Annotated in this window: 49 protein-coding genes and 1 pseudogene (1 of these 50 only partly in view); 32 read left to right on the forward strand and 18 right to left on the reverse strand. The window is 63.7% G+C overall.

Translation table 11 applies throughout. The annotated features are described in order from the left end of the window. Window positions 1-159: 159 nt before the first annotated feature. Window positions 160-1,215 (forward strand): hypothetical protein, encoded by a 1,056-nt coding sequence (locus EI73_RS15150; protein WP_156103630.1) that lies wholly within the window; start codon window positions 160-162, stop codon window positions 1,213-1,215. Between the two features lie 8 nt (window positions 1,216-1,223). On the opposite strand, the gene EI73_RS16100 is transcribed toward EI73_RS15150, so the two are convergent. Together EI73_RS16100 and EI73_RS16105 are read right to left on the reverse strand one after the other, a co-directional pair. Beyond that, window positions 1,224-2,083 (reverse strand): IS5 family transposase gene (locus EI73_RS16100; protein WP_156103631.1). Its coding sequence is split into 2 segments (ribosomal slippage): window positions 1,224-1,726 and window positions 1,726-2,083, totalling 861 coding nucleotides; the frame shifts between segments, so codons are not numbered across the junction. 400 nt (window positions 2,084-2,483) lie between these two features. Further along, a protein-coding gene (locus EI73_RS16105; protein ID WP_156103433.1) for an IS3 family transposase occupies window positions 2,484-3,598 on the reverse strand; the annotation gives its coding sequence in 2 pieces (ribosomal slippage) (window positions 2,484-3,349 and window positions 3,349-3,598; 1,116 coding nt in all). Window positions 3,599-3,620: 22 nt separating this feature from the next. On the opposite strand from EI73_RS16105, the gene EI73_RS15170 reads away from it, so the two are divergent. From EI73_RS15170 to EI73_RS15180, 4 genes are all read left to right on the forward strand, one after another. Then, window positions 3,621-3,965: a bacterial transcriptional activator domain-containing protein gene (locus EI73_RS15170; protein ID WP_081909124.1), complete on the forward strand. Its 345-nt coding sequence runs from the start codon at window positions 3,621-3,623 to the stop codon at window positions 3,963-3,965. 133 nt (window positions 3,966-4,098) lie between these two features. Then, entirely contained in the window at window positions 4,099-4,257 is a 159-nt protein-coding gene (locus EI73_RS16450; protein ID WP_156103632.1) for a hypothetical protein, read from the forward strand. Window positions 4,258-4,305: 48 nt separating this feature from the next. Beyond that, complete coding sequence (locus EI73_RS15750) at window positions 4,306-5,271, forward strand: MvdC/MvdD family ATP grasp protein (protein ID WP_051935682.1); 966 nt, start codon at window positions 4,306-4,308, stop codon at window positions 5,269-5,271. Continuing rightward, on the forward strand, window positions 5,268-6,503 hold the full coding sequence (locus EI73_RS15180; protein ID WP_034388973.1) for an MFS transporter: 1,236 nt from the start codon (window positions 5,268-5,270) through the stop codon (window positions 6,501-6,503). Before EI73_RS15750 ends, EI73_RS15180 begins: the two co-directional genes overlap by 4 nt. Before the next feature lie 204 nt (window positions 6,504-6,707). Here EI73_RS15180 and EI73_RS15185 read toward each other — a convergent pair whose 3' ends face one another. Beyond that, window positions 6,708-7,799, reverse strand: coding sequence for a transposase (locus EI73_RS15185; RefSeq protein WP_034388975.1), 1,092 nt, complete (start codon window positions 7,797-7,799; stop codon window positions 6,708-6,710). Between the two features lie 60 nt (window positions 7,800-7,859). After that, window positions 7,860-8,261, reverse strand: a pseudogene (locus EI73_RS16110) (IS982 family transposase); the annotation flags it as partial. On the opposite strand from EI73_RS16110, the gene EI73_RS16790 reads away from it, so the two are divergent. Beyond that, window positions 8,142-8,453: a hypothetical protein gene (locus EI73_RS16790; protein ID WP_231557378.1), complete on the forward strand. Its 312-nt coding sequence runs from the start codon at window positions 8,142-8,144 to the stop codon at window positions 8,451-8,453. The pseudogene EI73_RS16110 and the gene EI73_RS16790 overlap by 120 nt on opposite strands. 136 nt (window positions 8,454-8,589) lie before the next feature. Here EI73_RS16790 and EI73_RS16115 read toward each other — a convergent pair. Beyond that, a protein-coding gene (locus tag EI73_RS16115; RefSeq protein ID WP_156103633.1) for an IS1 family transposase occupies window positions 8,590-9,290 on the reverse strand; the annotation gives its coding sequence in 2 pieces (ribosomal slippage) (window positions 8,590-9,053 and window positions 9,053-9,290; 702 coding nt in all). 915 nt (window positions 9,291-10,205) lie between these two features. On the opposite strand from EI73_RS16115, the gene EI73_RS16795 reads away from it, so the two are divergent. Then, window positions 10,206-11,309, forward strand: a complete 1,104-nt coding sequence (locus EI73_RS16795; RefSeq protein WP_231557384.1) for a BTAD domain-containing putative transcriptional regulator — start codon at window positions 10,206-10,208, stop codon at window positions 11,307-11,309. Window positions 11,310-11,799: 490 nt separating this feature from the next. On the opposite strand, the gene EI73_RS15200 is transcribed toward EI73_RS16795, so the two are convergent. Beyond that, window positions 11,800-12,249: a response regulator gene (locus EI73_RS15200; protein ID WP_034388979.1), complete on the reverse strand. Its 450-nt coding sequence runs from the start codon at window positions 12,247-12,249 to the stop codon at window positions 11,800-11,802. Then, window positions 12,246-13,802 (reverse strand): CHASE3 domain-containing protein, encoded by a 1,557-nt coding sequence (locus EI73_RS15205; RefSeq protein WP_034388981.1) that lies wholly within the window; start codon window positions 13,800-13,802, stop codon window positions 12,246-12,248. Before EI73_RS15205 ends, EI73_RS15200 begins: the two co-directional genes overlap by 4 nt. Before the next feature lie 323 nt (window positions 13,803-14,125). Between EI73_RS15205 and EI73_RS15210 the strand changes: the two genes are divergently transcribed. The 5 genes from EI73_RS15210 to EI73_RS16465 all read left to right on the forward strand — a co-directional run bounded on the left by EI73_RS15210 (window position 14,126) and on the right by EI73_RS16465 (window position 18,991). Continuing rightward, window positions 14,126-15,307 carry a glycosyltransferase family 1 protein gene (locus EI73_RS15210; RefSeq protein ID WP_051935683.1) on the forward strand — a complete coding sequence of 394 codons (1,182 nt, stop codon included), beginning with the start codon at window positions 14,126-14,128 and terminating at the stop codon, window positions 15,305-15,307. Further along, the gene (gene glf / locus EI73_RS15215) at window positions 15,300-16,439 is read left to right on the forward strand and encodes a UDP-galactopyranose mutase (protein ID WP_034388983.1); all 1,140 of its coding nucleotides are present in this window, start codon (window positions 15,300-15,302) and stop codon (window positions 16,437-16,439) included. Before EI73_RS15210 ends, glf begins: the two co-directional genes overlap by 8 nt. 140 nt (window positions 16,440-16,579) lie before the next feature. Further along, a complete protein-coding gene (locus tag EI73_RS16455; protein ID WP_156103635.1) occupies window positions 16,580-17,875 on the forward strand; it encodes a hypothetical protein in 1,296 nt (431 codons plus the stop codon). Window positions 17,876-17,942: 67 nt separating this feature from the next. Then, a complete protein-coding gene (locus tag EI73_RS16460; RefSeq protein ID WP_156103636.1) occupies window positions 17,943-18,347 on the forward strand; it encodes a hypothetical protein in 405 nt (134 codons plus the stop codon). Beyond that, complete coding sequence (locus EI73_RS16465; RefSeq protein ID WP_156103637.1) at window positions 18,326-18,991, forward strand: transposase; 666 nt, start codon at window positions 18,326-18,328, stop codon at window positions 18,989-18,991. The genes EI73_RS16460 and EI73_RS16465 overlap by 22 nt, the downstream gene beginning before the upstream one ends. Window positions 18,992-19,046: 55 nt before the next feature. Here EI73_RS16465 and EI73_RS15235 read toward each other — a convergent pair whose 3' ends face one another. The 4 genes from EI73_RS15235 to EI73_RS15765 form a co-directional block, all read right to left on the reverse strand. Next, entirely contained in the window at window positions 19,047-19,943 is an 897-nt protein-coding gene (locus EI73_RS15235; RefSeq protein ID WP_081909126.1) for a carbohydrate ABC transporter permease, read from the reverse strand. A 1-nt stretch (window position 19,944) separates the two neighbouring features. Further along, window positions 19,945-20,880, reverse strand: coding sequence for a carbohydrate ABC transporter permease (locus EI73_RS15240; RefSeq protein ID WP_231557379.1), 936 nt, complete (start codon window positions 20,878-20,880; stop codon window positions 19,945-19,947). A gap of 101 nt (window positions 20,881-20,981) precedes the next feature. After that, complete coding sequence (locus EI73_RS15245; protein WP_051935685.1) at window positions 20,982-22,214, reverse strand: ABC transporter substrate-binding protein; 1,233 nt, start codon at window positions 22,212-22,214, stop codon at window positions 20,982-20,984. A 194-nt stretch (window positions 22,215-22,408) separates the two neighbouring features. Then, window positions 22,409-23,077, reverse strand: coding sequence for a hypothetical protein (locus EI73_RS15765; RefSeq protein WP_051935686.1), 669 nt, complete (start codon window positions 23,075-23,077; stop codon window positions 22,409-22,411). A 276-nt stretch (window positions 23,078-23,353) separates the two neighbouring features. Between EI73_RS15765 and EI73_RS15255 the strand changes: the two genes are divergently transcribed. The 5 genes from EI73_RS15255 to EI73_RS15275 all read left to right on the forward strand — a co-directional run bounded on the left by EI73_RS15255 (window position 23,354) and on the right by EI73_RS15275 (window position 30,143). Further along, entirely contained in the window at window positions 23,354-24,481 is a 1,128-nt protein-coding gene (locus EI73_RS15255; protein WP_034388990.1) for an N-acetylglucosamine-6-phosphate deacetylase, read from the forward strand. 103 nt (window positions 24,482-24,584) lie between these two features. Further along, complete coding sequence (locus EI73_RS15260) at window positions 24,585-25,625, forward strand: branched-chain amino acid ABC transporter permease (RefSeq protein ID WP_034388992.1); 1,041 nt, start codon at window positions 24,585-24,587, stop codon at window positions 25,623-25,625. Continuing rightward, window positions 25,622-27,412 carry an ATP-binding cassette domain-containing protein gene (locus EI73_RS15265; RefSeq protein ID WP_034388994.1) on the forward strand — a complete coding sequence of 597 codons (1,791 nt, stop codon included), beginning with the start codon at window positions 25,622-25,624 and terminating at the stop codon, window positions 27,410-27,412. Before EI73_RS15260 ends, EI73_RS15265 begins: the two co-directional genes overlap by 4 nt. Next, entirely contained in the window at window positions 27,409-28,170 is a 762-nt protein-coding gene (locus EI73_RS15270) for an ABC transporter ATP-binding protein (RefSeq protein ID WP_051935687.1), read from the forward strand. Before EI73_RS15265 ends, EI73_RS15270 begins: the two co-directional genes overlap by 4 nt. A gap of 128 nt (window positions 28,171-28,298) precedes the next feature. After that, the gene (locus EI73_RS15275) at window positions 28,299-30,143 is read left to right on the forward strand and encodes a glycoside hydrolase family 13 protein (protein WP_034389223.1); all 1,845 of its coding nucleotides are present in this window, start codon (window positions 28,299-28,301) and stop codon (window positions 30,141-30,143) included. Here the strand turns inward: EI73_RS15275 and EI73_RS15280 are convergent. From EI73_RS15280 to xylF, 4 genes are all read right to left on the reverse strand, one after another. Then, a complete protein-coding gene (locus tag EI73_RS15280) occupies window positions 30,124-31,215 on the reverse strand; it encodes an aldose epimerase family protein (RefSeq protein ID WP_034388996.1) in 1,092 nt (363 codons plus the stop codon). The two genes, EI73_RS15275 and EI73_RS15280, sit on opposite strands and share 20 nt — an antisense overlap. A 97-nt stretch (window positions 31,216-31,312) precedes the next feature. Beyond that, entirely contained in the window at window positions 31,313-32,083 is a 771-nt protein-coding gene (locus EI73_RS15285) for an ATP-binding cassette domain-containing protein (protein ID WP_034388997.1), read from the reverse strand. Then, a complete protein-coding gene (locus tag EI73_RS15290; RefSeq protein ID WP_034388999.1) occupies window positions 32,080-33,303 on the reverse strand; it encodes a sugar ABC transporter permease in 1,224 nt (407 codons plus the stop codon). The genes EI73_RS15285 and EI73_RS15290 overlap by 4 nt, the downstream gene beginning before the upstream one ends. Window positions 33,304-33,489: 186 nt before the next feature. Beyond that, on the reverse strand, window positions 33,490-34,536 hold the full coding sequence (xylF, locus tag EI73_RS15295) for a D-xylose ABC transporter substrate-binding protein (RefSeq protein WP_034389001.1): 1,047 nt from the start codon (window positions 34,534-34,536) through the stop codon (window positions 33,490-33,492). Window positions 34,537-34,939: 403 nt separating this feature from the next. Here xylF and EI73_RS15300 point away from each other — a divergent pair, with 403 nt between their 5' ends. The 9 genes from EI73_RS15300 to EI73_RS15340 all read left to right on the forward strand — a co-directional run bounded on the left by EI73_RS15300 (window position 34,940) and on the right by EI73_RS15340 (window position 46,838). Beyond that, window positions 34,940-35,923: an aldo/keto reductase gene (locus EI73_RS15300; RefSeq protein WP_034389003.1), complete on the forward strand. Its 984-nt coding sequence runs from the start codon at window positions 34,940-34,942 to the stop codon at window positions 35,921-35,923. A gap of 98 nt (window positions 35,924-36,021) precedes the next feature. Further along, window positions 36,022-37,041 (forward strand): LacI family DNA-binding transcriptional regulator, encoded by a 1,020-nt coding sequence (locus tag EI73_RS15305; RefSeq protein ID WP_051935688.1) that lies wholly within the window; start codon window positions 36,022-36,024, stop codon window positions 37,039-37,041. Between the two features lie 122 nt (window positions 37,042-37,163). Beyond that, window positions 37,164-38,429 carry an extracellular solute-binding protein gene (locus EI73_RS15310; protein ID WP_034389007.1) on the forward strand — a complete coding sequence of 422 codons (1,266 nt, stop codon included), beginning with the start codon at window positions 37,164-37,166 and terminating at the stop codon, window positions 38,427-38,429. 83 nt (window positions 38,430-38,512) lie between these two features. Beyond that, window positions 38,513-39,442: a carbohydrate ABC transporter permease gene (locus EI73_RS15315; protein ID WP_081909127.1), complete on the forward strand. Its 930-nt coding sequence runs from the start codon at window positions 38,513-38,515 to the stop codon at window positions 39,440-39,442. Between the two features lies 1 nt (window position 39,443). Further along, window positions 39,444-40,280 (forward strand): carbohydrate ABC transporter permease, encoded by an 837-nt coding sequence (locus EI73_RS15320; protein ID WP_034389009.1) that lies wholly within the window; start codon window positions 39,444-39,446, stop codon window positions 40,278-40,280. Window positions 40,281-40,295: 15 nt separating this feature from the next. Beyond that, window positions 40,296-41,765, forward strand: a complete 1,470-nt coding sequence (locus EI73_RS15325) for a glycoside hydrolase family 5 protein (protein ID WP_034389011.1) — start codon at window positions 40,296-40,298, stop codon at window positions 41,763-41,765. Window positions 41,766-41,853: 88 nt separating this feature from the next. Continuing rightward, a complete protein-coding gene (xylA, locus tag EI73_RS15330; RefSeq protein ID WP_034389013.1) occupies window positions 41,854-43,065 on the forward strand; it encodes a xylose isomerase in 1,212 nt (403 codons plus the stop codon). Continuing rightward, window positions 43,062-44,582 (forward strand): xylulokinase, encoded by a 1,521-nt coding sequence (gene xylB, locus EI73_RS15335; protein WP_051935689.1) that lies wholly within the window; start codon window positions 43,062-43,064, stop codon window positions 44,580-44,582. Before xylA ends, xylB begins: the two co-directional genes overlap by 4 nt. A gap of 141 nt (window positions 44,583-44,723) precedes the next feature. After that, window positions 44,724-46,838 carry a glycoside hydrolase family 52 protein gene (locus tag EI73_RS15340; RefSeq protein ID WP_051935690.1) on the forward strand — a complete coding sequence of 705 codons (2,115 nt, stop codon included), beginning with the start codon at window positions 44,724-44,726 and terminating at the stop codon, window positions 46,836-46,838. 209 nt (window positions 46,839-47,047) lie between these two features. Here EI73_RS15340 and EI73_RS15345 read toward each other — a convergent pair whose 3' ends face one another. Then, a complete protein-coding gene (locus EI73_RS15345) occupies window positions 47,048-48,922 on the reverse strand; it encodes a glycosyltransferase family A protein (protein WP_034389015.1) in 1,875 nt (624 codons plus the stop codon). A 399-nt stretch (window positions 48,923-49,321) separates the two neighbouring features. On the opposite strand from EI73_RS15345, the gene EI73_RS15350 reads away from it, so the two are divergent. Further along, entirely contained in the window at window positions 49,322-49,747 is a 426-nt protein-coding gene (locus EI73_RS15350) for an HU family DNA-binding protein (protein WP_034389236.1), read from the forward strand. Window positions 49,748-49,828: 81 nt separating this feature from the next. Here EI73_RS15350 and EI73_RS15355 read toward each other — a convergent pair whose 3' ends face one another. Both EI73_RS15355 and EI73_RS15360 read right to left on the reverse strand, forming a co-directional pair. Continuing rightward, entirely contained in the window at window positions 49,829-51,310 is a 1,482-nt protein-coding gene (locus EI73_RS15355; RefSeq protein ID WP_034389017.1) for a lipopolysaccharide biosynthesis protein, read from the reverse strand. Further along, window positions 51,307-52,572 (reverse strand): glycosyltransferase, encoded by a 1,266-nt coding sequence (locus EI73_RS15360; protein WP_034389019.1) that lies wholly within the window; start codon window positions 52,570-52,572, stop codon window positions 51,307-51,309. The genes EI73_RS15355 and EI73_RS15360 overlap by 4 nt, the downstream gene beginning before the upstream one ends. A 299-nt stretch (window positions 52,573-52,871) precedes the next feature. On the opposite strand from EI73_RS15360, the gene EI73_RS15365 reads away from it, so the two are divergent. From EI73_RS15365 to EI73_RS15385, 5 genes are all read left to right on the forward strand, one after another. After that, entirely contained in the window at window positions 52,872-53,555 is a 684-nt protein-coding gene (locus EI73_RS15365; RefSeq protein WP_034389021.1) for an NAD-dependent epimerase/dehydratase family protein, read from the forward strand. A gap of 207 nt (window positions 53,556-53,762) precedes the next feature. Then, window positions 53,763-55,163 (forward strand): UDP-glucose/GDP-mannose dehydrogenase family protein, encoded by a 1,401-nt coding sequence (locus tag EI73_RS15370; protein ID WP_051935691.1) that lies wholly within the window; start codon window positions 53,763-53,765, stop codon window positions 55,161-55,163. Then, window positions 55,160-56,134: a UDP-glucuronic acid decarboxylase family protein gene (locus EI73_RS15375; protein WP_034389023.1), complete on the forward strand. Its 975-nt coding sequence runs from the start codon at window positions 55,160-55,162 to the stop codon at window positions 56,132-56,134. The genes EI73_RS15370 and EI73_RS15375 overlap by 4 nt, the downstream gene beginning before the upstream one ends. Before the next feature lie 35 nt (window positions 56,135-56,169). Then, window positions 56,170-57,417 carry a glycosyltransferase family 4 protein gene (locus tag EI73_RS15770; protein WP_051935692.1) on the forward strand — a complete coding sequence of 416 codons (1,248 nt, stop codon included), beginning with the start codon at window positions 56,170-56,172 and terminating at the stop codon, window positions 57,415-57,417. A gap of 80 nt (window positions 57,418-57,497) precedes the next feature. Beyond that, on the forward strand, window positions 57,498-57,671 hold the 5' portion of the coding sequence (locus EI73_RS15385) for a metal-sensitive transcriptional regulator (protein ID WP_051935693.1). Its footprint extends 135 nt past the window's final position; 174 of the gene's 309 nt are visible here — the first part of the coding sequence; it begins with the start codon at window positions 57,498-57,500; its stop codon lies beyond the right edge, outside the window.

The raw sequence follows: 57,671 nt of genomic DNA on the forward strand, positions 1-57,671 counted from the left end.
GGGGAGCATGCCCGGGGCCTCGGGTGCTTCCAGACCCTAGTGGCGCCCACCCCTGAGGACCTCCGTTGGGCTGGCATCTGCCTCCTGCACCTGAACCGCCTGCCTGAAGCGGCCCTGCGGTTGCAGCAGGCCCTCAACCTTGGGGAGCAGGCGGCAGCAGTGCACCTGGCTTCCCTGCACTTCCAACAGGGTCACGCGGCGCTCGGTCTGACCCTCCTCGACCACGTGAATCCTGCGAAGCTTCCGTCGGCTGACGCGGCGCTGTGGTACCGAGAGCGGGCGCGCCTCCTGTGGGCGCAGGGGGAAACCCGGGACACCCTGCTGGCCCTCGCCATGCAGGCCTGGACTCTGGCCGCCGAGGCCCCGGTGGACGTGCAGGTGTCGGTTGCGACGCTGGTCGGCCACCTGCATGGGCACTTTGACGAGCACGTCCCGGCTGTGGCCTACCTGACCTTCGCGGCGGAACATGGGCACCAGGACCGGCAGGGGTATACCTGGGTGGCGCGCGCCGCGTCTCTGCTGGTCCTTGGACGCCTGAACAAGGCCGAACAAGCTCTAGCGCACGTGAGGGGCGTCGCCGCGGAGCGGCTCCGGGACAAGCACCACGCGCAGCTCCTCTGGGCCAGAGGAGACCTGGAAGGCGTCAAGCGAGCATGCCGCGTCCTGCTTCCGACCGTGCAGGGGCAGCCCCGGACGGAACTGCGTCTCCGCCTGACCCTGCTTAATGCCGCGATTCAGGACGGTGACGATGCCTTGGCCCGGGTGCAGATCGGCCGAGTGCGACATCTGGTGAAGTCGCCGTACGACCGGGCCCTACTCGATCACCGGGCCGGGCTCTGGGCAGCGCTCAATGGGGAGACAGCCGGTGTCGTGTGCCTCCGGGCCGCCGAGGAGACCTTTGCTTCCGGCGGTCATCTGCGGGACCTTGTTCGCGTCCGCCTTGCACTGGCGGAGGTGGACCAAGCAGCGCGGGGAAGTTACCTGGAGCGGGCTGCGGAAAGCGCCACGGCATTGCCCACGGCACCGTTCCTTGACCCGGAGTGGCGACTCCTCCCTCAGGTTCACGCCCACCTGCTGGCGCTTGACCCCGAGCACTTTGAACGGCGTGCCCTGCTTCAGCTCCGCGCACCTTCCCGGTTGTCCCTTCGTACCCTAGGTCAGGTCGCGCTGGAAGTGGACGGCGAACGGGTGGGTTTTCGACTAGGGTCTGTCTGACTGAAGTCCTAGAGCCACAGAAGGATGCAAGCAACGTGGACACCGGCTAAAAACTGGTGTCCACGCTTGTCGTACCGCGTGGCAATGGCGCGAAAATCCTTGAGTCGGTTGAAGGCACATTCCACGACGTGACGGCCTTCGTAAGCTTGTGCGTCAAATTGAGGCGGTCTTCCCCCCCGACGCCCCTTGCGAAGACGCGCTTGTTGCGCATCTTTGCGCTCTGGACACACGCATCTGATCTTCCGCTCTCGGAGTACACGTCGGTATTTCCGCGCACCGTACGCCCGGTCCATCCGTACGGTCGTGGGACGCTTTCGGGGGCGTCCCGGACCGGGACGCCCCACCCGCACGGCGTCCAGGAGAGGCGCCAGGTAGGTGGGATCGCTGGCCTGTCCCGCCGACACCAGGATGCTGAGGGGGCGTCGGTTTCCGTCGCTCAGGATGTGGATTTTGGTGGTACGTCCTCCCCGACTGATGCCGAGCCACTCGTCCTCGAGCGCCCCCTTTTTTCCAGCCTGGCGGGTTCTTTGCGTGCGCCCACCGCGCTGCGGTGGGCTTTGACGTGGGTGCTGTCCACGGCTGCACCCTCCCAATCAATTTTTCCCTCAGCATCCGCTTGCAGTTGCAGGGCGGCCAAGATCTCGGCCCAGACCCCGTTACGCGACCAGCGGGTGAAGCGGTCATGACAGGTCTGCCATGGCCCATACCGCTCAGGAATATCTCGCCAGGGTGCCCCCGTCTTCTGGCGCCAAATGATGCCGTTCAAGACGACCCGGTGGTCCTTGTACGCGTGGCCGCGTTTGGGGTGGGGTGGCAGCAGGGGGGCCAAGTTGGCCCACTGCTGCTCGGTCAAATCTGTCCGTCCCATGACCCCATTCTCCCAAATTCAGTCAGACAGACCCTAGGGCGCACCGAAGAGATCCTGGCATTCCTCCTGCGCCACGGTGAAGTCAGCCTCCAGACGCTGCAACACCGACTCTTTCCTGACGTTCCCCCACAGCGGGCGAAAAACTACTTTCACCAGGTCCGGGTGGACCTGGCCGCCCGCGTACCTGGGTTGGATATCGGCTATGACCTGAAAAAGAAAGTGTACCGGGTGCGTGCTGACGCGCCGCTGGAATGGGATGTTCACAGGCTCGAGGAGACCCTCACCCAACCAGACGGCCCCCTGCCGGAGTTGAGCAACGTAGAATTTTTGCCTACGGCGGAGAGCGAGTGTGAGGGTGCCCCATTTATCGGTCCAGGCCTTTTGCAACAACTAGCGTACCTCAGCCCGCCTTTTGCAGGCGGGCGAACTCGTTCGGTGACTGGCCGTCCAGACTGCTATGCGGTCTGACTTGGTTGTAATCCTCGCGCCAGGCGGCAATGACCAGTCGTGCCTCGGGAAGGCTTTGAAACCAGTGGAGATTCAGGCACTCATCCCGCACCCTCCCATTGAAACTCTCGATGTAAGCGTTCTCCATGGGTTTCCCCGGTGTGATGAAGACGTGGGCGATGCCCAACTCATGGGTCCACTGATCCAAGGCCTTGCTGATGAATTCGGGGCCGTTGTCCGTGGTGATGCTCGTCGGGCAACCCCTCACGGCCACCACCTCGGTCAGGCGACGCACCACATCCGCCCCGGTGATCGAGGTCCCGATGTGCATGACTAGGTTCTCGCGAGTGAAGTCGTCCACGACGTTGAAGACGCGAAAACGCTGTCCGGAGGCGAGCTGGTCGGACATGAAGTCCATGCTCCATCGCTGATTGGGTGCAGAAACCTCAGGTTTCTGCACCCGCTGCCTTCCCGTCAGCTTCTTGCGCCCCTTTTGCCGGACTGCGAGTCCCTCTGCTCGGTACAGGCGGTATACGCGCTTGTGATTGACCTGTGTCCCTTCGCGCCTGAGCAGCGTATGGAGCCGCCGGTATCCGAAGCGGGGACGTTCTTGCGCCAGGACCCGCAGACGGTCAATCAGAACTCGTTCACCCTCCTTTTTAGGGCTGTTATGCCTCTGGGTCGAACGCCAGAAGCCCAGTACCTGGCAGGCCCGGCGCTCACTGACCTGGAATTCACGGCGCAGGAACCCCACCATCTGCTTCTTGACGGGTGTTTGCGCCTGGGGCGTGGCCTCAGGCGTCACCACTTTTTTCCCACCACCTCCTTGAGCATCTGATTGTCCAGTGCCAGGTCCGCGACTAGCTTCTTCAGGCGGCGGTTTTCCTCCTCCAGCAGACGAAACCTCTTGGTTTCGTCTTTGGTCATCCCCCCGTAGCGCGCCTTCCAGCGGTACAGGGTGGTGATGGCCAAACCATGCGTCCTGGCGACCTCACTGATCGCTCCCCCAGCCTCAACCTGGCCGAGGATGTCCAGAATCTGCTGCTCGGTGTACCGTTTCCCCTTCATATGACCCCCAGATTGCCACTGGATTTGCAATCGGACTGGACCGGGAAACGGGGGGCACGTCAAGTGGGCGCGGGAGGAGCGTGAACAGTTGCGGCGATGGGTGACACAAGTCGGGTTGGAAACGATGGAACGGTGGTTCCAGGGAGGCGAGTACGAGAACTGCATTCAACTTGCTGAGCGCCTGCTCCCCCTGGACCCACTTGATGAGGCCCTGCACATCTTTCTGCTCAACGCCACTTGGCATGTGCGGGGAGAGCTTGGTGCGCGGCACCTGTACCGTCACAGCGCCGCCACCTTCATTCGCGAGGTCGGTGAAGTGCCGCCCAGCCTGTCCAACCTGGAGCGGCACTGGCGAACGCTGCATTAACGGCACTCGCGCTGTTGCCTTGGCTGGCTCACGGCTGCTTAACGCTGCTGCTTCAGCATGCCCTCAGCCCTGAACGGTTCAGGTGCCGCCGCGCACCCCGCGGTCGTCCCCAGTTGTTCCCAGGAGGGATGTTATGCCGAACGAGACGCACCAGACTCAGCCCCTGTCAATGCTGCTGTTCACCGAACTCGCCACCCAGGTGGACTTTGGCCAGTACGACGATGAGCAGGATGTCGGTGAGGTTCAGGGCACCGAGGTCCTGAGCCCAGTCAAGCACAACCAGGAGAACTGATCTCCCACAGCGGGACGGTGGACTCACCGTCCCGCTCTTCCCATCCCAATGGAAAAGATCATTCTGCTGGTCACTCACAAGCGGGCGTTTGAGGCGGACCTGATTGTCAAACTGGCCCGCGAGAAAGGCCTACCACTCGTCCGGCTGAACCAGGACGACTATCCGACCCGTATCAGCATTGACCTGCACTTCGGGGGCGAGCAGGCCGGTGCCTTCTTCCGTCTGCCTCGCCGAACGTTTCACTCTGCACAAGTTGCCGTCGCCTGGTACCAACAGGGCTACCGGCCGGTCCTGCCAGAGAGGGCGGGTCCTGGTGAACGACTGGCGCAGAGCGAGACAGATGCCTTTCTTAGAGGCCTCTGGCGGGTTTTGGACTGGCCCTGGCTCAACTCACCCGAACGCGTCCAGGGTGCGAACAAGCTGTACCAGCTTCGCTGTGCACAGCGGCAAGGTCTAGGCATTCCTGGCACACTCGTCAGCACAGCTGAGCAGGCGATCCGAGACTTCCACGCTGCAAACACTGGCCACACCATCTTCAAGACCATGGGGACACAATTCCTCGACATGCAGGACCAGACGCTCGCCGCGTACACACACCCCGTCGACGAGCGAGTGCTCACGCACCTCGGGCAGGCAAGCGCAGCGCCCACACTCTTCCAGCAGCAGGTAGTCAAGGCGTTCGAAGTCCGCAGTGTGGTCGTGGGGAACGCTATCTTCAGTGCTCGTATCGAGAGCCAGGCGGACGCGAGTACCGGCGTGGACTGGCGGAAAAATCCTGAACTGACGCAGCAGCATCTCAAGCCTTATGATCTTCCACCTGACATTGCGGTGAAGGTGCGTGCCCTGATGCGGGATCTCCGGTTGGGCTTCGGTGCGGTGGACTTCATCGTGACGCCGCAGGGCCACCACGTGTTCCTGGAGGTGAACCCCACGGGTTCCTGGAACTGGACGCAGCGCGGCACCGGCCATCCGATTGGAGACACGCTGCTGAAGGCCCTGGCGGAGTATTTGTGAGTGGAGCTGCGACCCACTCCTCGTGGTCTGCGAACCTGCACCTCTTGCGGCAGCGCGACTTCGCGATCCTGTGGGCCGCGCAGACCTTCTCGGGCTTTGGCGACAACATCTTCCGGGTGGCGCAGGTCGCGTTGCTGCTCAAACTGGGTGGGTCCGCAGCGGCCCTCAGTGCTCTCCTTTTGGTGTCCGTGGTTCCTGGCCTGCTGCTGGCCCTACTTGGGGGTGCCCTGGCGGACCGGGTTGACCGCCGCCGCCTGCTGATCGCGGCCAACATTGTCCGGGGAATCCTGATGGCTGTAGTCGCGGGCTTGGTCATGACAGGGGCCGCGCAACTCGCGCATCTCTACATCCTCGCCCTGCTGTACGGCGGCATTAGCGCCTTCACAAACCCCGCCTTCGACGCACTTCTCCCCGGCATCGTCAAACGGGAGCAACTTCAGAATGCCAATGCGATGTTCCTCCTGGGGGACAACGTTGCGGCCATTGCGGGACCCGCCCTGGGTGGCCTGCTGCTCACCGTATCCGGTGTGGCCGGTGCCGCAGTCCTGAACGCCGTTTCCTTCTTCGTGCTGGTGGTCGGGTTGCTGTACTTGCACCCAGCTCCATTGCATCGAGACGACCAGGGCCGTTCCTCCCTCTTCCGTGACATTGGAAAGGGGCTTCAGTACGCCCGCTCAAACGGCACCCTGCTGGGATTCCTCACCCTATTTGCCGCCATCAACATCAGTGGCGCGACGCTGGCGGTCAGTCTCCCGCTGTATGTTACGGAGCAGCTAGACCTGAGTCCTGGAATGTACGGCGTCTTCCTGACCACCATGAATATAGGCATCCTCCTCGGCATCACGATCATAGGTGCCGTGCGGGTGCGTCATCGTGGCCGGCTCATTACAGGAAGTATTTTCGCGATGGGTGCGTTCGGTTACCTGCTGCTCGGCGCGTCACGTGAACTGTGGATAGGTCTCCTCGCCGTGGCAATCATTGATGGGTTGAGCATGGTGCCCAACATTCTTTACCCAGCCTGGGTGCAGGCGAGCGTCCCTGATGAATACCGTGGGAGGGTGTTCGGCCTGACGGGCGTGGTCAGTTACAGCTTGGTCCCGGTTGGCTTCGTTCTCGCTGGGGCAGCGACGACCACCTTTGGCCCAGCAGGAGCCATCATGGCTGCTGGCGTCCTGCTCGTCGCTGTCGCTCTGGGGAGTCTCCTCGTTCCCGCATTGCGGCAACTGGACTGAGGAGCCGCAGAAGTACTGGCCTGCAATCTGACACTGGCACTTCCGGCAAACGTATAGCTTGGTGCTGTCCGCCCAGTCCGTGTTGCAGCACCTGAGATCGCGAGGGAAGGACCGCCAACAGTTCTTACGCCGTTTAGGGCTGGGCGAGGTTGTGGGCGAGGACGGCCAGGACGACACGGAAGCGAAGTGAGGCGAGCGTCTTCCTCAGGTCTTGCACCTGGATAGGGTGAGTGAATAACCGTGCTGGCGCAGGAATTCTTCGTCCCGCCAGACCTGTACAGCGAGTCGCTGAACGACCAGCAGTGGCAGGGCCACCCGAGCGGCCACTTCCGCCGCTTGTTCCAGCGAGAGGGTGTCGGCCCGGCAGAGCATCGACAGGGTAAAGGCGGCAAAGACCAGCAGCACCCAACGGTCCAGTCCCTGCGCGGTTCGCAACGCGAACCGACTGAGCCCGAAGCCATGCTTGGCCTCCTTGAAAAACGACTCGATGGCCCAGCGTCGTGCTCCCTCCCGGGCGACACAGTCGCCCGGGAGCAGTTGCGAGGCGACCGAGAAAAAGGTGCGTTCCCCTCGGTCCACACGGGCCAGCGTCAAGGTCTCCCAGGGCCAGTTGGCAAGATTCACCCAACTGCCGTGTTCACAGTCCTCCACTGTGACGTGACCGGGATGGTCGGTGCGTCGGGTGGAACGCACACCGACCACGAACTCGAAGCCCAGGTCCCGCACACCCTGAAGGAAGTTGGCCGACTCGAAGCCGCTGTCCGCCAGCACCCAGACATCAAAGCGGCGGCTGACTTCGGCGGGAACGGTCGCCAGCAACTCCAAGGCGAGCCGGACGGGGGAAGGGAACCCCTTCCCCCGGTACACTCGATAGCCCACGGGGAACTTCAGGTCGCCGTACACTGCATACAGCACCACCAGATGAATCCCGTAGACTTCGTTGTAGACGCGAACGAAGGGCAGCTCGCGTCCCGTTTTCGGGACGCTGGTGAGGTCCACGCACAGCCGCAAGCGTGGGTGGTGTTTGCGCCGTGCCGCGAGGAGCAGAGCCTCCCATTGGGCCTGGACGAGGGTTGCCCAGCACTCAGCCGTGTCCCACTCGTACACATTCAGGAGACGACTCAGGGCACTGGCACTGACCGTCTGGGCGCGGTGCAGGGCTGTTTTCGTCTTGAGGTCGAGGAAGAGGCCCAGCGCAGCCTCCAGGCTGCGCTGCTGATACGGACTGGTGGGGACGGACAGAAGCGCGTCTGCCAGAATGGAGGCGCGCTCCCCGCGAAACTTGAGGTCGCACACACCCTCTTTCTCGCGTCTGGGAGCGCCTTTTCGCTACCCATTCAGGTGCAAGACCTGAGTTTCACCGTCCGGCGTCACCCAAGCGTGGAGCTTGTAGCCGTACACGTCGCCCTGTGTCCCAAAGCCCCACCTGGCGCCAGGAAACGCGCAGCGTTTCCCTCGTTTGGGACGACAGACCGGAAGCGGCATTGAGTCGATGATGACTTCTGTACAGCGTCTGGCTGGGCTGGCGATAGCTTCGAGGCGGTCCAGGAGACGGAGGCCACGGGTGTATGCCTGGGTGTACGAGGGAAGACCGCTCCGGTCTTCCCTCAGCATCTGCCACCAGATGGATGGAAACGGATGCTTGAAGACGAGACGGCTGAGCAGCAAGGCCACCAGCAGCGCGTCGCTGAGCTTCTGGTGCTTGAATCGCTTCTGGTCGCTGAAATGCCGCTTGGCCCAGCGGTGAAGCTGACGGATGACGGTCCGCCGACCTCAACTGTGGTGGAGACGGTATCTACCCATACCGTCTCCATTTTTTCTCGTCTCCGCGCTGCCCGAGACCGTCTTACTCAAGCCCTAAACGGCGTTACAAATTCTCTACCTGTGGAACTCCAAACACTATTGACATATGGTGCATTTACTCCAATGCGTCCACAAATGTGCTTATAGGCTGGCGTGTGTACTTCAAAAGCGACAAATTTGAGTCGTGGACAGGATATTACGGCCTTTAAATAGTTAAATCGCTTGGCAATGGCCCTTTACAGAGGGTCATTGCCGCTAGCTTGTCGCGCTGGTAGTGGCTGCGTCAACGTGACAGGTTGTAGCGGTGGAAGGCAAGGGTCAAGCTGGCTTCGAGCATGTCGTCCGACTTTGAGAAGGACAACGACCTGCGGACCAGGCGACCCAAGCGTTGTCTGAGCGTGCAATTGAGGCGTTCGACATGGTTGGTTTCGCCCTTACGGGTCAGCCGCTTCACTCCCAGGAGCGGCTCGTCGTAGGCTCGCCAGAGGTCCGTGCAAAACGTACCCTTCAGCCGCTGTTCCGGGGACAGCGGCAAGCGGTCCCACAGCTCGAACGCCGTTTGCTCACTCCGGTCGCCCAGGACCCAGGCCAGCACCTTCCGGGTGCCGCGCTCCAGAGCGATCCACAGCCACCTGGCCTGCTTTTTCTTGCCCACGAAAGTCCATAACTCATCCAGCTCAACCACCAGTTCTTCGGGAGGGGTGAGGCAGACCGTACCGGTCTGCCTCACTTCGGAGGCCCCCTTTTGATCCACCGGATGACGGTGTTGCGGTGAACACCAAACACCCGCTGTACGCCTCTCAGGCTCAGCCGCTCCTGGACGGCATCGAGAATTTGTTTCCGGGTCGCTTCACTATGAGCGACAGGGTGGGCCTCCGGGTGGAAGCGACGACCACAGACCTTACATACGTACGTCTGGGTGCCGTTTTTGGCTTTTCCGTTTTTGACCGTTTGGATGCTTTGACAGGCTGGGCACTCGGGCACCCCACCATTACATCACGTCGTCACAGCCACTACCGTCGCGCTGTGTTCTGTGGTCTTCCTGCATTTGAGGACACAAGGTGCAGGCAGGACGGCTATGGTATCGGTATGACCACAGTGCGGGAGGCGGTGCTGGCCGGGGAGTACGGCCGGGGCCTGGAGCAGTACGACCGGCTTACCGAACTGAAAGCAGAAGACCTGCGTTGGACTGGGGTCTGTGCCGCTCAACAAGGCCAGGTCGTACAGGCCCGCCAGCAGCTTGAGCAGGCTGCACAGCGAGGCTGTCATGCCGCCCGCATCGACCTCGCCAGCCTGCACCGGGCCGCAGGTGAATTTGCCCAGGCACTGGCCTCTCTTACGGCGATTCAGGAGGCTCTGCCGCTACTGCCCTTGTTGGACCAGGCCTTGTGGTACCGCGAACGGGCCATCGTGGGCCATGAGCTGGGAGAGGGGATGTCAGAGGTGCTGGGATTCTTTGAGCAGGCCTGGGTGACCGCCAGTGATGCCCCCCTGGCCATGCAAGCCTCAGTAGCGCATGCCTATGGCATGCACCTGACCCGCTTCGGGGAGGACCACCGGGCCTCGGCTTATCTGGAGTTCGCCGCGGAACACGGGCACCCGATACGACGGGCCTATGCCATCGCCACGCTCGCATCCTGTGCGGTGTACCAGGGAGAAGGCTCTCAAGCGCGCGCCCTGCTCGATAGTGTTCGGAAGGACAGTACGGATGACCCCGTGTTGGAAGCCGTTCTGGCCTATCACGAAGGGCAGCTTTTCCGGATCGAGGGAGCATATGAGCAGGCAGTTTCTGCGTTTCAGAAAGCCGTGTCTTTGGCGCAGACCGAGATGCGCCCCAGTACCGAGCTGCACGCCCGGCTCGGGTTGCTGGCTCTGGCCACTGAGCGCGGGGACGAGGCGATGGCGCGAACCGCGCTCGTCCGGGCCAGACGGCTGGCCAGAGCGCCCCGCGACGGGGCCTTTCTAAAGTGGCGGGAGGGAAGCTGGCGAGCCTCTCAGGGGGATCGGGCAGGGTTGGGCCTCCTGGAGGAGGCCGTGAGTTTCTTCGAGGAGCGGGCACTGCGACGGGAGGCGCTCTGGTCAAGGCTCCATCTGGCCGAGGCGCGGGAGCGGTTTGGACAGGGGGAAAGCTGTGCAGCTTCGCTCAGCGAAGCTGCCGATCTGGTGGCCGCCTCCGTGACGCCGCCGACATTGGTGGCCGAACTTCGCCTGACGCCACGAGTCACCGCATGGCTGGAGAGCCTACCGTCTGGAGCCTATGAACGCCTCCACCTGCTGAAGGAAGACGTTCAAAATCTCCGCCAGGTGAACCTCAAAACCCTTGGTGGCGCGGAGGTGCTGATCGATGGGCAGAGCGTCCGTCTGCGGCTGAAGCGCGTCGTGGAAGTGCTGGCCTACCTGCTGAAGAGTGGGGGAGCTAGCCTGGCGGAGGTGCAACGCAACCTCTTCCCCGACGTGAGACCCGCGCAGGCCAAGAGCTATTTCCATCAGATCCGACTGCATATCAAGGAACGGATTCCGGGGCTGAGCGTCCCTTTTGATGAAGTGCGTGGAACCTATGCGGTACGCTCTGAGGGCGTACGTTTAACGTGGGATGTTCAGATATTGACGGCAGAATTGGCTCGACCGCAAGATTCGCTTTTAAAGATTCTGGAGCGGTACGAGCTGGACTTTTTGAAGGACGCAGACAGCGTCTGGGCGACGGAGGAGCGTGAACGGTTGCGAAGATGGGTAACACAGGTGGCGTTGGAGACGATGGATGGCTGGTACCGTACCGGCCAGTTCGAGAAGTGCGTGAGCCTGGCCGAGCGGCTGTTGCCGCTCGACCCCCTGGATGAGGCCCTGCACGAATTCCTGATCCAGGCCACCCTGGAAACACGTGGCCGCGCTGCCGCCTACCAGTCGTACTTGAACAGCGCCGAGACCTTCCGCCGTGAAGTGGATGAAGTGCCGCCGCGCTTGCAAGCGCTGGGCGAAGACATTCGGAAACGCCCGTTCAACTGACCTCCGCCCGGCAACCTCTTCTGGGTATCGGATGACTGCTCCCAGAAGGAGCGACCTGGACACGCTTTTTTCCTTAGCGTAGTACCGTTGCTCAATCTTGTCGTAGCCCCACACGGGTGGGGATGGACCGGGGACGGTTAGGGTCCCAAACACGCGGATTCAGTGTTCCCCACACGGGTGGGGATGGACCGCTCACGCTCGCCGACCAGCTCGGCGCCCACCTGTGTTCCCCACGCGGTGGGGATGAACCGGGGACGACGGTGGGCGCGGGGCGCATTCGGGTGTGTTCCCCACGCGGGTGGGGATGATCCGCAATTGCACCGGCCAACCAACCTAGAAAAATGGTGTTCCCCACACGGGTGGGGATGGACCGCGGAGAGGATCGAGGAGGCGTACCTCATGGCGGTGTTCCCCACACGGGTGGGGATGGACCTTAGGCGCCGTGCATGCCGAACTCGGTACCGAGTATTTCCCTATGGCCCTATGGTTTTCAAGGACGCTGCTTGGGCGGCAGAGCCACGATGGAGAACCAAAAGTTCTCAAAGGATTTGATGACATCTACAAATTCACTGATGGTGACGGGTTTGGGAATATAGGCATTGGCGTGCAGGTTATAGCTGCGCCAGATATCGCTCTCGGCGCGAGAAGTGGTGAGGACAATCACTGGAATGCTGCGCAGGGCCTCGTCGGCTTTGAGAACATCGAGGAGCTCTAGGCCACTCATGCGGGGCATATTGAGGTCAAGCAGGATCACGTCAGGCGTGGGCTTGTCCTGATGGCTCCCTTCTTTTCGCAAGAAGGTGAGCGCCTCGACACCGTCTTTGGCTATGTGGAGGTCATGGGGGAAGTGCGCTTCGCTAAAGGCTTCTTCCGTCAGGAGAATATCGGCGGGGTTGTCCTCGACAAGGAGGATCTGAATCGCTTGGTTGTTGGCGCTCATCTTTGGGAAGACTCCTGGGGGTCGGGAATGGTGAAGGTGAAGGTGCTGCCTTGGCCGGGGGTGCTTTGGAGGGTCATTTCGCCGCCATGACGCTGAACGGCAGTGCGGGCCACCGCGAGGCCGATGCCGCTGCCGGAATAGGTGTCCATGCCGTGCAGGCGCTGAAACACTCCGAAGATACGTTCAAAATACTGGGATTCGATGCCGATGCCGTTGTCTTGCACGTGAAAGGCCCACTCGCCCGGCCTGCGCTCTGCCCATACCCGGACGTGGGGCGGTCGGCCCTCGGCGTGAAACTTGATGGCGTTTGTCAGCAGGTTCAGGAAAACGTGGCGCAGCAGTTCAGCGCTGCCCCACAGCACGGGAAGCGAACAGACGTCCACCTTCCCCCCTGACTGCTCCAGCTTGGTCTGGAGGTCCTGTACGATCTCCCGCACCAGAGCGGCGGTGTCGACCTCCTGAAAGGTGCGGTGTGTCTGCCGAACGCGGGAATACGCGAGGAGATCCTGAATCAGATTCTTGAGGCGCTGTGTCGCACTGATGGTAAAGGCGATGTACTGGTCGGCGCGCTCGTCGAGCTGTCCCTGGTACCGCCGGGCCAGGAGTTCGGTATAGCTGCCGATCGTCCGTAGGGGCTCTTGCAGGTCGTGGCTGGCCACATAGGCAAACTGTTCGAGTTCGCGGTTGCTGCGCGCCAGATCCTCGTTGCTGGCCTTGAGCGCACGGGTGGTGTCTTCTAGGGCACGCTCACGCTGCTGCACTGCCTCTGCCATGCGGTGAAACTGGGTGCTCAGCTCATTCAGTTCGCGCAGGGGCGTGACAGCCAGGCGTGCCCCATACTCTCCGGCAGCGATACGCCGCGCACCCTCGCGGAGTTCGGAGGTGGTGCGTGTCAGGGTGCGAGCTGTGCGCAACGCGGCAAGCACCAGCAGGGTCACCGAGAGCAGCAGCCCAGACACCGTAAAGAACTGCACGGCCCGCAAGACTGCTGTGCTGCTTGTCAGGGCGGCGCGCAGGCGAGCATTTTCACGGGTCTGCATCTCGTCGAGAACACGCCGCACCTCATCCAGAATGCGTTTGCCGGTGCCGTCACTCACCAGCAGGACGGCCCCCTCCAAGGAGGAGCGGCGCGCGGCGATCTCCGGTTTGGCTGCTTGTTCCTGCCAGCGGCCAATCAGCGTACGAATACGTTCCAGGCTCTGGCGTTGCGGGTCTGTGTTGCTGAGGGTGCCAAGCTCGCGCAGGTGCCGTGCCAGGGCTTCTTCACCGCGCCGGTACGGTTCCAGGTAGGCGGCCTGCCCGGTGATGACAAAGCCTCGCTGCCCGGTCTCCAGGTCGGACACATCGCGCGCGACCGCCTGAATCAGGGTGAGGCGCATCTGCGCGGCCGAGACCAACTCCGCGCTCCGGGCGTTTTGTTGCACCCCCAGCACCACCGCGACCGCGACGCCAATAAGCAGCAGCAGCGGGAACAAAAAAGCCCGCAGGGTAAAGGCGGCAATGCTGGTGTGTGCCGGGTTGGGCGGACGGGGAAGACTCGGCCTTGCAAACATGCCCCCGCATTGTAAAGAGGGGCGGCCCTGTGGTCTGGCCGGGACAAAGGCCCCGGCTGCCCGGGACTCAGGCACCGTGGAAAGACAACTTTATGAAGTTTTCCTCTAAAAACTCTCCAGACTTGTTCAGGGAGCGGCTCCTGAGGCGAGCGCTAGACTACGCGCACTCCCGGAATGGGTACCGTGCCAGAAACGGTCTGGAAACGGCTGAGGGGCCTGAGCATTCTCCGGCGAGCACCTACAGTTCGTTCGTTCGAGTCTGACGAGGGGGTGGCCTCACCTCGCAGAGCAGCTTTTTTTGAATAGGTGGGAGGAAACCGACCTTGAAGCACGTCAACTTTGGACCGGAGGCGGCTGGTACAGACGCGCCCGCCTTGCTTGTGTTGTCCCACCTGAGATGGGACTTTGTCTTCCAGCGGCCGCAGCACCTGATGACGCGGGCAGCGCGGTCACGGCGGGTGTACTACATCGAGGAGCCGGTGTACGGGGCACCGTCTGACCAGCTGGCGGTGCGCCGTGACGCCAGTGGCGTCACGGTCATCACGCCCCAGCTTCAGCAGGGCCGCAGCGCCGACGAGGGCCGCGCGAGCACCGCGCGGCTGCTGGCCTCCTGGGTCCAGGCCGAACACCTCCACGTGTACGACCTGTGGGTGTACACCCCGATGGAGTTGCCCGTCACCGCTGGCCTCACGCCCCGCGTGACGATCTACGACTGCATGGACGAACTCGCCAACTTCAAGGGCGCTCCCCCCGAGCTGCGCGCTCGTGAAGCCGCCCTGTTTCGCCGTGCCGACGTCGTCTTTACCGGCGGCTACCGCCTGTACGAGGCCAAGCGCGACCAGCACCCCAACGTGCACTGCTTTCCCTCCAGCGTCGATACCGCCCACTTCGCCCAGGCCCGCCAGGCTCTGCCTGATCCCGCAGACCAAGAGCCGCTTCCCCGTCCCCGCCTGGGCTTTTACGGCGTGATCGACGAGCGCTTTGACATCGCGCTGCTCGGCGAGCTTGCTCGCCGCCGTCCGGCGTGGCACTTCGTGCTGCTGGGTCCGGTTGTCAAGATCGATCCCGCTTCCCTGCCGCGGGGCGAGAATCTGCACTACCTGGGCATGAAGCGGTATACCGAGCTCCCGGCCTACCTGGCCCACTGGGACGTAGCGCTGCTGCCCTTTGCGCGCAATGCGGCAACCGAATTCATCAGCCCGACCAAGACGCCCGAGTACCTGGCGGCCGGGGTGCCGGTCGTGTCGACCGGCATCCGTGACGTGGTGCGGCCCTACGGCGAACGGGACCTGGTGCGCATCGCCGACGGTGTAGATGCCTTTGAGGCCGCCTGCGCCGCGGCGCTGGATGAACGCGGCACCCCGGCCGGCGAGGCGCGCCGTCAGCGGGCGGATGCCTTCCTTGCCACCCTCTCCTGGGACCGCACCTGGGCTGAAATGAGCGCCCTGATCGAGCAGGCGGCCGAACGGAATGAGGTCGCGTTGGTGGGGGTGGCCGATGACTGAGCCGAGCAAGGATGGTTTTGACTACCTCATCGTGGGGGCAGGCTTTGCTGGGAGCGTGCTCGCCGAGCGTCTGGCGAGTGACGGTCACCGCATTCTGATCGTGGACCGGCGGCCCCACATCGGCGGCAACGCCTATGACTGCTACGATGACGCTGGCATCCTGATTCATCCTTACGGGCCGCATATCTTCCACACCAACAGCCGGGAAGTCTTCGAGTACCTCTCGCGCTTTACCCAGTGGCGGCCCTACGAGCACCGCGTGCTTGCCAGCGTAGAGGGCCAACTGCTGCCCATCCCGATCAACCTTGACACCGTGAACCGGCTGTATGGCCTGAACCTCACCTCCTTCCAGCTCGAAGACTTCTTTGCCTCGGTGGCCGAGCCGGTCGAGCAGGTCCGCACGTCGGAAGACGTGGTGGTGAGTCGGGTGGGGCGGGACCTCTACAACAAGTTCTTCCGCGGTTACACCCGCAAGCAGTGGGGCCTGGACCCCAGCGAACTTGACGCCAGCGTGACTGCGCGAGTGCCCACCCGCACCAACCGCGACGACCGCTACTTCGCCGATACCTATCAGGCCATGCCCCTGCACGGCTACACGCGGATGTTTGAGAACATGTTGTCGCATCCCAACATCAGCGTGATGCTGAATACGGACTACCGCGATATCGTCAGGTTTATTCCCTACCAGCACATGATCTATACGGGGCCGGTGGACGCCTTTTTTGACTACTGCTACGGCAAGCTGCCCTACCGCAGCCTGGAATTCGTCCACGAGACGCACGCCCGCGAGCAGTTTCAACCGGTCGGGACGGTGAATTACCCCAACGACTACGGCTATACCCGCATCAGCGAATTCAAGCACATCACCGGGCAAGAACACCGGCAGACCAGCATTGTGTACGAGTATCCGCGCGCGGAAGGCGACCCCTACTACCCGGTGCCCCGTCCCGAGAATCAGGCGTTGTACCGGAAGTACGCCGCTTTGGCCGAAGCCCGTTCGGACGTGACCTTTGTGGGCCGTCTTGCCACCTACCGCTACTACAACATGGACCAGGTGGTCGCGCAGGCTCTGGCGACGTACCGCAAGCTCAGCGGACAAAAGGCGCAACCCGAGGCAGCCAACGCGGGCTGACCCCCTGCGCCCCGCTTCCCCGGCCGGGCTGCCGGGGAATTTTTTGTGGCCCGTTCCCCTCCAGAGCCTGTGGGATTTGGTCGCATTCTCATGCGGCGAGCTGGCTTATAACAGCCCTATCCCCAACGTGGAGGTTGGCCATGAATCGTCGGGCTGAGGTCCTGGTTGTCTGCTGCCTTGCCGTTCTGGTGTCGCTCGCCACCGTGTTCGGCTCACAACTTCAGGCCTGGCTGGCCCAGCCGTCAGGGCACGTGGTGGACCGTCCAAGCGACGTGGCCCCCGCTGCTCCGGTGGCAGAGGTGGCGGGTCCGGTCGCCGAGCCGCTCCCCGAACCCGCGGTGCCCGCCGTTCCCCTGTCCCGGGCCCCTGCGACGCCCCCGGTCCTTACCGAGAAGGCGAAGCCGGCCCGTACCGCACCCGCCCCTGAACGCCAGGCCGCTCCCGTCAAGGTTTCTCCCCCCGCTCCTGCCACCGCCCGCAACACTGTGAAGCCGCTGGCCCCCACCGTGACCCGGTCGCAGCCCAAGCCCACCGCCCCGGTGAGCACCCCGCCAACCTTAAAAGCCGCCCCACAAGCCCCTGCCCCGCTGATCCGGCAGACCCGGGACGGCGAAGCCGGGCCCCTGCGACGCCCCTCCATCACCCCGGCTCAGATGATGGGGCCGGAAGCACCGCCCGCGCCTCCCCCGGTGCCGCGCCCGACGTCCTCGGGGGCCACCGCTGGAGCCTGGGCACCCAGGCGGCCCCAGCGGCCGGCGAAGAGGGAAACTGTCTCCCAAGCGCGCACCACGCCCCAGCCTGCGCAACCAGTGAGGGCGGAAGCGGCGCGAACCCCAGCGGCCCAACTCCGCTCGCCGCAGGCGACAGCCGTGCCCCAAACACTGCCGCGTCCGGCAGTCTCCAGCTCCGGCAACGCCGCGACAGCAACCATCCCCCCGGTTCCCGTGAAGCCGCCAAGCCCGGCCGCGCCCACTTCCCCAGTCGCCGGGGTGCCGCCAAGGGACACGGTGCCCGAGACGCCCAGCGTTGCGGCGACCTCCGCAACCCTGGCTTCTTCGTCCCGCGAGGAGACGGCCGCGCCCACATCGCCTGCTGCCGCGGCCCTGTCTCCGCTGGCTCGGGGACGGGAGTTGACCGCCCTGCTGTACGGGGGACAGTTGGAACAGCTCTGGACGACGTTTTTGCCTGCGGCGCGAGCCCGTTGGGGAAGCTTCTCCGCCTTTCAGGGGTACCGGGCCGCAGGCGTGGAGACGTACGGGGCAGAGACGAGCCTCCTGAACGAAGGTGTTGTCGAAGACGAGGGAGGGACCACCTACACCCGTACCGTGACCTTTGCGGGTGATCCGGGCAACGAGTGGACCCTGATGTTTGGCCTTGATGACCGGGGCAACGTCCGTGACTTCCAGATCGTCACGGCGGATCTGCGCGGCCGCTGAGCACCGCGCCCTGACCGCCTGACAGAAAGTATGAGAAAGCGTCCCCGGTGAGGGACACTTTCTGCTTGTGAGAACTGGAAGTACCGCCGGGGACGCTCCCCGACTGTATCAGGCCGTCGTGGCCCACCTCCAAACGGCGTTGTGGAATGACCTTCGCCACGCACGGACCCTGGCCTGGATGGTCATCGGGCTGGTGCTGTCCCGGTGCCCCTCCCTCCCGGCCTGGCTCCCGCACATCCATTCCAAGGCCACGCTAGCGCAGAGCACCGAGTGCCGCTGTCGTCGCTGGCTGGAGAACTCCGCGATTGACCCCACCAGCATTGATGGTCCCCTCGTGACCCGTGCCCTGCGGGACTGGGGCGAACACCCCCTGATTCTGGCGTTGGATACCAGCGTGTTGTTCGAGAAGTTCTGCCTGATCCGCGTGCGGTGCTATTCCGGGGACGAGCGGTGCCGCTCGTCTCCCGGGTGATCGAACACCCCAGTGCCCAGGTGAGCACGGCCCAGTTGCTGCCCGTTCTGGCAGAGGTCAAGGGCCTGCTCGATTTCCTCGGTCTGCGTCAGGTCCGCCTGCTGGCGGACCGGGGGTTTTGCGATACCGAATGGATGGCCTGGCTGCGGGTCTGCGGCTGGCACTACCGGATTCGCATCAAGTCCAGCCTCATCCTGGCCGGGTGTGTAGGGTGGGCGAGGTGCGGCTCTCCCCCAGAGCTGTGGCAGGTGGTCAGCGACGAACCGACCAGCCTGGAGACGTTCGCTGAATACGGCCAGCGCTTCCAGATCGAAGAGGGCTTTCTGGACGACAAGAGCGGCCTGTTCGGGCTGGAGAACTCGAAGCTCCGTGACGCGGCGAGCCTGGAGCGACTGGTCTTGGTCCTGTCGGTCGCCACCCTGCTGCTGGTCTCGAAAGGGCTTCACGAGGGAGCCCGTCGGAGGATTGACCCCCACTGGCAGCGCGGGTTGAGTTACCTCAAGCTGGGCCTCCGGGCGGTTCAGTACGCCCTGAGTCGAGGTCAGGCGGTCTTCACCCGCCTGACCCTTCCGGGTGGTCCTGATCCCGAACTCCCGAGGACCAGCAAGCTCCCTACACCTTTAATCACTCTTGAAGTCGGCTGAAAGCTCGTTTTTCGCTCGCCCTCATAAAATCTGTCAGGCGGTCAGGCACCGCGCCTCAGCCTTTGACACTGCCGGTGAGGGTGGCTCCTTCCACGAAATACTTCTGGAACACGAAGAAGATGAGCACGACCGGCAGCAGCACCAGCACCGAGGCCGCCATCAAGAGTTGCCACTGCACGTTATTAGCGTCCTGGAAGAACTTCAGCCCCACCTGCAGGGTGTAGAGCCGCTCGTCATTCAGGTACAGCAGCGGATTGACGTAGTCGTTCCAGGCACCGTCAAAGGTGAAGATGGCGACTGTTGCAAGGGCCGGGGTCGCGAGCGGCAACATCACCCGCGCCCAGATCCACAGCTCGCTTGCGCCGTCTACCCGAGCTGCCTCCAGCAGTTCGTTGGGGATGGTCAGGAAGTACTGGCGGAGCATAAAGGTGAAAAAGGCCCCTGCGAAAAAGGAAGGCACGATGAGCGGCAGGTAGGTGTTGATCCAGCCCAGCTTGCTGAACAGGACGTACTGCGGCACCATGGTGACCAGTCCGGGAATCATCATGGTAGAGAGCATCACCAGAAAGAGGAAGTCGCGGCCCGGAAAGCGCAGCTTAGAAAAGCCGTAGGCGGCGAGTGAGCACGAGAGCACCGTGCCGAACGTGACACTCACGGCGTAGAACAGGCTGTTGATGGCGTAACGGGTAAAGGGCGCGCTCGCCCAGGCGCGGGCGTAGTTTTCCCACACGATGGGGTTGGGAATCCAGCGCGGCGGATAGGCGAAGACCTGATCGTCGGGCTTGAGCGAGGTAGACACCATCCACAGCGCCGGGTAGAGGATCAGCAGGGACAGTCCGACGAGAGCAGCAAAGGCCAGGGCGCGGCCCAGCAGCAGCCCGCTGACGCGCCGGGGACCGCCGGTGCGGGCAGAACGCGGCCGAAGCTGCACTTCGGGACGGGAGAGCGCCATCTCAGCGCACCTCGCCTTCGTAGTGCACCCAACGCCGTGAGAACCACAGCTGCACGCCGGTGATCGCCAGGGTGATGAGCAGCAGAATCCAGGCCAGCGCCGAAGCGTAGCCCATGCGCAGGTCGGTAAAGGCCGTCTGCCAGATGTACAGCCCGTAAAAGAGCGTGCTGTCACTGGGGCCACCCTTGGTCAGAATCAGCGATTCGGACCAGAATTGCAGCGCGCCCGAGATGCCGGTGATCAGCTTGAAAAAGATCACCGGCGAGATCAGCGGCACCGTCACCGCCCAAAACTGCCGCCAGGAGCTCGCTCCGTCGATCTGCGCCGACTCGTACAGGTCGCGGGGCACACCCTTGAGGGCCGCCAGATAGAACATAAAGCCACCTGCTGCGGCCCACATGCTCATGATGATAAGGGCGGGCTTGGCCCATACGGGATCGGCGAACCACAGCGGCAGGTCATTTTCGGGCACGCCCAGACGGTACAGGGCCGTATTGATCAGGCCCACCTGCGGGTTAAACACCCACAGCCACAGCAGCAGCACCGCCACACCGGTGAGGACTTTGGGCAGGAAGAAGATCGTGCGAAACACCCGCTGTCCCCGCACCTCTTGATTCAGCAGCACCGCGATCAGCAGGCCGGTGGCGATGCCCAAAGGCACGGCGAAGGTGGCGTAGTAGGCGGTATTGGAGAGCGCTTTCCAGAAGCGGGTGTCCTGCGTCAGCAGTTGCACGTAGTTCTGCACCCCGACCCAGTCAAAGCGCGAGGTGATGTCGTAGTTCGTGAAGCTCGCGTACAGCGAAAACAGCATCGGCCCCAGCACAAAGCACAGAAAGCCGATCAGCCAGGGCGCGATGAAGAGGTAGCCCCACAGGGCCTCGCGCTGGCGGTGATTCAGTCCGCGGCGGCGCGGCAGGGGAGAAGACGTGCCGCTCACGGTTGAGCCGCCACGGTCGGGAAAGGGGACATGGTTCAGACCTCCTGAAAGGACCCGGGCAAAGCGGTGTCACCCGCTTCACCCGGCAACAAGAGAAGGAGCTACCTGTTGCTGTTGACCAGCCGCTGGACCTGCGCCTGTGCCTCTTCGAGGGCCTTTTTGGGGTCCTCCCCACGGTACACCGCGTCGTCGACAGCCTTATCAAGGATGCTGCCGTAGCTGGGCGCATACCGCGGAGCGGAGCTGACCTCGGTGTACTTCATGTTCGCGGACATCATGCGGAAAGCGGGCGTGGTCACGCTGAGCGACGCGTTTTTGTAGCCGGGGAAGTCATTCTGTTCCTGCGCCCAGATGCGCGCGCCCTCTGTCGCCATGTACCGCGCGAAGGCGAACGCTTCCTTGGGATGCTTGGTGCCCACCGGGATTTCCAGGTTGAAGCCGCCACCGGACGAGGTCCCCGGCCCGGGCTGTCCCGTCGGCGTGGGAATGCGCGCCATGCCGTAGTTCATGTTGGGCGCGTACTTCTTCAGGGTGGCCGCGTAGCCGCCGATGTCGATGATCATGCCCAGCTTGCCGGAGATGAAGGGATCCTGCGCGCCGCTGCCAAAGCTGCTGCGAAACGCCTGCACGTTGCGAGCCCCCAGGCGGTCGGTCCACTCCTTGATCCAAGTGAGGGTCCTCAGGGCCGTGGGGTTGGTGAAGCGCGGATTCTCCCGGTCCTCGTCCCACATGCTGCCCCCGGCATTGGACACCCAGCTTTCGAGGCCGAAGCTGCCGTAGAGGGGATGGAAGCCGATGCGCTGGTAGACCGGCCCGGTCTTCTTGTCGAGCTTCTTGGCATAGGCTTCCAGCTCATCCCAGGTGGTCGGCGGCTTGTTCGGGTTCAGGCCAACTTCCTTAAAAAGGTCTTTGTTGTAGTACAGGAAGCGGCTATCCGTCACAAAGGGCAGGCCGTACTGCTCCCCCTTGTAGGTGGCGGTGGCCCAGAGGTTCGGGTAGAACTGATCCTTTAACCGGTCCGCCCCCAGGCGGCTGAGGTTCGTCGCCTGGTTCTTGGAGGCTCGCAGCGGTGTGGTGCGGATATCGATCACCACGACGTCCGGCGGATTTTTGGCGGCGATGGCGGCCAGCGTCTTGGTGGGAAGCTGGTCGAAGGGCACAAAGGTGTACTTCACCTGAATATTGGGGTTTTTCTTGTTCCAGGTGTCGATGATCCGGTTGATGGTGGGGCGGCGTTGCTCAGAGCCCCAGTGGGCCCACAGATCAAGCGTGACCTTTTGGGCACCAGCGCTGCCCAGCAGGGCGGCCGTCAGGAGAAAGAGTGTCTTGTTCATGAAAAACCTCGTGTTGCCAGCGGGCGGGAGCGTGAAAAGCAGCGGTCACCTGGCGTCTGGTGAACCACTGTTGCCCGCCCTACTCATCTGACGTCAAGAGGTTAGCTCGTGCGGCCTCTTCTCGGTAACAAGTTCGCCCCGTTCATATTGAGCGTTTCTTGGCTCTTTCTGGATTCTCAGGAAGGGGCAGGCCTTCACAGCACATCCTCAAAGCGTTGTGCTGAGAGCGGCCGAGGCTGGCTCGTGGCGACCACAGCCCAGTACAGCAGCAGGGCGCTGACGCCCACCACCGGCCAAAGTGTGGTGAAAGACGCTGCCAAAACCGCCAGCAATAGCGGCGGCAACGCGCATAGCTGTGTGTGGAGGGGATAGGCCAGCACAATCCGCCCAGCTTCGAGCAGTGCGCGGGAAAGCGGCAGGCCCTCGGCAAGCGCGTCCAACAGAAACGGTTGCAGCGTGAGCCAGAGCCACCCCAGCACCACACCGAGTACCGCCCCCACAGCGCCGCGCAGGGTGCCCGGCTGCGCACTCCACAGCGCAACATTCGCGTACAGCACGACCAGCACCAGCGCATTGAGCGCTGCCCACAGCGTCCCCGGCCACCACAGGCGCCCAAAAAAACGGGGAAGAGAAGAAAGCGGCTCTTGCGGCACGGGGGGTTCCTCCGGGCGGTGTGCCCGGCGCTCCTCCTCCACCTCCAGCACTGCGCGGCGCAGCCAGGCATAGGCGGTCAGGGTGGCTGCGCCCAAGGTGAATAGCGGCCAGGCGGCCACGACCCACAGCACATTCACCACGATCAGTCGCGGGAGCTCCCGCCAGAGGTGCGCACCCGCAACCCGCCAGACCTGCACCGCGCCCCGCATGGGGGGAAGATAGCAGTGCGGTGCATCAGGGTGAGGAGCTGACCGAGGGTGGCGACCACCAGAGGCACCCTGTCGCGCGGACTCCCCGTGATTTCGCCCCGCCGCTCTCTTCGGGGTGGAGGCGAACAACGTATAGTGCAGGGGCAGAAAGGACGTCGCGGATGAGGCCAGCCCCGTTCCCCCCTACGAGATGAGGAGGCGTCGCGTCACTGCTGCCCATTCCCTGGGTGCGGGGGCATCCAGAACGCTGGTCCGTCGGGGGGGAGGGGAGAGGGGATGAGCCGCACCCTCAGCGGCATCTTGGTGTTGCCGCAGGGCACCGTCCCGGGGCGGGTCCGCTTCGGCAGAACGCTGGTCGCTGTGGAGCCCTTTTCGGAAGGAGCAGCGGAACGGTTCATCCTCCCCGGCTTTGTGGATACCCACGTTCACGGCGGAGGCGGGGGCGATACGATGGACGGTCCGGAAGGTGTGCGGATGCTGGCCCGCCTGCACGCTCGGCACGGCACCACCACCCTGCTGCCCACCACCATCACCAACCCCTGGGAGAGCGTGTTGGCCGCCCTGTTCGGGATCCGTGAGGTGATGGCGACGGGCGGCGTGCCGGGGGGCGCGGACGTGATCGGTGCCCATCTCGAAGGCCCCTTTCTCAGCCCCGGACGGCTGGGAGCGCAACCGCCGCACACGGTCTTGCCCACCCTGGACCTCGTTCAGGAGGTGCTGGCGACGGGTGCCGTTCGTGCCGTCACCCTCGCGCCCGAACTTCCCGGAGCCCTCGATGCCGCTCTCGCCTTTGCGCGCGCAGGAGTCCGGATCGGCATCGGTCACACCTGTGCGGATGCCGAGACGGTGACCGCGCTGCTGAGAGCGGTTCACGCCGCTGGGGGGCGCAGCTGCGCCACTCACCTCTTCAACGCCATGGGCGGCATCGAGGGCCGCACGCCCGGTCCTCCCGGTGCCCTGCTGACCGACCCGCACGCCTACCAAGAGGTGATTCTGGACCTGATCCACGTCCATCCCAGCAGCTTTCATCTGGCCTTGGCCGCGGCACCGGGCCGGGTTCTGCTGGTGACGGACGCCATACGCGCGGCAGGAATGGGGGACGGCCCCAGCGAGCTTGGCGGTCAGCCCGTGACCGTGCGCGGCGGCAAGGCCACGCGGGCAGACGGCACCCTGGCCGGGAGTGTGCTCACGCTGGATGTGGCGCTACGGAATGCTGTTCGGACCGGAGTGTCTCTTTCGGTGGTGAGCGAAATGCTCAGCGCCGTGCCCGCCGCCTCTGTGGGCCTGACCGACCGCGGCCGTCTGGAACCTGGCCTACGCGCCGACCTCACTGTGCTGGACCGCGACCTGAACGTTGTACAGGTGTACGTGGCCGGGGAGCCCATACGGGAAGAACATCCCTGAAGGTGGCCTCCTGGTGCTTCGGTGTTGGGGGTCTAGGACCTTAAGATGAGGCCGTTCACCTCTTTCTTTTCACGTGCGGCTCCCTTTCAGAAAGGCTCCTGATATGGATGTTCAGATCGCTTCTATTCTTGCGGCCGATGGCTTGACGAACGGGGCGGTCTACGCCCTGTTGGCGCTGGCGTTGGTGCTGGTGTTCGCCGTCACCCGCGTGATCTTTATTCCGCAGGGCGAGTTCGTCGTGTTTGGGACACTGACACTCGCTTCTCTGCAACAGGGGCGCGTTCCCGGCACCCTGTGGTTGCTGCTGGTGCTGCTGGGCGTGGCCGCCCTGATCGAAGGCTTCGCGCAGGGGCGCCAGGGGCGGGGCGGGCGAGGAATCCTGACCCTGGTGGGTGCCGCCCTTTTCGGCGGAGCGCTTTGGGCGCTGACCGGTTGGCTCGCTCCACGCCAGGCGCCGCTGGGGGTGCAGGTGCTGCTGACCCTGCTGCTGGTCGCGCCGATGGGACCGCTGCTGTACCGCACCGTCTACCAGCCCCTTCAGAACGCCACCGTGCTCGTCCTGCTGATCGCCTCAGTGGCCCTGCATCTCGTTCTGACCGGGCTGGCGCTCGTGTTTTTCGGTCCGGAAGGTTCCCGCACCCCTCCCTTTGCCGCCGGAAATGTCACGCTAGGACAGGTCACCCTAAGCAGGCAGAGCCTGCTGGTGGTTCTGGTTTCGGCGCTGCTGATGCTGGCTCTGTACGTCTTTTTCGAGCGCACCATGGCCGGCAAGGCCCTGCGCGCCACCGCGGTCAACCGTCTGGGGGCGCGCTTGGTGGGGATCAGCCCTTCCTCAGCGGGAACACTCACCTTGACGTTGGCCGCCCTGATCGGGGCGCTGGGCGGTATGCTGATCGGACCGAGCGTCGCCATGACGTACGATTCAGGCTTTCTCATCGGCCTCAAGGGCTTTATCGGCGCGATTCTCGGCGGGCTGGTCAGCTACCCCCTCGCGGCAGCAGGAGCCCTGCTGGTCGGCCTGATCGAGAGTTTTGCCTCCTTTAGTCTGTCGGCCTGGAAGGAGGTCATCGTGTTCACGCTGATCCTGCCCGTGCTGCTGTGGCGCTCCCTCACCACCCGGCACGTCCCCGAGGATGAAGAATGACACGCCCCGGATTTTCGCGCCGCGCGCTGCTGGCTGGGGCGGCGGCGGTGGTCATGCTGGCCCTGCCCCTGGTCCTGCCGCTTTTCCAGGTGACCCTGCTGGTGAATATCGCCATTTTTGCCATCGTCGCCATCGGCCTGGTGCTGCTGACCGGCATTGTGGGGCTTACCTCCTTCGGCCAGGCTGCCTTTATGGGCCTGGGCGCCTATACCACGGCCATGCTGACCACCCAGGCTGGGTGGAGTCCCTGGCTGACCCTCCTGGCGGGCTTCGTGGTCACGGCCCTGGTGGCCCTCGTTCTGGGGTTGGTGACCCTCCGTATGCAGGGCCACTATCTCCCCCTCGCGACCATCGCCTGGGGCATGAGCCTCTACTACGTCTTCGGCAACACTCCCGCGCTGGGCGGGTTTACCGGCATCACCGATATCCCCCCGGTGACCCTCTTGGGGTTTCCCCTGACTTCGCCGCGAGCCTTCGCCTATCTGGCCCTGGTCGGTCTGGGTCTGGTCGCGCTGGCTGTACAGTTCCTGCTCTCGAGCCGAGTGGGCCGCGCGCTGCGGGCGCTGCGCAGCGGGCCGGTGGTCGCAGAAGCCTTTGGCGTGAATCCCTTTCGGCTGCGGGTGCAGGTCTTTGTGCTCGCGGCGTTGATGGCGTCGCTGGCCGGTTGGCTGTACGCGCACAGCCAGCGGTTCGTGAATCCCACGCCCTTCAGTCTGCAAGCGGGGATCGAGTACCTCTTTATGGCGGTGGTCGGCGGCCCGCAGTACGTGTGGGGGGCAGTGCTGGGGTCGGCCCTCATCACACTGCTGCGCGAGTGGTTGCGCGACCTGCTGCCCGCCTTGATCGGGGCGCAGGGCAACTTCGAGGTGATCGTCTTCGGCGTTCTCGTCATTCTGATGCTGCAATTTGCTCGGCGCGGCCTGTGGCCCCTGCTCGAACGGCTGCTGCCACAGGAAAGCCCACGCCTGCTGCCCGAACCCCAGCCCCTGCCCTCCCGGACCAAACCGCAGCCGGGCCTCCCCCTGCTCACGGTGAGGCACGCGGTCAAGCAGTTCGGCGGCTTACGGGCCGTGAACGACGTGTCCTTTGAGCTGCAAAGCGGGGAAATTCTGGGGCTGATCGGTCCCAATGGGGCAGGCAAGAGCACCCTGTTTAACCTGATCACCGGCGTCAGCCCCGCGACGCGTGGTCAGGTGCTCCTTGCCGGGCAGGACATCACCCGGCGAAGTGCCGAACAGATTCACCGCCTGGGCGTGGCCCGCACCTTCCAGCATGTGCACCTGCTGCCCGACCTCACCCTGCTGGCCAACACGATGATGGGCGGGTACGCGCGGGGGCGCGCAGGTCTGCTCGCCAGCCTGCTGCACCTGGAGCGCCGGGAGGAGGCCGCCCTGCAACACGAGGCGCTGCGCCAACTGGCCCGTGTCGGCCTGGGAGATCAGGCGTTTGCCCTGGCAGGCAACCTCGCGCTGGGCCAGCAGCGTATCCTGGAAGTTGCCCGGGCGCTGACCGCCGACCCCACGCTGCTGCTGCTGGACGAACCCGCCGCAGGCCTGCGCTACGGCGAGAAGATGGAGCTGGTCGCGCTGCTCAGGCGGCTGCGTGCGGAGGGCGTCACCATCTTGCTGGTCGAACACGACATGGATCTCGTGATGAATCTGGTCGACCGCCTGGTGGTGATGAACTACGGTGAGCGGCTGGCCGAGGGCACGCCGGCTGAGGTCCGCGCCAATCCCGCTGTGCGCGAGGCCTATCTCGGCGTGGAGCTGGAAGAGGGGGCCGCATGACGGTGGCGCCGGATCAGTCTCAGTCTCTCGCCCAGAGGGACGCGCCCCTGCTGCTTGAGGTGCGCGACCTGTCCACCCGCTACGGCCACGTCGAAGCCCTGCGCGGCGTGAGCCTCCAGGTTCCGGCGGGGCGCATCGTGAGCGTGATCGGGGCCAATGGTGCGGGAAAAACCACCCTGATGAACGCCATCATGGGGGTGTTGCCCTCCAGTGGCGAACTTCTGTACCGGGGCGAGCCCCTGCGGGGGGTGCCGCTGGAAACGCGGGTGGCCCGGGGCATCAGCCTGGTGCCCGAGCGCCGTGACCTGTTTGCGTCCATGACGGTACAGGACAACCTGCAACTGGGCGCCTACAGCCGCCGCCGCATGAATTGGCGTGCGGACCTGGAAAACGTCTATGCCCGTTTTCCCCGCCTGCTGGAACGCCGCCGGCAACTGGCAGGCACCCTCTCGGGCGGCGAGCAGCAGATGCTGGCGATTGGCCGGGCGCTGATGGCAAGGCCCCGGCTGCTGCTGCTGGACGAGCCCTCGTTGGGCCTGGCGCCCCTCATCGTGCGGGACATCCTGCGCATCGTGCAGGGGCTGCGCGCCGACGGCGTGACGGTGTTGCTCGTCGAGCAGAACGCGCGGGCCAGCCTTGCCATCAGTGACGAGGCCTACGTGCTCGAGACCGGGGAGGTCAAACTGCGTGGCCCCGCCCACGAACTCGCTCGCAACGAGGCCCTCAGCGCCAGTTACCTGGGCGGCGAGGGTGCTTGACGGCGTAGGCCGTCTGGGGGCAGACTCAGCACCAGACAATTCGAAGGCAACGCTTGCCCGCCCGGCACGACCTTTCTGCCTCCGCGCAGAAGTTCTGTACCGGGCGGGCTGTTTGGATGGGGGGAACGATGACGGTTTTGGCGAGTCTGGGAGCGCAGCACGACCACACACCGGGATACACCGAGCGCCTCGGGGTACCGCTGGGAGGGACGGTGCGCGTGCGCGTGCGCGTCACACTTCCGGTGACGGGCGTCCACCTGGTCCTGGTGCGGGTGGGGGAGATCGAGACGCACCCGGCCCGTGAGGTCACCGGTCTTTTCGGTGAAGGTCGCTGGTTCGAGGCGGATCTGCCGGTGCACGAGGCGCGGGTGCGCTACGCCTGGGAACTGCTGTTTCCGGATGATCACCTGAACCTGACCGCGCTGGGCCTGCACCGCACGCGCCGGGGCTTTCGCGACTGGTTTCAGTACCTCGCCGGACACGTTGCCCCCGAATGGGCCTGGCGCAGCGTCTTCTACCAGATCTTTCCCGACCGCTTTCGCAACGGTGATCCCGCGAATGACGTGCGGACGGGCGAGTACCTGTATGGGGGCCGCCCGGTAGAGCAGGTGCCCTGGGAGACTCCTGTCGACGCGAGGGGTGACGTGCACGCGCACTACGGCGGTGACCTGAACGGCGTGACACAGGCCCTCCCGTACCTTCAGGAGCTGGGCGTGAATGGGCTGTGGCTGACCCCGATCTTTGTCAGCCCCTCGAACCACCGCTACGACATCAGCGATTACCGCCGTGTCGACCCCCATCTGGGCGGAGACGCAGCGTGGGAGGAACTGGTCAGGGCGGCGGACGCTGCGGGCATACGGCTTGTGCTGGATGGGGTCTTTAACCACATGGGGAACGAGAACGCGCTGTTTCGTGCGGCGCTCGCGGCGGAAAGCGCTCCCGAGCGGTCCCTCTTCAGCTGGCGGGAGGAGCCGGGCAAGCCGCCCTACCACGCCTTTTTCGACGTGCCGACCCTGCCCAAGATCAACTACGGTGACCCCTTTGCGGTTCGGGAATTCATCAGCGGTGAGGAGAGCGTGGTGCGGTATTGGCTGCGACGTGGTGCGTCGGGCTGGCGGCTGGACGTGGCGCACATGATCGGCACGGGCGGGACCGACGAGGACAATCTGCCCCTTCACCGAGCACTCAAACAGGCTGCCCGCGAGGAGAAGCCCGACGCCTACGTGTTTGGAGAACGCTTCTTCGATCCCGAGCACGCGCTGGACGGCCGGGGCGAAGACGGGAGTATGAATTACCACGGCTTCGGCCTGCCGGTGATGCAGTGGATGAGCGGGAGGACGCATCTCGGTACCCCCAGCCGCCTGGACGGCGCAGAACTTGCCGAGCTGCTGTGGGACGCCTATCACGTCCTGCCCCCGCAGGTGGCGCTGAGCATGTTGAACCTGCTCGAGTCCCACGACATCGGCCGGGCGCTTTTTCGTGTGGGAAATGACCGCACGCGTTTCCTGGCCGCCTTCACGCTGCTGATGGCCTATCCTGGCGTGCCCTGTACGTACTACGGCACCGAGGTGGGCGTAACCCAGAGCCGCGCGGGCAATATCCCGTGGTGCCGTGAGCCCATGCCCTGGGATGAGGCGCGCTGGGACCACGACCTGCGGGCAAAGGTCCGCACCCTGATTCACGCCCGGCGTGAGGCCCGCGTCCTCCATGAGGGCAACCTGCGCTTTCTGTATACCGGGCCGGACGCCCTCGCCTTCCTGCGCGAGTACACCCGAGCGGACGGACAGGTAGAACGCGCCGTGGCTCTGGTCAGCCGCCTCGCCACGCCGCACGAGGTCACCCTCAGCCTGCCCCCCGGCGAGTACCGCGACGTCCTCACACGCGAGACCTTCCGGGGCGGCCCCGTCACCCTCAATGCGAGTGGCGGGCGGCTGCTGCTTTCTGAAGGGGGAGTCAGCGTGTGGAAAAGGTGAACACCGTGCGCGAGGAGAAGCGCTGACCGGGCCGGAGCACGACTGGCGGAAAGTGCGGCTTGTTGGGAGAATCGGGAAAGTGTTGTGTTTCTAGGCACACCCCCCAGCGATGTCCGTAGCGCTGCCCGCCCTTCCCAGTCAGGCTGCCATCGAGGAAGTTACCGGAGTACACCTGTAGCCCCGGTTCGGTGGTGCTGACCTCGACTTGTCTTCCAGAAGAGGGATCGTACAGCCTCGCCGCCACCTTCAGCCCAGGCCCACCACGAAGGACGAAGTTGTGGTCGTAGCCTCCTGCAAGGCGCAGTTGCTGGTCGTCCGCGTCCACCTGCGCTCCAATTCGCTGCCCTTTCCGGAAGTCGAACGGCGTTCCCGATACCGCCAGCTGTTCTCCGGTCGGAATCAGGGTGGCGTCGACAGGCGTAAAGTGATCTGCCTGCACAGTAAGTTCGTGATCGAGAATGTCCCGACTGGCGTTGCCCGTCAGGTTCCAGTAGGTGTGGTTGGTGAGGTTCACAATGGTCGGGGCATCGGTGGTCGCCTCGTAATCGATGTGCAGGGCACCGGTCGGCCTTAGGGTATACGTCACCCGCACAGTCAGGTTGCCGGGGTAGCCCTCCTCGCCGTCTGGGCTGAAGGAGGTGAGAACCAGACTCGGGCCGGCCGGGCCTACGAAGGCTCGTCCCTCCCACAGGCGCTGGTCGAAGCCGCGCTCCCCGCCGTGTAGAGCGTTGGGACCGTCATTCTGCGTGAGCTGGTACAACCGGCCGTTGAGCGAGAAGCGCCCTTCGGCAATCCGGTTGGCGTAACGGCCGATGAGTGCACCGAAGAACGGGGATGACCTGCGGTCGAAGTACGGTTCCGGGCGACAATGTCCTAGAACGATATCGCCGGGGACTCCCTGCCGGTCAGGCGTCATCAGGCGAACCAACACGCCGCCGTAATTCATAATGCTGGTCTGGAGACCACCCGGTATGCTCAGTTCGTAGAGGGTGATGTCCTGGCCATCCGGGGTCTTTCCCCACGGCTGCTTGCCAATCGTTCCCACCACGCTGCCCTGGGGTTGTTCCTTCATATGCTCATCTCTCTTTGTTCCCTTGTCCGGTGAGGTCCCAGTCAAACTTTCCCACTTTGCCCCGAGGAGCAAAGCGGGTAGGTGGAACACCGCGTTCCTATGGCCGCATATATGGGGCCTTCTCACGCAGAACGCGCGGGAGCTTGCCAGCGATGATCATCTCTAGCACTTCGTCCTGAGTCACATCGTGCTTGTCCACAGTGCCCACTACCCGGCCGTTTTTCATCACGGTCAGACGGTCCGCCAGATCGAATACGTCGTGCAGGTCGTGGCTGATCAGAAAGATGCCGACACCCTCGCGTTTGAGCGTCATCACCAGTTCGTTGACCTGCTGCGTCTCCTGGGGACCAAGAGCTGCCGTTGGCTCATCCATGATCAGCACCCGCGCTTTGAAGTACACGGCGCGGCTGATGGCAATGCTCTGCCGCTGTCCACCGGAAAAGCGGACAACCGGCTGCTTGAGATTGCGGACGCTCACCACGCCCAGCCGGTCCAGCAGCCGGCGTGCCTCCAGCTCCATGGCGTCCTCGTCCAACATGCCGCCCCGCAGCAGTTCGCGGCCAAGGAAGATGTTGGCCGGCACATCAAGATTATCGGCCAAGGCCAGTGTCTGATAGATCGTCTCGATCCCCAGCCGCTGAGCATCACGTGGGCCGTGCAGCTGCACCGGCTCGCCGTTCACCAGAATCTGCCCCTCGTCGGCAGCATAGGCACCCGACAGGATCTTGATAAGCGTACTTTTTCCGGCGCCATTATGCCCCAGGAGGCCAACAACTTCACCGGGGTAAAGGTCCACTGTCACGTTCTCCAACGCGTGGATTCCCCCGAAGCGCTTGCTGATGTTCCGCATCTCGATGATCGGTTTCATGGCGAACTCCGGCGATGGTACAGGGTATCGAGGGTCACGGCGAGGACCAGCACGAGGCCTTGCACGATGTTCTGCACGGCACTCGACAGGTCGAGCAGTAGCATGCCGTTGATCAGGCTTGCCATGAACAGCGCGCCGAGAAAGGCGCCGGGGATACTTCCCGTCCCACCGCTAAGACTTGTCCCACCAATCACTGCAGCGGCAATCACGCTAAGTTCTGCCAGGGTGCCTGTAGAGTTAGTACCGGCATTCAGCCGCGCCGTCTGAATGGCGCCGGCTAGGGCGGCAAGCAGGCCCATTACCGCGAATACCATCACCGTGAGGCGGGCGGTGTTGATCCCCGCAAGGCGCGCAGCTTCCGGGTTCCCTCCATACGCATACACGTACCGCCCAAAGCGGGTCGCACGTACCACCCACATCATCAGGGCCGTAATACCCAGCGTGATGAGAACAGGAACGGGCATACCGCGGGGGAGTCCGGTACGGGGGTCGGGGTAGCTGACCATGATGAGGATAAAGCCGACAATGAGGGCGACGCTGAGGGCTGTGACCAGTATCTGCAGCAGCGGGTCACGTTGCTGCAGGCCACTGCGGGCGCGGCGGCGATAGTTGCGCACGTCGGAGGTGACCACGGCGGACACCAGGAGGGCGCCAATCACCCAGCTCCACAGACTGCCAATGGAGCCGCCCAGTCCGCCGCCAAACACCTGAAAGCTATCTGTGAGCGGTGCGACGGTCTGACCAGAAGTCATGATCCAGGCGAAACCGCGCCAGATGAGTAGACCCCCGAGCGTCACGACGAAAGCGGGGACACCCAGGTAGGCGATCCAAGCTCCCTGAACGGCACCGATGGCCGCGCCGACCAGGAGGCCGGCGAGAAGCGTCACCCAGCCACTCCAAGAGGTGTCGGGGAGCAGGCGGGCATTCAGAACAGCCATAATCATGCCCGTCAGGCCGAGGATGGAGCCGACAGACAGGTCGATGTGGCGCATCACGATAACCAGCACCATACCGCCGACCATGACGCCGACAGAGGCTGTTTGCACCGACAGGTTCCATAGGTTGCGGGCGCTAAGGAAGGTGCCGCCTGTCAGGAGGTGCAAGGCCACCCACACAACAGAGGTGGCGAGCAGCAAGGAAGTGAGTCTGCCGTCGAGTTGCAGGCGGTCGAGAAGACCTGGCCGCTGCATGAGATGGCCTGAGGTCGCGCGGCGTTGCATGGATCCTCCAGAAGGGGAAGTCGTGGGGCCTGCCCTGTTCAGGCTTACCGGTGGCCCCACGGCACGGAAGCGGCTGTGAGGATGGCGCTGGGAGATCATTGGGTACCCTGCACGGCAACGCCACGTTCCCCTTCCTCGTCACGAGTTCTTGGGGCATTTGCCGTGTGGGGGTGACGTGGTCCTGCCTTAGCGGCAGGCAGCGGGGGCAGAAGCTCCAGTCACCCCCCGGCAGACTTCAGCTTTGGTCGCCCAACCGGCCTGGATGATTTGACCCAGATTTGCCCTGGTAATCACGACGGGCTTGAGCAGAATGCTGTTCACACGGACCTTTCTGGGGCCACCACTGAAAGGCTGCGCCCCCTTGATGGCGTTTGGTTGCGTACCCCGCGCGAGTTGCACAGCGATGTTAGCGGCCTCAGTCGCCAGGACGCGAGCATCCTTCCAGACGGTGCCAGTCTGTAGGCCGCGCGCAATGCGGTTTAAGGCTGCCTTGTCAGCGTCCTGTCCAGAGACAGGCACCTTCCCTGCGAGGCCGACAGCGGCGAGCGCAGCGATAGCGCCCCCTGCGGTGCCGTCGTTGCTGGCTACCACCGCATCCACCTTGTTGCGATTGGCGGTGAGAATCTGCTCCATGTTGTTCTGGGCGACTTCGGGCTTCCAGCCCTCGGTGTACTGCTCGCCGACCTTCCTGATCCTGCCCGCCTGGATGGCTGGGCCGAGCACGTCCATCTGTCCAGCAAACAGCAGGTCGGCGTTGGGGTCGCTGGGGCTGCCCTTGATAAAGGCAAAGTTGCCCGACTTCTTGACGTTGTAGATCATCTGCGCTTGGAGACGGCCAACTTCACGGTTATTGAAGGAAATATAGAAGACGCTGGGGTCCTCGATGAGGCGGTCATAGGCGATCACCGGGATGCCTTCCGCCTTCGCGCGGCTGATGGCGGGAAGGACCGCCTCGTTGTCTTGGGCCAGCACAATGAGGACGTTTGCACCTCGGGTGATCAGGCTCTCGATGTCAGAGATCTGCTTTTCGTTGCTGCTCTGGGCATCGGCACTGATATACCTCGCGCCTAGCTTAGTCAGCTGCGCCTTCATGGCAGCCTCGTCCGTCTTCCAGCGTTCCTCTTGGAAGTTCGACCAGCTCACGCCCACAGTGACTGGCCTCTGGGCTGACGCACTGGGCGCCAGGGCAAGCGTGCCCACAAGGACAAGGACGGCTGTGCTGAAGCTTTTCATGCGTTCCTCCGCTGTGGCCTCGCCTTCCCCTCTCGCCATTCAGGGGTAAGAGACCTTAGGTAAATTTTCCTAACTAACGAGAGTCTAGACACTGCCTTTTTGAGATGTCAATGGGCCAGCTGAAAACGGGCAAATCTACGGATATTCCGGTAAATAGGGGCATGGCCTTGACGACTTGCGGGGAGGTCTCTAAGCTGAATAAGTAAGCCTTGTTAACTCAGTCAACTGCTCCTGGACAGCTCCCGGCCTGCCGGAGCTGGAGCAGAGCGTAGCCCGAAACGGCGAACAGGAAGAGGACACACGGAAGGGGGCAGACGCAAAAACGGTTGAGGGAGCAAGGTGGGCAGTGCTTTGTGGGGAGTGTGGCGGCGGTTCAGCCGAGTTTTCCTCCTCGGGAGGTCGGATGCAATACCGTACAATGGGCAAGACGGGGTATGAGGTTTCAAGCATCAGTTTCGGTGCCTGGGCTATAGGCGGCACCTGGGGCGAGGTGAATGACAGAGATAGTCTGGCGGCTCTGCACCGTGCCCTCGACCTGGGGGTTAATTTTTTTGACACAGCAGACGTATACGGAGACGGCCACAGCGAGCGGCTGATTGCCCAGCTCCGCCGTGAGCGATCCGAACCCTTCTACGTTGCGACCAAGGCGGGCCGCCGTCTAGAACCGCATGTGGCAAGTGGGTACACTCGCGAGAACTTGCGGACCTTTGCCGAGCGCAGCCTGCGGAATCTGAACACAGATACCCTAGACCTCCTACAACTCCACTGCCCACCCTCTGAGGTATATGAACGGGACGAGGTTTTTGCTGCTCTTGACGAGTTGCAGCAAGAAGGTCTGTTTCGGCACTACGGGGTAAGCGTGGAGACGGTCGCAGAGGCCCTCAGAGCGATCCAGCGACCAGGCGTAGCGACCGTGCAGATCATCTTCAACGCTTTCCGACTGAAGCCCGCCGAACAGTTCTTTCCGGCGGCACGTGAGGCAAATGTGGGCGTCATCGCCCGCGTGCCCCTGGCCAGCGGGCTGCTGACAGGAAAGCTCGAGCGTGACTCTACCTTCGCGCCCGACGACCACCGCACCTTTAATCGCCACGGAGAGGTCTTTGACCGTGGAGAAACTTTCTCGGGGGTGGACTACGAGCTGGGATTGGAGGCTGCGCGGCGGCTCCAGGGCGTGGTGCCGTCCGGGATGACGCTCGCCCAGTTCGCGCTACGCTGGATTCTGATGTTCCCGGAAGTCAGCTGCGCCATCCCCGGCGCCCGCAACCCGGCGCAAGCTGAGGGTAATGCTGCCGCTGCAGATTTGCCTCCTCTTCGTGAAGGACAGATGCAGGCCGTTCAACAAGTCTATGAGACCCTGCTACGGCCACAGGTTCAGCCTTACTGGTAGTGCGGTAAGGGAAGGAGCACAGGGAAACTGGACGGGTTGACGTTCCTTTGTGTTTCGCGTAAGGTTACCGGTAACCAAGCCCTACACTAAGGAGCGAAATGCGTTCCACTCCTGTAACTCTTGCTGACGTCGCCAACTTGGCGGGTGTATCGAAAATGACCGTTTCAAAAGTCGTCAACAAGCGCCCCGGTATTTCGGAGGCGACGCGGCAGCGCGTGTTGCAGGTGATCGAGGAGCTTGGTTACACCGCCCATCCCTCCGCCCGGGCGCTTGCTGGGGGGCGCACAAACACCCTCGGCATCGTCGTTCCTTCTATCGGTCCCCAGTACATCAGTGAAGTTGTTCGTGGGGCTGATCTGGTGGCTTACGAAGCTGGTATGGACCTGCTCATCTCCACCACTCAGGAAGACACCTCCCACGAACGGCAGAATGTGGGCCGACTCTCGCGCGGTCTGGTCGATGGCCTGCTGATGGTTCTGCCACGTTCCCTAGATCGTTACGCCGACACCCTCAAGCAGGCCCAAGTTCCAGTTGTCGTTGTCGCGTCGGCCAATACGTCCATGCCTTTTCCCCTGGTAGACGCCGACCATTATCGGGGGACCCGTCAGGCTGTGGCGCATCTGGTGGAGCTTGGCCACCGCCGCATTGCCTTTATCGCTGGTCGCAGGGACACAACGGCGAGCCTTGAACGTTTCCGAGGGTATCGTGAAGGTCTTCTGACCGCTGGCCTGCCCTTCGACCCGCTTCTGGTCCAGCCCGGCGAGTATACCCAGCCCGGCGGTTTTGCTGCCGCTCAGGCTCTGCTGGAGCTGCCCCACCCCCCAACAGCGATCTTTGCGGCGAACGACGTATCCGCCTTCGGAGCGATGGAAGCGGTCAAGGACCGAGGACTTCGTGTCCCGAACGACGTCTCGGTGATTGGTTTCGACGATATCCCACAGGCCAACCAGGTCCACCCTGCCCTCACCACGGTGCGCCAGCCCCTGGTCGAGATGGGCACGGCCGGCACTCGTCAACTTCTGAACCTTCTCCACGGCGTCGGCCCAGTGACGGACCGACTGGTGCTGCCCACCGAATTGATTGTTCGTGCCTCCACCGGTCCCGTTCCCAAACCCTGAATGATCTAGAGCCCCGAAGAAAGGCGGGGAGGTGCAGGAAGGCCAAGGTAAAGGTATTCGGCTGCTCGGCCTGACGGACGTGTTGTGGCGTTCGCGGGTGAGGTCTTTCCCAGGAGTCATGTATGAAAAAGACCATCTTGACGGTATTGACGGCAGTGCTGGCTGCTGGCGCTTCGCTGGCCCAGGCGCAGACGACCCTTGACCTGTGGCATATCCAGACCACCGAGAACGGCAAGAAGATCATCCAGGATGCTGTGAATCGGTTTCAGCAGGCCAACCCCGGCATCAAGGTCAGGGTGACGCCTACGCAGAACGACGCCTACAAGAGCAAGCTCAAGATTGCCTTTGGCGCTGGCAGCGCGCCCTGTGTGTTCATGTCCTGGGGGGGTGGGCCGCTCTACGAGTACGTCCGCAGCAACCAGGTGGTGGACCTTACGCCCTACCTCGACAAGAATGCTGCTTTCAAAAACCGCTTGCTGCCGGCATCCTGGAGCCCGGTGACCTTTAACAAGCGGATCTACGGCATTCCAGCGGAGAACACAGCGGTAGCGGTGATTCTGTACAACAAGGAGCTGTTTGCGCGCTATGGGCTCAAGCCACCCCGCACCTGGGATGAGCTGCTGAAGGTGGTCGGGACACTGAAGAAGAACAATGTGGCCGCCTTTTCGCTGGCGAACAAGGCCAAGTGGCCTGGGAGCATGTTCTATGCCTATCTGGTGGACCGCATCGGTGGACCGACAGTGTTCAAAAGCGCGGCGCTGCGGGAGAAGGGGGGTAGTTTCACGGACCCGGCCTTTATCAGGGCTGGGGAGTTGCTCCAGGAACTGGTGAAGGCGGGGGGATTTGTACAAGGGTACAACGGGCTGGACTACGACAGCGGGGTGTCGCGGCAGCTGCTGTACTCGGGGCGGGCAGCGATGGAACTGATGGGGACGTGGGAGCTGGGCAACATCAAGAACGAGAACCCGGAGTTTCTGAAGAAGGTGGACTTTTTTGCCTTTCCGACGGTACCTGGGGGGAAGGGCAACCCCAATGCGGTGCTGGGGACGGTGGGGGATAATTTCTACAGCATCTCGCGTGGGTGCAAGAACCCGGAGGCAGCATTCAAGCTGTTGACGTACCTTATCGATGAGCAAGCGGTGCAGGAGCGGGTTGCGGACAACCGGTTGCCGCCGGTGAAGAACCTCAAGGTGAGTGATCCTCTGCTCAAGCGGATTCAGACCTTTGTGAGCAAGGCGCCTAGCGTGCAGTTGTGGTATGACCAAGAGTTGCCGCCGCAGCTGGGCGAACTCCACAAGGACACCAGCCAAGCGCTGCTGGGGCTGAGCATCACCCCTCAGTCCGCCGCTGCCCAGATGGAAAACCTCGCCAAGAAAATCCTGAAGTAGGGCAACGGGCTTCAGCGCATGGGTTTGTCGCTCGCTTCGGGCCGCCCATGCGTTCTTCAGAAGCGCTGCGTGAGGAGCGCAAAATGAGCACCATTACGTCTGCCAAAACAGCGCCCATCCCTCTCGAAAAACGTCGGCAGTGGAGCCAGGCATGGGTGGCGGCGGCCTTTTTACTGCCTGCCCTGCTGCTGTTGGGTGTATTTCTAGTCTATCCCCTCCTGACGAGCTTCCGCCTCTCACTGCTGAACTGGAACGGTCTGGGCAACACCGCACAGTATGTCGGCCTGCACAACTGGGCAGAACTGCTGCACGATTCGACCTTTCTGACGGCAATCAAGAATAATGGTCTGCTAGCGCTCCTCTCTATCGCCATCCAGATTCCTGCCGGACTGGTCCTGGCGTTTCTTTTGAATAAGGCGGGCCGAGGCTCCACTTTCCTGAAGGTGCTGTACTTCCTGCCTCTGCTGATGTCCAGCGTGGCGATCGGGACGGTCTTTCGGTCCGTCTATGACCCTAACTTTGGACCGATCAACAGTCTGCTTAGGGCCATGCATTTGGACGTCCTGGCACAGGACTGGCTGGGCAATCCCAGCTTGGCCCTGCCGTCTGTAATTGCCGTGGTGTGCTGGCAGAACATTCCCTTCTACATGCTGCTGTTCCTAGCGGGTCTCGCCAGCATGCCGGCTGAACTGCGCGAGGCAGCTCTCCTGGATGGTGCGAGCAAGCGGGTTATCTTTTGGCGGATCACACTGCCTTTCTTGCAGGGTACCATCCGCACCGCGCTGGTCCTCTCTCTAATCGGCTCACTGCGGTACTTTGACCTCATCTACGTGATGACGGGGGGTGGTCCTTCCGGTGCCTCGGAAGTGATGGCCACCTACATGTACCGTACTGTGTTCGCCTCCTTCAACATCGGGTACGGTGCTGCGATCTCCACGGCCATGTTCATCATCGTTGCCGTCGCGGCAGGCTTGGCTCTCCGCACCACCCGACGCTTCGAGACGGAGGTCTGACATGCTCCGGCCCCAAACAGCTCTCCCCAGTCGTGCTCTGCTTTTCCTGGCTGCCCTGGTGTGGCTGCTGGTGACTACCCTTCCCTTCGTGTTTATGTTGCTAACGAGCGTTAAAAGCCAGAGCGACGTCTACTTGATACCGGTATGGGCCTTGCCAAAGACGTTCGACTTCAGCAACTACCTGAATGTCTTGCGCGGCTCCTTTTTCATTTATCTGCGCAATAGCATCTTCGTCGTGACGGTTTCTGTTGCTCTGACGCTACTGCTGAGCAGCATGGCAGCCTTTGCCTTCGCTCGTATAAGGTTCCGCTTCAATGGATTCCTCTTTGGCTTGGTCGTCGCCGGACTGATCGTTCCCGTCCATGTGACTCTTATTCCCGTTTACCTCATGACCCGCACCCTGGGCATCTACGATACGCCCTTCGCGCTGATCGGTCCATACGTCGCCTTTAGCCTACCCATCAGCATCTTTATCCTGACTGAATTTATGCGGCAGATCCCGCGTGAGATGGAGGAGGCAGCTCAGATCGACGGGGCGGGGCCGATGACGCTATTCACCCGTATCTTCCTGCCGCTTTGCATGCCGGGATTGGCTACGGTCGCCATCTACAACGGCATCAACATGTGGAACGAGTTCATCTTTGCGTACGTGTTGACCTCCAGTCCGCAGAGCCGCACCTTGCCCCTAGCCATCTGGGACTTCCAGGGGCAGTACAGCGCCAACATCCCCGCCATTCTCGCGGTCGTGACCCTCACCTCCCTGCCGCTCATCGCTGCGTACATCTTCGGGCAGGAGCGAATTATCCAGGGCATGATGGCGGGTTCGGTCAAGGGCTAAGCCCTAGGAGGAAGCATGTTGCAGGTGAGAAACGGCCAGATCGTCAACAGCCGGAATGAGCCGGTCCAGCTTCGCGGCACGTGCATCGGTGGCTGGATGCATATGGAGAACTTCATCAATGGCTATCCCGGCGCCGAACACGCCCTAAAGGAAACCATGCAGGACATGCTCGGGCCTGCTCGAACGGAGTTCTTCTTCGAGCGGCTCCTCGCTCACTTCTTCACCGAAGAGGACGTGGCCTTTATCCGCTCTACGGGTGCGAACACAGTGCGTATCGCCCTTAACTACCGGCAGTTCGAGCGCGACGACCGCCCGTTCAAGTATCTGGAAGCGGGGTTTACTCGTCTGGAGAGGGCACTTGAATGGTGTGCGAAACACGAGATCTACGCAATCCTCGACCTCCACGCCGTGCAGGGCTGGCAGAACACCGACTGGCACAGCGACAACGCCAACCGCATGTCCCTCTTCTGGCAGCACCCGCACTTTCAGGACCGCTTTGTGCAGCTGTGGGAGGCGCTGGCCGAGCGTTTCCGGGACCACTCGTGGGTGGCGGGCTACAACGTGATGAACGAGCCGGTCACCAACGCGCCGCGTGGCCGCTTCGGCAGTAACGCGTATACGCCGAACTGGGAGATCATCAACCGGGTGTACCGCCGGGTGGTGAGCGCCATTCGCCAGATTGATCCTCAGCACATCATCTTCCTGGAAGGTGACCTGTTCTCTACCCGTTTTGCAGGACTGGACGCGCCTTTTGACGAAAACTTGGTGTATTCCAGCCACAACTACACCCCGGCGGGATTCGGACCGGGCATTTATCCCGGCGAATTTCAGGGCTCCCTGGGGTCCTTCCAGAATCCGTTGGGCCAGCGGTATTGGGACCGAGAGCGCCAGCGAGAGATGTTCTTCGAGACAGAAGGAGCGCGTTTTGCGCAGCAACATGGTGTTCCCCTTTGGGTTGGTGAGTTCGGCTCGGTGTACAACGGCCCCGGCGACGACATTCCTAGTCGCTTGCGCGCGATGGACGACCAGATCAGCGTCTTTGAGGAGTTCGGCGCGCACTGGACCACTTGGAACTACAAGGACGTCGGCGTGATGGGTCTTGTGACGCTCGACCCCCAGTCCCCCTATCTGCGCCTGGTCGCCCCTAGCCTGAGAGCGAAGGCTGAGCTCGACACCGACTTCTGGATGGGCTGGCTGCCCAGCACGTCCGCCAAGGAGAAGCTCACCGAACTGGCCCGGATCATCGAGGCGACGGTGAACGATCCAAACATCGAGCCCGCTGCCAATCGGCGCTTCTTGGGACAGGCTACCTTCGACCACTACGTTGGCGGCCTGCTGCAACCCTCGTATGTTCGGCTGTTTCAGGGCCTGAGCGAGAATGAGCTTGACGAAGTGCTCTCGTCCTTCGCCTTCAGAAATTGTCGTCCGAATGTTGCGCTCGCTCGTATTTTGGGCACTTACACCCAGCAGCCCCAAACGGCCTGAGGCCTCACCTGCTGACTGGCCCTGTGCTCGCTGTGCCCTCCCGTGGATACCCCACGTCCTCTTTCCTGATTGCCTGAAAGGACCTGCTATGACCGACTACACTCCCACTCCAGCAGATAAATTCACCTTCGGCCTCTGGACTGTGGGGCAGACTGGCCGTGACCCCTTCGGCGAAGCGACCCGTCCCGGCTTTTCTGCCCCATACATCGTTCAGAAACTTGCCGAACTTGGTGCCTACGGCGTCAACCTGCATGACAACGACCTTGTACCCATCGACGCTTCTGCTCGAGAACGTGACCGCATCGTCACCGAATTCAAACAGGCCCTCTCCGATCATGGCCTCGTGGTGCCCATGGCCACGACCAACCTCTTTACCGATCCTGTGTTCAAGGACGGGGCCTTTACCTCCGCCGATGCCCGCGTGCGGGCCTATGCCCTACAAAAGACCATGCAGAGTATGGACCTCGGAGCTGAACTGGGTGCCAAGACCTATGTCTTTTGGGGAGGACGCGAGGGCACCGAAGTGGACGCGAGCGGCAAGCTCCTCGACGCCCTGGCCTGGTACCGTGACTGCCTTAACTATGTGGCCGAGTACAGCGAGGCTCAGGGGTACGGGTACCGCTTTGCCCTGGAGCCCAAGCCCAACGAACCCCGTGCTGACATCTTTTTGCCCACTGTGGGCAGTGCCCTAGGGTTCATCCAGACACTTGACCGGCCGGAGCTGTTCGGCGTCAATCCCGAGTTTGCGCATGAAACCATGGCGGGGTTGAACTTTGTGCATGCGGTGGCGCAGGCGGTGGATGCGGACAAGCTCTTCCATATCGACCTGAACGACCAGAAGATGAGCCGCTTTGACCAAGACCTGCGCTTCGGAGCGGAGAACCTCAAGACGGCCTTTTTTCTGGTGAAGCTGCTGGAGGACGCCGGGTACGATGGCCCCAGGCACTTCGATGCCCACGCTCTACGCACGGAGGATGAGGAAGGCATCTGGGCCTTTGCGCGCGGCTGTATGCGGACGTACCTGATCCTTAAGGAGAAGGCGCGGCAGTGGGACGAGGACCCAGAGATTCAAGCGGCCCTCGCGGCCTACAGGGTGGAGGATGAGGAACTCTCTCTCCTTACAGAGAGGTTCAGCCCGGAGAATGCCCAGGCACTGAAGACCCGCGGCTTCGACCGTGCGGCCTTGGCCAGACGGGGCCCCGGCCTGGAGCAACTCGATCAGCTCACCGTCGAACTGCTGCTGGGGATTCGTGGGACCAGCACTACGTCCCGGCAGACGAGCGCCGAGGTGGAAGTGTGACCTCAACACCCGTCACCCTAGGGATAGACCTAGGCACCACTGGTGTCAAGGCAGTGGCGCTGGATGAGGGGGGACGCACCGTAGCACAAGCCAGCCGCACATACCCGCTGCTGACCCCGTATCCGGGTTGGACCGAGCAACGTCCCGAGGATTGGGTAGCAGCGGCTCTGGACGCCCTGAAGGACCTAGCACAGCAGCTCCGGGACGCTCGGGCGTTGCCTCTGGCTCTGGGTCTGAGCGGGCAGATGCACGGCGCGGTGTTTCTCGGGGCGGGGGGGGAGGTGCTGCGACCCGCGCTGCTCTGGAATGACCAGCGCACAGGCAAGCAGGTCCAGGCCATCGAGGTCCGGATTCCCCGCACGGACCTTATTGCCCGTACGGGGAACCGAGCGGTCACCGGCTTTCAGCTTCCAAAGGTGCTGTGGCTGCGGGACGAGGAGCCGGAGGTCTTTGCTCGGCTGGCCCATGTGCTGTTGCCTAAAGATTACCTGGGCTTCGTGCTCACTGGGGAAATGAGGACCGAACCGTCCGATGCCTCCGGTGTGGGTGCCCTTAACCTCGCCTGTAAGGCCTGGGACAGGGAGGTGCTGCAAGCCCTGGAGCTCTCTCCCAGGCTGTTCCCCGAGGTGGTGAATTCCTGGGACGTGGTGGGCCGCCTGAAGGCGGAGCTGAGCGCCTACACCGAACTCCCTGCGGGTCTGCCAGTGGTGGCAGGCGGTGGGGATAACGCAGCGGCGGGCATTGCCCTAGGTCTCACGAGTGACCGCCCGCGGGTCGGGAGTGTCAGTCTGGGAACGAGCGGCGTGCTGTTCGCGCCGCTGGCCCAGCCCACCCCCGACCCGCAGGGCCGTGTTCATCTGTTTGCTCATGCAGACGGCGGGTACAACCTACTGGGCGTGACGCTAGCCTGCGCTGGTGCTCTGCAGTGGTTGCATGACAAGCTTGCTCCGGACACCAGCTTTGACCTCCTGCTCTCGGAAGCGGCGAAGGTGCCGGATGGAGCGCAGGGTGTCACCTTCCTGCCCTACCTGGCCGGGGAACGCAGCCCGCACATGAACCCGGAGCTGCGTGGTGCCTGGACGGGCCTTGCCCTGGCGCATGGCCGGGGGCACCTCACGCGGGCCCTGCTGGAAGGAACAGCCCTCGCTCTGGCTGACACCTATGAGGTAATGCGGCCCCTGTCATCGGTCAACACCTTTTTGGCAACCGGTGGAGGCGCGCGCAGTGACTTCTGGTTAGGCTTGGTGGCCGGAGCACTGGACGTACAGGTGGAGCGCTCTACGCATGAGCCAGGTGCGGCGGATGGCGCTGCTCTCCTCGCCATGCCCTCTGCCGGCATCTACCGGGACCTGGCTGAGGTGATGCAGGCACTGAGACCTGCCGGAACACCTGTTCGGCCGCTCGAGATCACCAAGGCCCGGGAGCAGCACTCCTCCACCTTCGCCCGCCTCTACGGTGCTGTCCAGCCCGAACCGCAGCTCGGCACAGCACCCGTTCAGGCTGATGTGAGGGCCTAAGCGTCCTGCTGTTCATCCCTCCCGCTCCAGGTTCGAAGACGGACTGAGAGCTACCATCACCGCAATTGTGAAGGGGATGGGTCTTCTGGGCCCGGTGCCAGGAAGCCTGTTCACTTGCCACTCTCCTTCCAAAGGACCACCATGACGACTGCCTATCTCAGCCATCACGCCCCCTGGGGGGCCTACGCCTCCTTTGTCTTGGGAGAGTTCGGAAAGGGCGGTGGCTTTGCCCTCTCGGACGTACATTCCCCTGACCGAAGCGTCTATATCGCGTACCGCACAGGCAGGGCACCCGTGCAGGTGTTGCCGTTTCTGAGTGCACCGCTAGGCCTGGGTGAACTCGCTTACCAGGCGAACGCGGACGGCGTAGCGCGTTCGACACCTGCGGTCCGAAGTGTTCCCGGTGAGGAACTGGACCGCCAGCTTCTCTGGGCCTCTGACGAGTGGCGGCATGGGCCCTTCCGGCTGCGGCTCCTCAGTCCCTTTGGTGAGGTGCCAGCCCCCGGAACGGATGACGACGCCCTCCGTCTCGCCGTGTGCCCCGTAGTGCTCGCCGAGCTGGAACTCGACAACGGGGATTCGGACGTGCCCGCCGAAATGCTGTTTGCCCTGGAGGGCGTTAACCGCCCCCTCTCCGATACGGCGGGTGGTGCGCTGCTGGGCGCGGCTGCCGGGCGCTCCTGGGGCGTGGCGGCCCTGCCCGGCGCGGGTGTTGAGGAGGTGCAGGATTTCGATGTGATTGGTGCGGCCTTTGGCGAGCGGCGGCCACGTGTGCGGCGGCTGGGCAATGCGGGGGGCGTCATGCTGACCGTGCCTGCCGGCGAAACCGGCCGGTTAGTACTGGCCCTCGGTACCTATCAGGCAGGTACGATCACGAGCAGCTTGAACACCCGCTTCTTCTATACCGGGTTCTTCTCCAATCTCGAGGAGGTGCTCACCTTTGGGCTGGAGAACGTCCGGCATTACTGGGAGTTGGCTGCAACCCGTGACGAGGAACTGCTTCAGAGCGGCCTGAGTCAAGACCGGCAATTTCTGCTCGCCCACGCCACCCACGGCTACCTTGCCAACACGCAACTTCTGGTCCGTGAGGACGGCCGCCCGTTGTGGGTGGTTAACGAGGGCGAGTACCGCATGATCAACACCCTCGATCTCACTGTGGATCAGCTGTTTTGGGAGTTGCGTTACCATCCCTGGACCACCGCCCATGTCCTTGATCTGTTTGTGGAGCGCTACGCCTTTACAGATGAGATCAAGTGCGGCGAAGAGCGGTTGCCCGGCGGGCTTAGTTTTACCCATGACATGGGGGTCTCAAACGTCTTCACCCCGCCCGGCATCTCCTCGTACGAGACGGAGAACCTCGACGGCTGCTTCTCGCATATGACCTTCGAGCAGCTCACCAACTGGACGCTGAGCGCGACCATGTACGGCCTGCTCGCTGACCGTTCGTGGTTGGAGGAGCACGTAGGCACGCTCGAGGCTTGCCTGGCATCCCTACTCGTACGCGACACAGACGGGGACGGTGTTATGGATGCCGACAGCGCCCGCACCAAGAACGGAGCAGAGATCACCACCTATGACAGCCTAGACGCGAGTCTAGGACCAGCACGAGGGAACCTCTACCTGGCCGTGAAGACCTGGGCGTCCCTGGTGTGCTTACACCAGGCTCTGACGCTGCTAGGCCGGGACGGTGAAACAGCACGTGCACAGGCCCAGCGGACCGCTGAGCGTATTGTGCAGGCCTTTGACCCGGCTCGGGGCTACATCCCTGCGCTTCTGTTTGGCGGAAGTGACGCCTGCATCCTTCCCGCCATCGAAGCGCTCGCGTACCCTTTCCTGCTGGGATTGCGCGAGACGGTGAGCGAACAGGGCCCGTATGGATCCCTCATCACAGCCCTACGGCGGCACCTTGCTACGGCCCTGCAACCAGGCGTCTGCTTGGACGCTACATCGGGTGGTTGGAAGCTCTCAAGCACCAGCGTGAACACCTGGCTCTCCAAGATCTTCCTGTGTCAGTTCGTGGCTGAGGAAGTGTTCGGCCTGCAGCCCAATCCTCGCTGCGACGAGGCGCATGTGCGCTGGCAGCAGGTAGGGTCGGCACCCCATGGTCCGACGGATCAGGTGCGCTCGACCGACGGGCACGCCTTGGGCAGCCGGCTGTACCCCCGCCTGGTGACCAGCGTGTTGTGGTTACCGCGGCCCTGGGCGGAACAGGCGGCGACGAGACAAACCCCATTCCGCGTTCCGCTCACGACCTGACCAGTTGCGGGGGGTGCTGAACTCCGCAGCTCCTCAGCCACGAGCCCGCCTGCTGCTGTGCGGCTCCACTTGCCTGTGCCTGTGCCTCTTGGCCACAGCACGGGGATTCCATCTGCGTGAGTGGCCTAAGCTTTGTCCTGCGGCCCAGCAGATCTTGTCCCTGAGGCTCGGCTTCAAGGTGGAGACGGCCGTGAGCGGCACGGCTCCCTTCAGCGAGATGGGCGCGGTGCTTCGGCCTTCGTCTGCACTGCGATGTCCCCGATCACCTCGCGAAAAAAAGTGATCAGGCGGCCTACGTGGTGATCGAAGGTGAACTGGTCTCGCAGCGCCCAGACATGCTCGCGCAGGCGAGTCAGGCGCTCGCGGTCCTCAAGCTGCGCACCTAGGTCCGCCATATCCCGGAAGAAAAGCCCTAGGTCCAGTTCCCGCGCGAGGCTCTGCGTGGCGACGATGTGGCCGGTGTTGTCCCCTTGCAGCATGGGCACTCCCGCGGCTGCGAGCGTCGCCATCCGCGCCGGAATATTCAGGTCGTCCCAGTTGGCGCGCCGCAGCTCTCCCGCGTTCTCGCTGCGAAAAAAGTGCAGCCAGCCCGCGTCGTAGCGCGAGAACTCGGCCACCCAGTTCTCCTGGTTCACGTTGGGATGCAGGTGCAGGAAACGCCCCGCCAGCCTTTTTGTTCGCTCGATCCACCCCTGCCACTGCCCGTGGGTGAATTCGCCGTAGAAGTGCAGATGAATGCCCTGCGCGGCGAGTTCCGCGACTGTCTCCGGATGCAGGCCGATGGGGCGGCCCGGTACGACCGTATGCAACTCGCCGTCGCTGTTCGAGAGCCGCGGTGAGCGTTCGCCCCCCACGCTCTCGCGCTTGGGCAGGTCGCCGTCCAGAACGAGGGTGGGACGTCCATCCGCGAGTTGTGGCGAGAGCATCTCGAACCAGTCCTGCATTTCCCGGCTGGAATAGATGCGCCCGTCCGCCCGTGCGTACAGCTCCAGCAGTTCGCGCCAGGTGCCCTTTTCCAGGCAGATGAAAGGCCCTTCTTTGAAGTGCCACACAAAGGGCACGCCGGGGTTTTCCGTCAGGACGTGGTGTACGAAGGGGACCGCCTGCCAGTTGAGCAGCCCGTAGATCACGTCGGGCTTGATCTCCCGCACCGCCGCCTGCCAGTTCGTGCGCCCGATGTCCTGCACGTGGCCGAAGGGAAGGGGCCCGGTCCAGTTGTACCAGTAGGGCTTCTCCATCCACAGGCCGTAGAGCCGGTGCCCCTGTTCTGCGAGCGCGAGCACCCGCTCGGGGTTGTAGGCGAGCTCGCCCACAAGCAGGATCTTCAGGCCGCCGGGTGCAGGGGGCGTGGGCGGGCGCTCACGGTACCGGCGGTAGCGCTCCACCTCGTCGATGAAATGGCCGACCGTCGTGTGGAAGCGCAGCGGTTCCTGCACGCCGTAGTAGTCGCGGTAGGTGTTGATGCCGCCCACCGGCTCGCGCACGATCTTGTGCCGCTGCTCCGGGTGGTCCACCCACTCGCAGGTGACCCGCTCGGTCCCGACCGCTGGGCCACGCCGCTCCAGCGCGTGCCAGTACATCCGGCCCAGGTCGTCCGTGGTGAGTTCCGAGCGTTCCAGCCAGCGGTCCCCGCTGCGGCGGTGCATCACCTGCACGAGCTGGAGGGAAAAGCCGCCGATCTGCCCCGCCGCCGTGCGGTTGTAGTGGTGCCGCACGCCCGAATAGGCGAGCGCGGCTTCGGGATAGGCGGCGAGCGTGTCCGCGAGCTGCGCCAGATGGTCACGGTAGTACACGTCGTCGGACGGCAGGTAGGCGACGAGCGGGGCCTGCGCGAACGAAAGCGCGTGGTTGAGGGCCGCCCCGAGACCGACATTCCGTTCCAGACGGTGGTAGGAGATGCGGGGATCGGCGAGATAGGATTGGACGACCTCTCCGGTATGGTCGGGGGAACCGTCGTCCACCACGATGAGTTCCCAGTCGCTGAGCGACTGCGCGAGCAGGCTCTCGACGGCGCGGGGCAGGAAGTGGGCCTGCCGGTAGGTCGGCATCAGCACCGAAACGCGCGGGGAGGGGTGAAGGGTCATTCCTGCCGCCCCAGCAGCTGACCGGTGTGGTGAGCGGTTGGCCGTTCTGTGCTTCCCCGGTGGATCATCTCTCCTCCTGCTGGTGTGTTCTTGGGTTCAAAGGGACGTGAGCGGAATGCCGTCTTGCCCTCCCGCAGAGTGATACCTCTCACACAACCAGGAACTCAAGCTCTTCCACAGCTTTTCTCTCTCCACCTCCAGCTCGACCGGTAGGGCAGTGGGCCCCCGAAGAGCGTGGCCGCAGCCGCGCTGACACGCCTTTTCCAAGCATCGTGATTTGATGAACGTTCCAGAAAATAGCCTCCAGGACGACAAAAACGCTGTGCTGGGCGGTTGAAGTGCGTGCTGGTGGGCCTTTCTTGGGGCTTCCCCCCCTTCACGAGCGGACAAACGTATGTCATGCTGCGCACCATGACGAAGAAGTCGACGAAAGCGCCCGCCAAGAAGTCCACCGCCAAGGCTGCCCCCGCCCAGGACAACGCCCAGGAGGCCCGCGCCGCGGGTCGGGAGGGTGGAAGTGGCAAGGTTGCCAAGACCCAGCTTGTCGAGCTGGTCGCTGGCAAAACCGGCCTGACCAAGAAGCAGAGCGAGGAGGCCGTGAGCGCCATGCTCGGCGTGGTTGTGGACGCCATCAAGAGCGGCAAGAGTGTGGGGCTGCCTGGCCTGGGGACCCTGAGCGTCAAGCAGACCGCCGCCCGTACCGGTGTTCGCCCCGGGACCAATGAGCGCATTCAGATTCCTGCCGGGAAGAAAGTCGCCTTTAAGGTCGCCTCTACCCTCAAGTCTTCCCTCGGCGTTACGGACGACACGGCATCTGCCGAGTAAGGCGGAATCATCCCAAGCGACGCGCCTCCACCGGGGGCGCTTTTTGATGGCTTCGGCCATTCCAGCGGCTTTGCTGTAGGTTCAGGGCGGTCCCAGCACGCCGCGCCAACGGCTGGAGAGGCGCGGCAGGATTCGCCGGGCGATGGTCTGAAGCTCGTTGGGGGGAGCCAGAAAGACAGCCGCAGCCAACACGACGGCGCCCAGCAACAGCTCCGCCGTGAACAGCACGGCGAGCGGTGTGCCCAGGTGACGCAGCGGTTGCACCACGGCGAAGGAGACGGCCGCCGACCCGAGAAGGCAGAGCAGGCCGGTCCCGTACGCCCGCAGGATGGCGCGGCCGCCGCCCACAATGGAACGGGCGAGCAGCGCAAAGGCAACGTTACGCAAGATGGTGGCGGCGAGCAGGGTGAGCGCGATGGCGACGACGCTGCCTCCCAGCCGGTAGGTGGTCCAAAAGGCCAGCAGCAGCCCCAGGAAGTACACCAGCTGAATTCTGATCTTGGCCCCCAGCCGCGCGGTGGCCTCGGCCAGCACGCCGGAAAGGTTACTGGTCACCAGGAAGGGCAGGAGCAGACCGAAGATCCTCAGCAGCGGGACGGCCTCCAGAAACTGCGGCCCCAGCAGCACGCGCACGATCTCGGGAGCGGCCACCACGATGCCGCCCGAGACGCAGCCCATCACCAGCATGAGGGCGAGCAGCGCGGAGTGGTAGGCCCGGCGCAGCCGCTCGGGTTCTGTCTGCACGGCACTAAAGGACGGGGCGAGCACCCGAGTCAGGCTCCCGGCGAAATTCAGTGCGGGGCCGCTCACGGTGTTGTAGCTGCGGCTGTACAGACCCAGGGCGGTGGGCGAGTACAGCCGTCCCAGCAGCAGCGTGTCCAGGTTGGCACTCAGAAACTCCAGGAAATTCACCACCGTGACCCGTGTCCCAAAGGCATACAGGGGACGGTACGCTTCCCGCCTCAAGGTCAGGCGGAGGCTGTGGCGCGTCGCGGCGTACAGGAAAACCGTTTGAATGATGGCCTGGGCGAGCGCGCTCAAGGCCACGCTGAGGGCACCAAACCCCAGGTAGGCTGTTCCCAGCCCAATGACGCCGTGCCCCAAAATATAGGAGGTGAGCTCGGCGGTCACCAGAGGTCGGAAGCGCAGGGAGCGGCGCAGCAGGCTGCTGGACAGCACGATGAGCGCATTCAGCAGGTAGGCACCGGCGTAGACGCGAAAGACCGGCACCAGTTCGGGGAGGTCGTAGAAGCGGCCAGCCAGGGGGGCAAGGCACCATGCGATCACCGTGACCAAGGCGCCCAGCAGCAGTGAGGACGTAAAGCCTGCCCGGATATCCGTTTCGGTGAGTTCGGGCTTTTGCACAATCGCCTGTCCGATCCCCAGGTCACCCACGAACTGCCCGACCCGTTGCAGCATAAAGGCGAGGGCGACCACACCGAACGCTTCGGGTGTCAACAGACGCGACAGCACCGCCGCGAACACCAGTTGCAGGGCGGTCCCTATCCCCAGCGAGACATAACTCCACTTGATCGCGTGGACAGTGCGACTCTTGAGGCTCATGTCGGCCTCGCCGGGGGGCTGCGCCGTGCCCTGGCCTGCGCCAGGACGTGCTCGTACAGATTCAGGTAAGCCTGCGCCTGCCGCTCGTACGTGTACTCGGTCATGACCTTGCGAAGGGCAGCTTCGGCCAGCGCCTGCGGGTGGGGGTGATCGAGCAGAAAGGCGATGCCCCGCGCGAGGTCATGCACGTCGCCGTACCGGGCCTGGTAGCCGTTGAGGCCGTGATCCACGATATCGGCCGGTCCGCTGTCCCTGAAGCAGACCACCGGAGTTCCGCAGGCCAGTGACTCCATCGCGACCTTTCCAAAGGCTTCCTCAAGGGACGGCATGACGGTGACATCGGCCCCCGCATACAGCTGCGCCAGCCGCCTATCGTCATCAAGGGCCCCCACAAAGTGGGTGTTCAACCCCATGTCGGGGGGGGTTTTCCCGTAGAGCGAGCCAAACACCACCACTTCCAACTGGGCGGCATCGGCGCGGCGCGCCAGCAGGAAAGTGGCTTGCCGCAGCGCCTCGAAGCCTTTGCGCTGGTCACTCAGCGGGTGCGTCGCGCCGAACAGGATGAGCCGGCGATCCGGCGCCCATCCCAGGGCGGCGCGCGCCTCGGCCTGCGGCACCGGACGGAAGACCGAGATGTCAAGCGCGTTGGGAATAACGACGATCTCCCGTTCGGCGAACAGCGAGCTGCGCCGTGCCTGCTCAGCGAGCCAGCGGCTCAGCGCGACCAGGGTGAAAGCGCGGTTTTGCCAGGCGCGCGCCTTGCGGCGGTGCAGCACCCGCGAGAGGTCGTTTGGGTGATCTGACCCCAACGCCGGGCAGTGCCCGCAGTTCGCCTCGAAACCGCGGCAGCTTCCCGCGTAGTGACAACCCCCGGTCATGGGCCACAGGTCACGCAGGGTCCAGACGACCGGCGCGCGAATGCCCGCAATGCTCTCGGGGCTCAGAAAGCCGTCGTTGATCCAGTGCAGGTTCACCACATCGGGCTGCAGGGCGTTGATCCGGCGGTGCACCGGCCACGGCAGCGCTGCCGCTGAAAAGTACCGGTCCAGCCGAGGATGCCACGCCCGAAGCTCGCGTTCGCTGCGGCGGGCCAGGGCGGAGACCCAGCGTGGACGGTACTCCAGGACCTGGGGATCACGGCTGCTTTTGCGCTGCACCAGGATGGTGGAGTGCACCCGCGTCCTCAGGGCGTGATGTAGCCAGTAGGCTCCGCGCGCAGCGCCGCCGTCCACGTCGCTGCTGCTGAGGTGCAGGACCTTCACCGCCGCACCTCCACGGGGGGACGGGGGAAATACGGGGGCGGGGGCGTCATCACGCGCAAGATAGGCGGCCTTCCGTTACCCGAAAGTAAACAGGCCTGCCGGATCGGGGGTGTGGGCAGGCCAGGGAAGACCAGAGGCCCCACCGGGCTGCGCTGACCCCAGAGCCGTCACCGCTGAGCCTTTCTCGGGAATTTAGCGCAATGGTAACGCTGTCCCGCGGACACTGCGGGGGCGGTGATGCCACCGCTGCCACAGCCTTCGGGGTCTGTGCCGCACTTGGGCCGAGGTGAACAGTGAGAATGGGGATTCCGGTCGACGCCAAAATTTATGTGGCGGGGCACGAGAGCGTGATGGGCACAGTGCTGTGCCAGAAGTTAAGGGCCCTGGGCTACGGGAACATCATCACGCGGGGCGCAGCAGACCTGGATCTGCGCGACCAACCTGCCGTCTACGCCTTTTTCGAGCAGGAGTTGCCCGACTATGTCTTTATCGCTCCGTTGGGCTGCGAGCATGTTCTAGACAACCTGCTGCGCCCCGCAGAGTCCCTGTACGGTCGTCTGATGTCCCTGTTCAACCTGGTGCACGCGTCGTACCTGTACGAGGTTCGCAAGCTCCTGAGCATCATCGACTGTCAGTTCACCGTTGAAGCCCTGCGCTATGAGACCGATGAGGTGACCTTGCGGCAGTACCGCCTGGAGAGCCGCGAGGCGGATGAACTGCTGAAGTCAGTCGCGGCCGGGTTATGCGACCGTTACCGCCGGCAATACAACTGCGACTTCATCTCCGTGGTGTTTCACCCTGAGGCTTCTGCGGTGGACACGTCCAAAGGACCGGTGATCCTGACCCGCGGCACCTCTCCCCACCACGGGGATCACCTCTATTCGGACGACCCCGCCGATGCCTGCCTGTTTCTGATGGAGAACTTCTCGGCCACCGGGGCCATCGCCGTGCTCACTGGTCCGCGTGGTTCCAGCCCTGCATGAATCGTCCGGCTGTTGGGGGAGCCTTCCACTGCACCGATTTAATTTCTCGTTAGCGCCCGCCTGCCTACCCTGATGGTGCTGAACACGCTCCCGCGTACTTGGGCCGGGGCAGCCGCCGGAGATGAACGGGAAATCCCCTCTCACACCTCAGTGAACGTGATGCCGCCCTTTCCCTCAGACCACCCTTCCACTCCCAGGAGACCAGACATGCATGACTCCCCCCTGAATGTTGCCGTCGTGGGTACCGGCTATGTTGGTCTGGGCACGGCTGTCCTGCTCGCCTATTTCGGGCATCAGGTGGTCGGCCTAGACGTCGATCAGGAGAAGGTCGAGACCCTGCGGCGCGGCGAGCTGCCCATCTACGAGCCGGGCCTCGCCGAGCTGATGCAGGCGTGCGGCGAACGCCTGCGCTGGACCACGGACTACCGTGAAGCGATTCCCAACGCGGACGTGATTTTTATCTGTGTGGGAACCCCGCCGCTGCCTGATGGGCGGCCTGATCTGCGCTTTGTGGCGCAGGCTGCGCAGGCCATCGCGAGGCACCTGAACGGCAAGTTTCAGGTGGTCGTCAACAAGAGCACGGTGCCGGTGGGAACCGGGGACTGGGTGGCGCGCATCATCGAGGAGTACGCGCCGGACTACAAGGCTGGGCGGTACGGCGTGGTGAGCAATCCAGAGTTCCTGCGCGAGGGGAGCGCCCTGTTCGACAGCCTCTACCCGGACCGCCTGGTGTTGGGGGGCGAGGACGAGCGCGCGGTGGCACGGCTGCTGGAGCTGTACGCGCCGCTGATCGAGCAGCACTTTGAAGCCCCGGCCCACGTTCCCCGGCCAGCCGGCTACACGCGGCCCGAGGTGGTGAGCACCAGCCTGTCCAGTGCGGAGATGATCAAGTACGCCGCCAACGCCTTTTTGGCGCTCAAGATCAGCTTTGCCAACGAGATCGCCGGGCTGTGTGAGCGGGTGGATGCGGACATTGAGGAGGTGATGCGCGGCATCGGCAGTGATCAGCGTATCGGCCGCCGCTTCCTGGCTGCGGGGGTGGGCTGGGGCGGCTCCTGCTTCGGCAAGGACACAGCTGCCCTGATCAGCACCGGCGAGGAGTACGGCTACGCCATGCCGATTCTCAAAGCTGCCGTGGAGGTCAACCAGCGGCAGCGGCAGCTCGTGATCGCCAAGCTGCAGGGGCATCTGCACCGCCTCAAGGGCAAGCGGGTCGCGGTGCTGGGCATGGCCTTTAAGCCCAATACCGACGACCTGCGCGACGCCCCCGCCCATGACTGCATCGCGCGGCTCAACAGCCTGGGTGCCACCGTGATCGCCCACGACCCGGTGGCGATGGACCGCGCCCGCCACGAGTGGACGCACCTCCGCTACAGCGAGGCGGCGAGCGCCGAGGACGCCCTGCGGGGCGCGGATGCCGCCATCATCATGACCGAGTGGGCGGACTACCAGGCGCTGGACTGGGAGCGTGCGCTGCGCAGTATGCGCCATCCCCTGATCATCGACACGCGCAATATCGTGAAGCGGAGCCCAGGGCTGGGGACCATCGAGCAGATCGGTCGCCGCCTGCCACCCCCGCCCGTGCCCATGGTCGGAGTGACGGCATGAATATCCTGCTGACAGGCAGCGCCGGTTTTATTGGAAGCCACCTGACGGAGCGGCTGCTGGCCGAGGGTCACCACGTGATTGGCGTGGACAACTACCTCAGCGGTCAGCCCGCCAACACGGCGCTGTTCCGGGAGCATCCACGCTTTCGCTTCATCCAGGCAGACGTGAGCCTGGGCCTTCCCGATCCGGGCGTGCGGCTGGACTTCGTGCTGCACTTTGCGAGCCCCGCCAGCCCTCCGCACTATCAGCAGCACCCTGTTGCAACGCTGATGGTGGGCGCGCAGGGCACCCAGCACGCCCTGGACCTGGCACGAGCACACGGGGCGGCCTTTTTGCTGGCCTCCACCTCCGAAGTCTATGGGGATCCCGAGGTCCACCCGCAACCCGAGACGTACTGGGGACACGTGAACCCCAACGGCCTGCGCAGTTGTTACGACGAGGCCAAGCGGTATGCCGAGGCGCTCACGATGGCCTACCACCGTCACTATGGGGTGGATACCCGCATTGTCCGCATCTTTAATACCTATGGACCGCGGATGCGCGCCGATGATGGCCGGGTGGTCACGAACTTCATCCACCAGGCGCTTGCGGGACAGCCCCTCACCGTGTACGGCGACGGAAGCCAAACCCGCAGCTTCCAATACGTCTCCGACCTTGTTCGCGGGATTATGGCGCTGATGGACGTGCCCGACCCTTTCCCCGTCAACCTGGGAAATCCCGACGAGTACACCATCCTCCAGTTTGCCGAGCGTATCCGTGACCTGATCGATCCGCGTCTCCCGATCATTCACCGGCCCCTGCCGGCGGATGACCCGCGTCAGCGCCGACCTGACATCACCCGGGCTCGCACCCTGCTGGGCTGGTCTCCTCAGGTCAGCCTGCAAGACGGCCTGGCCCGTACCGTGGAGAGTTTCCGGGCGGTGGGCGGACAACCGGAGCGCCTGGTCTCCGCTCGGCTGGACGGTCACTGAGGAGGGCGTCCAGTGTGCGCTCAAGAAAGGCCGGAGTGACCCTTCGTACCGTCGCGCTGATTGACCCCCTGCAGGGCGGGCACCACGAGGGGTACGCCGCACTGCTGGCACGCGAGTTGATTCAAAGAGGGCTCGCAGTGCATGTGATCGGCAGTGCCCGTCTGGTGAGGTACGTCCGCCGAGCGGTTCCAGAGGTGACCGGAGACGTCGTCCAGCTCTACGCGCACAGCGAGGCCCAGCACTACAACCAGGGACGGCTAGAGCGTGAGCGTCTCAACGTGCGCTTTTTCCGCGAGGCGCTGCGGCGAGCGCGGGTGAGGGGCTGCGATACGGCGCACATCCTGTGGCTGGATAGTTTTGTTCTGTCCCTGCTCCTCGTGTGGTTGAGCGGGGCGGGGCATGGACTCCGTCTCCGGGTCACGCTGCACTGGCTGTATTTTCTACGGGGCTTTCAGGCTCGGCTTGGGGGCAGGAGCGAGGCGGGGCATCTGCTGATGCTGCGCCTGCTGGGTCGGCTCGGTGGCCGCGTGATGCTGCACTCTCCCGCACTGGCGCAGGTGTTAAGTCCCCGGCTGGGCCGCTCTATGGTCGACGTCCTGCCCTACCCGGTCGAGCCCCCGCAGATTCCCCCTGAGCAGCGCGTGGCAGAGCGGCAGGCCATGCGCCTGCGACTCGGGGTGCCGCCGGAGGCCCGCGTGCTCCTGGCCTTTGGTGGGATGCGCCCCGACAAAGGCCAAGACCTCGCCCTGCGCGCGCTGGCCCAGCTCCCGGACAGGGACCACCTCCTCTTTGTGGGGCGTGCGACCCCCTCGGATGCCGAGCAACTCCGGCGGCTGGCCAGCGAACTCGGGGTGACCCAGCGGGTGCATCTGCACCTTGAATACGTGCCGGATGAGGATGTCGAGCGGTATTTCCTGGCCTCGGACATCGTTCTGTTGCCGTACCGGCGAAACTTTGCGGGACAAAGCGGACCGTTGGTGATCGCGGCGTCGCTGGGCCTCCCCGTCTTGGCCTCCAGGGTGGGCGTGCTTGCTGAGACGGTGAACGCCTACCGTCTGGGGGCCTTGTTTCCCCCCGAGGACCCCGAGGCGCTGGCCCGCTGCGTGGCCTCGTTCGACCGGTCTTCCTTTCAGCCGCAGACCCACCGTTTTCGCGAGGACCATACCCCCGCTGCGTTTGCCGAGGCGGTCTTGCGCAGCTACAGCATGGGCGAGCCGACAACGCTGCCCGCCGGCGTGTCCCACCCCGAAGAACGAACGGGCAACACGGTCTCCGGCGCGTAGAAGTTCGCCTGTCCGCTTTTGCCGAAAGAAGATCCCCGGGGAGGGCATCCGCGTTCTGTGGCTGTTGCTAGACTGTGGACATGCCCGCGGACCGTTCGCTTGACGCCGAGCCCACCACCCGTCAGCTCGACCCAGAGGTGCTCAAGAGCCTGCAAAACCGCCTGTCGCGTGTAGAAGGCCACGTGCGCGGCGTGAGCAGGATGCTCGAAAACGGCAGCTCCTGTGACGAAGTGCTCGTGCAACTGGCCGCCATC

This window comes from Deinococcus sp. YIM 77859 (genome assembly GCF_000745175.1).
Classification (GTDB): Bacteria; Deinococcota; Deinococci; order Deinococcales; family Deinococcaceae; genus Deinococcus.

Bases quoted from the DNA above. Each gene is read 5' to 3' on its own strand.
- EI73_RS15765 (WP_051935686.1), bottom strand. From the start codon at position 23,077: ATGCGGGGCGCGGTGCAGGTCTGGCGGGTTGCGGGTGCGCACCTCTGG.
- EI73_RS15345 (WP_034389015.1), bottom strand. From the start codon at position 48,922: ATGACCCTTCACCCCTCCCCGCGCGTTTCGGTGCTGATGCCGACCTAC.
- EI73_RS15355 (WP_034389017.1), bottom strand. From the start codon at position 51,310: ATGAGCCTCAAGAGTCGCACTGTCCACGCGATCAAGTGGAGTTATGTC.
- EI73_RS15305 (WP_051935688.1), top strand. From the start codon at position 36,022: ATGCGTTCCACTCCTGTAACTCTTGCTGACGTCGCCAACTTGGCGGGT.
- EI73_RS15340 (WP_051935690.1), top strand. From the start codon at position 44,724: ATGACGACTGCCTATCTCAGCCATCACGCCCCCTGGGGGGCCTACGCC.
- EI73_RS15300 (WP_034389003.1), top strand. From the start codon at position 34,940: ATGCAATACCGTACAATGGGCAAGACGGGGTATGAGGTTTCAAGCATC.
- glf (WP_034388983.1), top strand. From the start codon at position 15,300: ATGACTGAGCCGAGCAAGGATGGTTTTGACTACCTCATCGTGGGGGCA.
- EI73_RS15235 (WP_081909126.1), bottom strand. From the start codon at position 19,943: ATGGCGCTCTCCCGTCCCGAAGTGCAGCTTCGGCCGCGTTCTGCCCGC.
- EI73_RS15200 (WP_034388979.1), bottom strand. From the start codon at position 12,249: ATGAGCGCCAACAACCAAGCGATTCAGATCCTCCTTGTCGAGGACAAC.
- EI73_RS15310 (WP_034389007.1), top strand. From the start codon at position 37,164: ATGAAAAAGACCATCTTGACGGTATTGACGGCAGTGCTGGCTGCTGGC.
- EI73_RS16790 (WP_231557378.1), top strand. From the start codon at position 8,142: ATGCTTGAAGACGAGACGGCTGAGCAGCAAGGCCACCAGCAGCGCGTC.
- EI73_RS15365 (WP_034389021.1), top strand. From the start codon at position 52,872: ATGGGGATTCCGGTCGACGCCAAAATTTATGTGGCGGGGCACGAGAGC.
- EI73_RS16450 (WP_156103632.1), top strand. From the start codon at position 4,099: ATGCCGAACGAGACGCACCAGACTCAGCCCCTGTCAATGCTGCTGTTC.
- EI73_RS15750 (WP_051935682.1), top strand. From the start codon at position 4,306: ATGGAAAAGATCATTCTGCTGGTCACTCACAAGCGGGCGTTTGAGGCG.
- EI73_RS15270 (WP_051935687.1), top strand. From the start codon at position 27,409: ATGACGGTGGCGCCGGATCAGTCTCAGTCTCTCGCCCAGAGGGACGCG.
- EI73_RS15260 (WP_034388992.1), top strand. From the start codon at position 24,585: ATGGATGTTCAGATCGCTTCTATTCTTGCGGCCGATGGCTTGACGAAC.
- EI73_RS15370 (WP_051935691.1), top strand. From the start codon at position 53,763: ATGCATGACTCCCCCCTGAATGTTGCCGTCGTGGGTACCGGCTATGTT.
- EI73_RS15275 (WP_034389223.1), top strand. From the start codon at position 28,299: ATGACGGTTTTGGCGAGTCTGGGAGCGCAGCACGACCACACACCGGGA.
- xylA (WP_034389013.1), top strand. From the start codon at position 41,854: ATGACCGACTACACTCCCACTCCAGCAGATAAATTCACCTTCGGCCTC.
- EI73_RS15285 (WP_034388997.1), bottom strand. From the start codon at position 32,083: ATGAAACCGATCATCGAGATGCGGAACATCAGCAAGCGCTTCGGGGGA.
- EI73_RS15265 (WP_034388994.1), top strand. From the start codon at position 25,622: ATGACACGCCCCGGATTTTCGCGCCGCGCGCTGCTGGCTGGGGCGGCG.
- EI73_RS15205 (WP_034388981.1), bottom strand. From the start codon at position 13,802: ATGTTTGCAAGGCCGAGTCTTCCCCGTCCGCCCAACCCGGCACACACC.
- EI73_RS15280 (WP_034388996.1), bottom strand. From the start codon at position 31,215: ATGAAGGAACAACCCCAGGGCAGCGTGGTGGGAACGATTGGCAAGCAG.
- xylF (WP_034389001.1), bottom strand. From the start codon at position 34,536: ATGAAAAGCTTCAGCACAGCCGTCCTTGTCCTTGTGGGCACGCTTGCC.
- EI73_RS15290 (WP_034388999.1), bottom strand. From the start codon at position 33,303: ATGCAACGCCGCGCGACCTCAGGCCATCTCATGCAGCGGCCAGGTCTT.
- EI73_RS15320 (WP_034389009.1), top strand. From the start codon at position 39,444: ATGCTCCGGCCCCAAACAGCTCTCCCCAGTCGTGCTCTGCTTTTCCTG.
- EI73_RS15245 (WP_051935685.1), bottom strand. From the start codon at position 22,214: ATGAACAAGACACTCTTTCTCCTGACGGCCGCCCTGCTGGGCAGCGCT.
- EI73_RS15325 (WP_034389011.1), top strand. From the start codon at position 40,296: ATGTTGCAGGTGAGAAACGGCCAGATCGTCAACAGCCGGAATGAGCCG.
- EI73_RS15375 (WP_034389023.1), top strand. From the start codon at position 55,160: ATGAATATCCTGCTGACAGGCAGCGCCGGTTTTATTGGAAGCCACCTG.
- EI73_RS15255 (WP_034388990.1), top strand. From the start codon at position 23,354: ATGAGCCGCACCCTCAGCGGCATCTTGGTGTTGCCGCAGGGCACCGTC.
- EI73_RS16795 (WP_231557384.1), top strand. From the start codon at position 10,206: ATGGCGCGAACCGCGCTCGTCCGGGCCAGACGGCTGGCCAGAGCGCCC.
- EI73_RS15350 (WP_034389236.1), top strand. From the start codon at position 49,322: ATGCTGCGCACCATGACGAAGAAGTCGACGAAAGCGCCCGCCAAGAAG.
- EI73_RS16455 (WP_156103635.1), top strand. From the start codon at position 16,580: ATGAATCGTCGGGCTGAGGTCCTGGTTGTCTGCTGCCTTGCCGTTCTG.
- EI73_RS15315 (WP_081909127.1), top strand. From the start codon at position 38,513: ATGAGCACCATTACGTCTGCCAAAACAGCGCCCATCCCTCTCGAAAAA.